We start from the raw sequence: 57,671 nt of genomic DNA, 5'->3' as shown, positions 1-57,671 counted from the left end.
CGATCCTACATTCCTTGCCCTTCTAAACACGTCCTCACCACTTTCTTCAAATTATTCATTAGTATAGCCCTATTGATCATTAGCTACATGACTATATCGAGCTATATTTGAGATGAAGTTGTGTAAGTTCTTTGACAATTACATACAAACAGGTCTCGATTAAAAAAATGGACGTTCATTAATCGCAGTCAGCGACCAAGGAACGTCCTCAATTTAGAACAATATAGAATGAATAATATAAGTCCTACAACAAGTAATAGCCGCTCTACGAGCACGATTAGCGCGCTCTATCCTTAGGAAGCACGAAGGATAATAAGCCTATCAATGGAAGCAAGCTCGCTGCAACCATAACAAATTCCATAGATTTTAGATCGGCCACGCTGCCTAATACGACCGAGCCGACTGCTCCCATACCGAAAGCGAAGCCAGTAACAAGTCCTGACGCCGTTCCGACCTTACCTGGCATAATCTCCTGAGCATAAACAACACTTACAGAAAATCCAGATTGCAATATTAAGCCTAGTAACGAGATGACAGGGTATATCCAAAAAAGTGATACATGTGGCAGCAGCAGCGCTAAAGGAATGGACCCAACTAGCGAAGCAATCATCATCGTTCTTCTTCCGATTCGATCCGCGAGCATCCCGCCAAAAAATGTACCGACTACGCCGAATACCATAAATAGATACAGTGGAATTTGCGCTTGCTGAATCGTTAAACCGTACGCCTCTCTAGCAAAAAATTGATAGTAGTTTCCAATCGCTGCACTATACCAAGAGCGTGCGAATACGATAATTAATAATATTCCGATTCCGATATAGACAACCTTGCTTGGAATAGACGGGGCTTCAATGGAAGCAGAAGCTTGCTTCTTCTTCACTGGAATCGTTCCATGCTGGGCTAGCTGTCTAGAATACCATGGCACAACGTATAGCAGAATACCTATTGCCGTAGCGGCCAGCAGCGTTCCCCAAATGGCCCCTCGCTGACCTAATGGAACAAAGATGAAAATCGTCATCAGTGGGGCTAGCGACGAACCAAAGTTACCGCCAACCTGATAGATAGACTGTGCTAGACCTCGCTTATTGCCGGCTGCCAGATATACAACGCGTGAGCCCTCTGGATGGAATACAGCAGATCCAAGACCAATTCCGACAACACAGCATAGGACGATCCAGAAGTTAGGTGCAAAGGCTAAGCCTGCTATGCCCGCCATACTACTAAGCATCCCGATAATGAGCAGCCATGGCATTGGCTTGCGGTCTGACCATAGCCCTACAACAGGCTGCATAACGGATGAAGTCATATTTAACGTAAAAGCTATCCATCCGATTTGAGCATAGCTTAAATTCAATGAGGTTTGAAAGATTGGAAACAAGGCAGAGACAACAACCTGCATCGAATCATTCAACATATGTACTGCACTTACTGCAAATAAAATGGAGTAAACCGTTAAGCTTTTCATCGTCGCCTTGGCCGATGATGGTTGACTGGCTCTAGAATTCATAGTTCTCTCTCCGTGTTAAAATTTTAGTACTAAAGTAATTATTACCAAATGATCATATCATAAGCTACATTCATCCACAACGAGTTTTTTTATTAGACTCTTTCCAAAAAGTACATTATTGTGTTATAATGTAAACGCTAACATTTCAGTTGTTCATATATCTAAGGGGGTATTCGAATGTTGAGTGTTGCACTGAATGAACGAACAATGTTTGGTGATTTCGATCTCGAGAAAGAAATCATTTATTTCAAGATTGGTTCTGAAGGGCTTGTCAGTCTACATGCACACAATTACAGCAGAAGAGTTCAACTGTCACCATCAGATCTGAAGCGTTTAACGAAAAGCAAAGGCTACTATGCAATTAGCTCAAACTGCTATATTAATCTTTCTCGTATTCGCTCCATTATATCTGGCATCGTCTATTTTGGTAACGAGCAAAACAGCACGAAAATGCTCTCTGTAAGCAAGCGTACAGAGCAAAAAATCAAACAACTGCTTGCTGTATAACGATTAACGATCACATATGCCGCTAGTTCTAGGCTTGCTTAGGATTAGCGGTTGTTTGTTTGCTTTAATGCTGATATGCTAAAGAATGTGCGAGTTATCGCATCCGAATAAATTCAAACGCTACATCTGTTAAGGAGGAATAGCATGGCAACAATAGGAAAAGCCTTTGAGGGAACGTTTCATGATGAATCTGCAGTTTGGCTGCAATGGGGTCAATATGAAGCGGCAGTCCTTCCTAACGTAGGTGCCAATCTAATCGCTTTTCGTGATCATGAACGTCATTTAACGATTTTAAGAGAACCAACTGCTGCTGATATGGACAGCTTCCGTGCAAATCCAGGCATTCACGGTATCCCTGTTCTGTTTCCGCCGAACCGTTACGAGGATGGTAAATTTACATTCAACGGTGTAAATTATCAATTTCCTGTCAATGAAGAAGCTACAGGCAATCATTTGCATGGATTTTTCCATACAGCACGCTGGAATGTAGATGAATTCAATGTCACTGCAGCTGAAAGCTATGTAGTACTTAGCATTAGGATTAATAACGGACACGAAATCCATCAGTATCTTCCTCACGAATTCACGATCAAGCTTCGCTATTCCTTAAGTGATCTAGGATTAGCACAACAAGTTACTGTACATAATCACGGTGAAACTGCGATGCCTTGCATGATTGCCTTCCATACAGCAATCAACGCACCATTTGCAGAAGGAAGCACAGCAGATGACTACACTTATACACTCACCATTAAAGATCGCTGGGAGCTTAATGAGCGCATGCTGCCTACCGGCAAATACCAGCCATTAACGGATGAGGAAGCTAAGATGAGCACAACAGGACTTAATCCTTTCTGGAGCGAGATGGACAACCATTATACAAGCAGCACGAAAAATGGCCGCAATATGATGGAGCTTACCGATCGCCGACTTGGCTTAAAGCTGATCTATGATGTTGGAACCGCTTATAAGCAGTGGATGATCTGGAACAACGGCGCATCAGGTGAGTTTTTCTGCCCAGAGCCGCAGCTTAACCTTGTTAATGCGCCTAATAGCACATTACCAGCTGAAGAGATCGGCCTAGTAACACTTGAGCCAGGTCAGATCTGGGAAGAAACAAGCCGTCTGTATATTATCAAAGCTTAATATCATGAAAATAAGCCGAGCAGCACATCGTAGAAAGTACACACAGCTAGCATTGCTAGAGAGAATGTACCTTCCATAGATGATGTACTGCTCGGCTTTTATAAACTAATTTCAATGATTACCCGATTCAAGCTGTTATTTTAGCGTTGTAAATCGTTGCGATTCCTTCTGAAGCTCCGTCGCAATATCTGCCAGACCATCAACATTCGATTTAACCTCATTCATGATCTGCTGCTGATCATCAGTCGTTGATGCAACTTGCTTTGCACGCTGTGCGTTCGCATCGGATAATTGTGTCATCTCCATCAATGATGCCGTTACCTGCTCAGAGCTAGCAGACATTTCCTCAGATGCTGCGGATACCTCCTGCAGCTGTGCATTAATAACCGTAATGGACTCAACAATTTGCTCAAACAATTGCTGCGTTTGCTTAACCTCATTCATACCGAGATGAATATCCTCTTGTGAACGTCCAACAACTTCAACGGCGGATGCTGATTTATTCTGAATCTCTTTTACTAGCTTTGTAATACTCATAGCTGACTGCTTCGTATGATCCGCTAAGCTGCGTACCTCATTAGCTACAACAGCAAAGCCTTTACCATGCTCTCCAGCACGTGCTGCTTCAATGGATGCATTTAGTGCTAGCAAATTTACTTGCTCCGATATTTCTTGAATAAAGCTGATAGATTTACTAATCGCATCGGATTGCTCCGCGAAGGCTTGAATTACTTCACTTGTTTGCTCTACGCCTTGATGAATCGAGTTCATTTGATTCGTTATCGCATTCATCCGCGCTTGTCCATGAAGAGCCTGCTCTGTCGCCGAGACAGTTAGCTCCGCAACCTGAGATGCCGACTCTGATATTCTATTAATTCCTGCTGCGACTTCTTCCATAGAGCGAGTAGACTCCTGAGAGTGAATAAGCTGAGTCGATGCCTGCTCTGCAATGTTTCTTACATCCTCAGCGATCTGGGCTGCATGCTCCTTTGTCTGCTCAGTAGAAGCTAACAGCTCCTCTGTGCTTGCTGCAACGGTATGGGAATGAGTAGACATCTTCGTAACGATAACATTTAAGGATTCAACCATGTTATTGAAGCTGTCCGATAATTTACCGAATTCATTGTCCCACTCATACTGATTGCGCACAGTCAGATCTCCATCCTCGACGCGCTTCATATCAGTAATTAGTTTCTGGATTGGAGTACGTATTGTAGCAAAGATATAATAACCAAATGCACCGCCAAGCAGAACAAGCGTAATTAATGTAACGATCACTCCAAATTTTCTACTGTTTGCATCATCGATATTGTTTTTATTCAGTTCTGCAGCTTCATCAAGATGGACCTGCTTTAGCTCACGTAATGTATTAATCATCTCTACGCGCTGCTTCGTTAATCTATTGTTATAAAACGCAAACGCCTCAAGTGTCTTACCTTCTTCCAAACGTTCAACGACACTGTTATACTCGATTTCTATATTTTTTGATAACGCCGTATATTGCTCAAAAAGCCCCTTGCTTTCTTCACTTAGCGACAGACTTGATATTTTTTCTTCTAGCTCGTGGATAGTATTCGTGTACTGTTCAAGATTTTTTTTAACTTCTTCAGCCTTGACCAACGTACCTCCTAGAATCAACTCCACTTGAGCATTCTCAACCTGTACGTTCGCAGTGACTAGCTGACTTATATAGTCATTCGACATCATATTTTCTTCATACATTTTTTTAGCATTCCGGTTTACTTTATCTAGGGAGCTAGATCCAACAATACCAATCACTACACTAAAGCAAAGTAAGGATACAATCAAAATGACAAGCTTTACAGAAACATCTACATCCAATATTTTTTTTCTGATCTCTTTAAGCTTTAACACGATGCCTAACTTCCTTCCTGTATGTCTTAATATGTATGTATCATTATCACAAAACGCTTTTGATTTCATTTTGTGGAATTTTTGTATAAATAATGGATAAAATTACTTTCATTCTCTTCAAAAAGTTAATTATAAACTAAAGTCACAGTTTTGGGAATGCACAAAAATAGCTGCACCATTAACGATGCAGCTTTTTATACTCTTTCGGTGTGCAGCCTGTTATTTTCTTGAATAGCTTTTGGAAATAAACGGGATCATTGTAGCCAACCGATTGTGCAATTTCGTAATTTTTCATATGTGGATGATCGGTTAGAAATTGCTTTGCTTTCTCAATACGAATGACGATGAGATGATCTGTAATCGTGCTGCCGCTCATTTGCTTAAATAATCGGCTAACATAATGTGCACTCATCCCGACCTGTTCTGCGATGTACTCTAATTCAAGGTTACGATCATATTGCTCGAGCAGTAGCGATTTGATGGAATGAATGGCATGGTGTCCTTGATTCATCTCCTGTACTTCCGTTTCCTCCAGCACTTCCGGCTCTAATCTACGTACTGCTCCCTTTATGCGCTGAAGCACCTCCGCAAGCTGCTGCTTATCAATCGGCTTTAGCAGGTAATCGCACACACCGCAACGTATCGCTTTTCGAGCATATTCAAACTCACTAAAGCCACTAAAGATCAATTTTGCAAATGAGCGATCATTTACTGCTTCGATCAGCTTTAACCCGTCCATCTTCGGCATTTTAATATCAGTAATTAACACATCAAGCTCATGATCCTCCAGTCTATTAATATGAGTGAGCGCATCAAAGCCATTGCTATAGGATCCGATAACAACAATATTGCTGTCCATCTTGCTTAATATTTTCTCTAATCCTGCCCTAATCATAGGCTCATCATCAGCAACAATGACCTTCATACTTTTCAGCTCCTTCTTTATTTAACAGCCCCACTTGTTACCCCTGAGAAGATATATCGCTGTAAAAACAAATACATAACTGCTGTAGGAATCATAATAATCAGTATCGCAGCCGATATCAATTGCCAGTCCCCGCTGTTATTACCAAAAAAGCGCATGAGCGATGTTGAGACTACGACATGCTGAGCTCTTGGTAGATACAGATACGGTACAAAAAAGTCATTGTAGATCGAAATCGTCTTAAGAATAATAATCGTATAAGTTGCAGGTGCAAGCAATGGGAAAATAATTGAACGGAAAATTCGAACCAGTGAAGCTCCCTCTATCATTGCACTCTCATCAAGCTCGTACGGGATATTTTTAATAAATTGCAGGTAAATATAAATCTGTATAATGTCAGCTCCGATATAAAGCAGCACCGGTCCCATTAAATTATTCGTCAGCCCAAGTGAAGCAATCGTTTTATAATTGACCACCTGCGTTGTAATCTGCGGAATAATCGTAGCAAACATAAATAAACCGACTAATATGCCCTGCAAACGGAACTGAAAGCGAGAAATTGCATAGCAAAACGCCGAGCCTAGCAGGATATTGAAAAACAAAGTGACGATAATAATTGTTGCCGTATTTCCAAATGCTAGCGGGATACTTGCCTGCTTGAAGGCTTGAACGAAGTTATCAAAATAAAAGAAGGAATCTGGCAAAGACATCGTTGACGCTTCAAAAAACTTCTCCTTCGTCTTAAACGCATTTACAACTATAATATACGGTGGGAATAGGATGACTAGTGCTGCTAGACATAGAATGATATATTTTAGTCCTTGCTGAAGCTTTCCTATTACTCCCATACTAATCATCTCCTCTTGATAGTAGATAGCGCTGAATCGATAACACAATAACGACGAACAGCAGCAGAACAACACTCATTGCAGAAGCAAGACCGTAGTTATTAAACTGGAACGCTGTCTCAATAATTTTCATAACAAATGTCTCACTTGCACCTGCTGGTCCACCCTTCGTCAATACGAACGGCAGATCGAATACCTCTAACGCCCCCGTTACCGTAAGGAATAAATTGAGCTCGATAATTTTATATATGTTTGGCAAAGTAATTCTCGAAAACTTCTGCCATGCATTTGCACCGTCAATAGAGGCCGCTTCATATAAATCACTAGGAATGGATTGCAGCGCCCCTAAGTAAATAACCATATTAAAGCCCATAAATCGCCAAAGCCCTACGGATGCGAGCGTATAGTTAACGAAGTCCTTATTGCCCAGCCAGCTCGTCTGTGACAGCTGCCCGAACCCAAGCGAGCCTAGCAGCGCATTTAACGAACCATTCGTTGTGTCATATACATATCCGAACAAGTAAGCAACGGCTACGCCATTGAGAATGTAAGGTAAAAACAATAGTAAACGGAAGCCGTTTCTACCTCTTAGTTTCGTATTCAGGATCACTGCAAAAAACAGCGCAAGCATGTTTTGAATAATACCAACAACGAAGTAAGCAAAGTTATGCTTAAAAACGCCAAAAATATCTGGATTCGAAAATACTTCAACATAGTTGGCAAAGCCAATCCACTCTTTATTCGCACTTACGCCATTCCACTTCATAAAGCTCAATCTAAACAGCTCAAGCGCTGGATAATAAGCAAATGTAAACAGAAGCAGCAATGGTATCGTTATAAAACAGATCAGGATTACTTTTTTCTGCGTTTGGAACGATAGTTTGCTGAGCACCGGTCATCACTGCCTTTCCTTCAGAGATGTAAAAGGGAGGAGGATTATCATAGTGACAATCCTCCAGCCTCATTGCGTTATTCCTTTATGCCCAAATCACTTCTTGCCTTCGCCCATCGTCCATTTACTTTTTCCAGAACGGCAGCAGGATCATCGGACAGTACAAACTCCTGTACCGTTGCTGCTTGATCGAGCTGTGCTGCATTCTGAATATCTATCGCTACATCAGATGGCTGAGCAGGCTCAAAGTATTTCACATCGTAGCTATTAAACTCAGCAAGCTGGGCAAGCTTCGGCTCTCTATCCTTAAGTGTAGGAATAAAGCCCGCGAATTCATCATAGCCGGATTCCTCAATCATCCAATGAATAAAGGCTTTAGCTGCAGGCACATTTCCGTTCTTATTGACGGCATAGAAAAAGTCAGGATTAAGTGGTGCTTTCGCTTGACCGCTATTATCAGCAGGGAACGGGAAGAAGCCTACATTATCTGGATCTGCACCATTCTCAATCACTTGATTAATGACCCAGTTGCCTAATAGATACATTCCAAATTTGCCTGTTGCAATATCCTTTTTCGATTGCTCCCAGTTCGTTGAGTTGATATCCGGCTCTAGATAACCCTTCTCATAAAGCTCACGAACGATGCTCCATGTTTTACCGTATTCATTATCCATCGTATAAGGGGTGTCCGTGTCTGCTCGTTTGTTCTGGTGATCGCTCGCTTCACCAATTAGCGATGGAATATCATGCACCCAAACATCTAACGGCCACTTATCCTTAAAGTTGGATGCTAGCGGCACGATGCCGCTTTGCTTCAGCTTCTCACAGGCAGCTAGAAATTCTTCATACGTTTTGGGAACGTCTGTAATTCCCGCTTTAGCAAATGCTTCCTTGTTGTATACAATTCCTACTGTTGAACCGCCAGAGGAGATCCCGTACATTTGCCCCTCATGTGCTCTTAGCTCCTTAAAATAAATATCTCCGGAAAATTCAATATCGTTAAGCGGTGCGAAGTATTCTGGAAACTCTGCATTGGACAGCGTTGGTAAAAATACGACATCCGGAAAATCTCCCGAGCTCATGCGTACCTTTAATGTTGCGTCATAATCCAATATCGCTTCAAATTCAAGGTTGACACCTGGATACTTTTCTTCAAACCTTTTTTTGTATTCATCGTATACATTGCCAATCATATCTGTCCGGTTCGTAAGAAATACAATATCCCCCTTGATCTCTCCATCATCTCCTGCAGGTTCGTTCTTTTCATTTGTGTTCCCACTACATGCAGATAACATTGTTAGCATAACAATCACAGACAATAATAACATTAAACTCTTTTTCATCTCTTTTCCCCCTATTATTTTGTAATCGCTGTCATGATTAGCTTACTGGAATTTTCAGCTCTTTAAAATGGTTTGAAATGCGATTTATTGTCTTGAATTGACATTTAGAAAATCGGTTATCCCTTTATATATAAAGATCTCCTTATAATGAAGTGTGACATTACCCTTTAACGTTCCTGCGCCTACCCCTTCAAGTTCTCCGCCCCTTTTCTAGACACATTGCATAAAAACTAAAAAAACTCTTGCTAAAACATTAGGTATCATGTTTACTTGTTATAGAGTAATCACATAAAGTTATATAACAAAACTAACAAAATTAAGGAGGCTGACCAATGGCGCTTTCATTACCTTATATCGCCGGAATGACTTGGGGATGGACTGGAATTCGAGGAACTTGGGATGACGCTGAAGCAGATCGTTCCATGCAGCTTATGAAGGATAGGCTCGCTGTAAATTGGACAGCAATTACATTTGCTGCGCTTCAGGATCATCCGCAGGCTACCGTCATTCGTTATCAGGAATCCCCAACTGTTACAGATAGTGAGATTAAGCATGCGATCATACAAGCTCAGCAGCTTGGGCTTAAGGTAATTCTAAAGCCTGTCGTCAATTGTGCAGACGGCACGTGGCGGGCACATATTAATTTCTTTGATGTGGATGTACCATGTGAGCCGAAGTGGAGTGATTGGTTCGCCAGCTACACGGAATTCATGGTGCATTATGCGAAGCTCGCGCAAGAGATGAACGTAGAAATGCTCTGTATAGGCTGTGAAATGGTGCAGACTGATCGCAGAGCAAGCGAGTGGCGTGCACTAATTACGGAAGTAAGAAAGCATTACAGCGGACTCATCACTTATAACTGCGACAAATACCAGGAAGGCAATGTGACATGGTGGGATGCGGTCGACATTATATCCTCCAGTGGTTACTACCCGATTGATCAGTGGGAGCAGCAGCTTGATCGAATGGAGGGAGTCATTAGTCAGTATAATAAGCCGTTCTTCTTTATGGAGGCTGGTTGCCCTAGCCGTGAAGGCTCTCCTTATCTGCCTAATGATTGGGGCCTGCAGGGCGCACCAAGCGAGCAGAGCCAGCAGCAGTTTTACGAGGCGATGTTTTCAGCCTGTGAGCAGCGTTCATGGGTACGTGGTTTTCTGCTATGGGATTGGCCTTCGCATTTGTATGAAGAAAGCCAAGCTAAGGATAATGATGACTACTGTATGTTCGGTAAGGCAGCTGAAGGTACGGTTCGCAGTTACTATACTCATAAGACAATGGAGGAGGCCGAAGTATGACGAGCATAATACAGAGCGAAATACGTACGAAGTGGGCTGAAGAGCTCGAACTGGAGCTCAAAGACAACATTCTTGGCTTTTGGCTGAAGCATAGTTTTGATGAGCAGTGTGGTGGCTTTTTAGGACAGGTCAACCGAGATTTAACCATTGTTGCAGATGCACCTAAAAGCTTAGTACTGAATACACGCTTGCTATGGACCTTTTCCTATGCTTATCGAATGTATGGGGATGCTAGCTACCTTTCTGCTGCTGAGCGCGCCTTCGATTATTTAAATAAGCATTTTGCTGATCGAGCTAACGGCGGATATTATTGGATGCTCCATGCAGACGGCTCACCGCTTGAAGGAAAAAAACAGATATATGGGCAAGCCTTTGCGGTTTATGCTTATTCGGAATATTTCCGTGCAACGAAGAACTTGCAGGCACTCGATTATGCGATACAAGCCTACAGACTTATTGAGCAGTACGGTTACGATCCGGTCTATGGCGGCTATATTGAAGCATTATCCGAGGCTTGGGAGGAGACTGATGACCTCAGCCTAAGTGACAAGGATCTTAATGAGAAGAAATCGATGAACACACACCTTCACGTGTTAGAGGCTTATACGAATTTGTACCGCGTATGGCAGTCAGTCGAGCTGCAAGCTCAGCTGACCTCGCTTGTTAGGCTTACGATCCAGCATATCGTCGATGAACACACAGGACATTTCAAGCTGTTCTTCGATGAAGCTTGGCAATCACAATCTCAGCATATTTCCTATGGTCATGATATTGAAGGCAGCTGGCTTTTAGTCGAAGCTGCAGAGGTTCTCGGTGATGCAGCATTGCTTGAGGAAACAAAGAAAGTTGCACTTAAAATGGCTGATGCTGTGCTTACACGAGGCTATGATACAGACGGCGGCTTGTTTAATGAAGCACTTGGAGACACCATCATCGATGATCATAAAGATTGGTGGCCGCAAGCAGAAGCAGTGGTCGGCTTCTATAACGCTTATCAGCTCACCGGTAAGGAGACATATCTTGAAGCATCTCTTCGCTCATGGCGATTTATACAGCACGCGATCGTTGATCAGACATATGGAGAATGGTACTGGAGTGTGAAAAGAGATGGCAGTCCAAGCGACAATATGCAGAAGATTAGCGCTTGGAAATGCCCTTATCATAACAGTCGCGCCTGCTTCGAGCTGCTGGAGCGATTGCAGCTTGCAGACGTGCAGCAAGATTAAGCACAGCACATGATGTAGCATCGGACGATGAAGCATAGGACGATGAAATACAGCATAATTGAAATGAAGGGATGATTATCATGACAGTTTTTGAACAACGCAAGGCATATCTTACAAAGCAATACGAGGAGCTAATCTCTCGACCTAACGCTCCACTTGAAGGTGGCAACGGAATTTTTGAACGCTATCAGCATCCAATTCTAACAGCGGCACATGCCCCGCTGCATTGGCAATACGATTACAATCCGTCAACCAATCCATATTTTATGGAGCGGCTTGGAATCAATTGTGTATTCAATCCTGGCGCGATCTATCTTAACGGTAAATATTACGTCGTCGCTCGCGTAGAAGGCAATGACCGAAAATCATTTTTCGCAATAGCTGAGAGTGACAATGGGGTTGACCATTTCCGGTTTTGGGATGCCCCACTCCTACTGCCAGAAACCGATGAGCCGGATATCAACGTATACGATATGCGCTTAGTACAGCATGAGGATGGTTGGATCTATGGTCTGTTCTGTACAGAGCGTAAGGACCCTGATGCCGCTCCTGGTGATCTATCAAGCGCTATTGCGCAATGCGGCATCGCTCGTACAAAGGATCTAAAGTCGTGGGAACGTCTTGCCGATCTAAAAACACGCTCCAATCAGCAGCGTAATGTCGTGCTTCATCCAGAATTTGTTGACGGCAAGTACGCGTTCTATACTCGCCCACAGGATGGCTTTATCGATACAGGCTCAGGCGGAGGCATCGGCTGGGGCTTATCCGATAGCATCGAGCAAGCAAAGATCGATGAAGAAATTATTATGGATGAGCGCTATTATCATACGATTAAAGAAGTAAAGAACGGTCAAGGCCCTGCTCCGATTAAGACAGATAAAGGCTGGCTTCATATCGCTCATGGTGTTCGCAACACTGCGGCCGGCTTGCGTTATGTTGTCTATCTATTTGTTACGAGTCTCGAGGATCCCTCTAAGGTGATTTATGCGCCAGGTGGGCATCTGATCGCACCGCAAGGAGAAGAGCGTGTCGGTGATGTATCGAATGTTATCTTCTGTAATGGTGCTGTCGTGAATGAGGATGGTAAGGTGTTTATCTACTACGCCTCATCCGATACGCGCTGCCATGTTGCAACTTCCTCGGTTGAGCGGCTGCTTGATTACGCAGTCAATACGCCCCCAGACGGGATGCGCTCCTACGCTTGTGTTCAGCAAAGACTAGCGCTTATTGAGAGGAATGCTAGCTTCGTATAAATTCCGTTAGTATGAGTAAACCGCTACAATCATGGTGTAGTTTCAATTGCTGTTGTTCCCAGATTTCAAAGATAAACAAGGGTAGAAATCCGGGAACAAAGGCAACCGCTCCGCTTTTCCACTATCACCATGTTTTCCGCTTCTTCGAAGCTAGACAATGCTTCCGCAAGTAGTACTCAAGCTTGATTGCATTACCAAGTGGGAAAGTTTAAGACAAAAGCCGGTATTAAGTATCACATCCTCATACCGGCTTTGCTAATTTAAATGAAATACTATTGGAAGCTGTACACCTTTACCATTAACGTGGAATGTTGTGTAACATATCGCCTGCTGGCCATCTGATCGAATCTCATCAAAAGGAACCAAACTATCTTTGTATATGACCATTCTATCTTCCGGAATTCCCGCTTGATCTAATCGAGCTAGCTTTTCGAATTCAGCAATAACGATACTATGTTTTGAACCTGCATACTCAACTATATCGTTCTTATCCATTTGCTTAAACAACTTCATAAAATCGCTTGCTAGTAAAAGAGGTTCGTTTTTCGGATGGTCTGGTTCAATTATGATACTTATTAATCCGTCATCCTCTATACGGTAGCTTTTTGTCATTCGTTCATCATCAATAGAATAAGAAACGGTGAAGGATAAAAACGTTGTCTTTGCTGATCCTTCAAATGCTAATATTCTAAATGCAGAAATATATACGTTATTCTCAATAAATTCGGAAGATAAATCATCATCTAGCATTAATGCAGGCAGCATCCATTTAGAAAGTCCACTATCTTCATTTGATATTTCTAGCCCAGGCAGCTTTAAGCTATGAGTTTGTACTGAATTTTCGCTATTGTCGAGGTTAGTAGCTATCATAAAAATATTGCTAATGACAGCAGCACAGTAATTAAAAAATATACAGGTTTATATCTTCTCATATAAGTTTACCTTTGCAGGCTAATTTGTTCGATAGGTGAAGCAATTTGGATTTGCAGTATCAATTCGGAAGATTCATTGGTAAGCATATTTACCCACATATAGCTTTTATCTGAGCCTTGCCACATGATACTTTCATTCTTTTCGGCTGATGCTGCAGCACTGTCCAAGGTATTGAAATTAGTAGAACGAGGCTCTGGAAAGGATTCTTGTATAACATCCTTTACCGCTAAGCCAAGCTCATCGAATAGCTCTTTTTCACTCGTAATAAACAAGTACGCACCAGATACCAATTGATTCTCTTCAAAGTTATAGATGATATGCTGTTGAATTGAATCATCTAATGGCAGCTTGCCCTTAACAAGCAATCGATCTTTGTCGTCGATCTGAATGCCGGTCAATTGTTTTTGCTGAATCACTCCTTCTTTAGATATTAGCCACGGAATCTCTTCAATTACAAAAGTGTTATCCTTATGTACCGTTTCTAATAGAGGCCTTACGACTTTATAAAGTGAAGTAGAAGCCTTCTTATTGGACTCATCACCTGAGCTATTACATCCGCTGACAACTAGCAAGGTAAGAACTACTGCTAGTATACAGAGCAATAATTTTTTAGAATGACGCAAACCTGATCACTCCTCGGGAATATAACACTCCATCTTACTTTAAATTCCATATTAACATATGCCGTTTCAAGATATGTCTTTCCCTCATAAGTGGTGAGTTTTTAAGCATTTCTACTTGATATCAGCCCTATTTTACGTATTAATTTGATATGTTATTCTCAATTTATGGTATTATAAGTAAAGTTTCGTGATGGGAGGAAATGATTTGAATCGGATCAGAGAAAACAAGTGGATGATAGGATGCATTGCCATGGCTATCGTTCTCCTTATTGTTTCGGTGAATAGTTTTACTTTACATAAAAAAATGGATGAACTTAAGAAGGAATACGTAGGTAATCTAAACCATGAATGGTATGAGCTTTATCGCATGTCTGAAACGGTAGAAAAACACTATATAACGAACGATTATCAAGAACCTACAAGATATCGATTGTTTGTGAATCAAGTAGCCCATAATTTTACAGGAAGACCAGATGATTTATCAATAAATATGAGAAATCTGCTAACACTAGCGTATGACCCTTTATTCCTGGATTTATCCCTTGAGGAAGGTCCCTTAAACAAAGAGGAAGCTTCAACATTACTTAAAGATATGAATGATGACATCATGCTTATTAGCCGAAGCATAATTGATATGCCAGACGATGAAAAAGAGAATTTGCTGCTGGATCCAACATCATCGGAATTTAATAAAGTAAGTACAGAAGTTAAGGCTGCCTATCATAAATATATTAAATTAGTAGATGACTACTTTAGGAATAATAAATATTAAACCTTGCAAAATTATTGAAGTACTCTGTGTAAAAACTGATATAAACAAGCGGTGACATCTAGCTTACTTATCAGGCGACAATAGTAAGGGGCTGCCAAGGTCATATTTAATGACATTTGACAGCCCCTCATGCTTACTGATGCATTTTAGCTGTATCGAGCTTAAGCGAGGTCGATTCGCGATATATGATCTCACTTTTAACAAGCAGCTTCACGATGGGCTCATCCTGATGCTGCAGACGATTCAGTAGACGCTCAACTGCTTTTTTACCGAGCATTTCCTTCGGAACGTGCACAGTCGTAAGCGGCAATTCATTCGTGTAGGAGTCTTCAATATTATCAAAGCCGGTTATTGAGAGCTGCTCAGGCACGTCAATGCCCCGCTCCTTCAATACGTCCATTAAGCTCAGCGCAATCGTATCGTTAGCACATATGATTGCCGTTGGCAGCTGCTTAAGACGAACCAGCCATTGCTTAATTTGCTCTGTAAAATGAGCACGTTCATAGCCCTCCAGCGTCAGCAAACTACGTTCAAGCCAAGGATAGATTTGAGTACGATGCTCGGGCTTCGCATAATAATGCGCTTCAACTGCTGCCCGGTAGCCAAGGTACCGATCATAAAAGCTGCGAGAAAAGTGAATATTGCCGAGAAACGCAATATCCTCCCTTCCCGTTGTAAGCAACTGCTTAGTTAATCGATGCACTGCCTCGAAATTGTCTACGAAGATGCTGTCGAGCGGAATAAGATCATCCTCATGATCGACAAGCACCATTGATATGCCTAATCTGCGAATATCGAGCAGCATGGCTGATGATATCTCCCCAACGCCAATCATCCCCATAATTCCATCTGGGTTAATTAAGCCGGTGAGACGTTCTGCATTCTGCTCTGACAGTATCGCCATTCCGATATCACGCTTTTGCAGCTCTGCCGAGATGCCATCGAGTATTCTCCCCCAGTAGAGCGATTCCTTCGTTTGGAAGCGAATATTCGGCATAAGTACGAGCACCGATTGCTTCGAGGAGCTTGAATCCGTACGTCTCGGCTCCGACTTCATCTGTTTTGATACAGGACGTTGAGCAAAGTACCCTAGCTGAGCTGCTGCGTCAAGCACTCGCTCCTTCGTCGCTTCACTAACGCCTCCTTTACCGGACAACGCCTTTGATACAACAAATTTTGAAACACCTAAATAATTCGCAATTTGCTGCATCGTAACCTTTTTAGCCATCTGTAACATACCACCTTAATGCTGTTGTAGCTCTCTAGCTTCCTTCCAGCGTGCATTATATTCCTCGAAAATTTCTTCTAAGCTCGGTGCGGCTATCCATTCCTGAATGTAGAGCCCCGACCAAAACGTAATGTGAGCTGTAGATGCGATCTCGAGCAGCTCATCACTTGGAACCTGTCGCTCGACAGGGATACTGCCATAGGATAGAAATTCCTTATATTGCTCTAGTGACGGCTGCTTCGTCGTATCAATAGGCAGAAAGCCTGAATCATCAACAAACCCCGACTCGTGAATAAAGTAATCTACCCATTTCACAGCCAAGTCCTTGTGCTCACTGTACCTGCTGACCGCTACGAACCAATCTGGATTCATTGGAGAATAGATCGGCTTTTCATTACGATACGGAAATGGGAAAAATCCAATCATGTCTGGGTCTGCTCCGAGCGAGATGAGCTGAGTAATAACCCAGTTACCGAGCAGATACATGCCTGCTCGACCTTCTACGAATTCAAGCTTCGACGCTTCCCATTGATTCGAAATTAACGAGCGTTCAACAAACCCTTTATCGATTAGCGTCTTCACTATCGAAATACTCTGTCCCCATTCGTTGTCGATCTGCCACGGCGCATCAGAATCTACAAGCGAATTTAGATACCCTGGGTCACCATTCATTATACTAACGAGCTCTTCTCCCCAATTCATAAGCGGCCACTGGGCTCCATAATTCAAGTACAGTGGTGTAATTCCTGCGTCCTTCAGCTTCTGACATACTTCATAAAACTCATCAAGCGTCGTCGGCAGCTTATCAATTCCCGCTCGCTCGAACGCCCTCTTGTTATAGACAATTCCTGTCGAGGAAGCCCCTGCAGCAATGCCATAGCGCTTGCCTTTATATGATTTATAATCGGCAAATCGTATGTTTTCAAACAGTGTTTCGGGTAATGGTTCGAAATATTGCGGTAAATCCTCATTTTTCATATGATTAGGAATCAGCAGTACGTCCCCATAATCCTGCGTTGATAGCCGCGCCGATATATCTGACACATAGTTGGTTAACCCCTCGAAGCTTAGCTTCACATTAGGGTGCACCTGCTCAAATTGCTGTGCATATAGCCCAAAGCCCCCATTATCGATAAGATCCACTCGGTTAGTAAGAATGTGAAGCGTTATAGGCTTTGCTGTGGTCTCCTCTTCCTTTATTAGCTCAATTGGAGCCTCTCGAGGCGTCTCCTGCTTTAGGCAGCCGTTCAGCAGAGCTAACAACAGCAATATGAGCAGCATAGAGGAAATTACTTTACGCATAGCTTATCGCTCTCCTTTCTACAGGAAGCAATATCACAACCTCAGTACCACACCCTGCAGTGCTGTTAACATACAAGCCATAACGATGTCCATACTGAAGCTTTATTCGCTCATTTACGTTTTTCAAGCCGATCCCACCTGCGTCTTTTCTGTCTCCATCATCCGAGGAGCTATTAGCACGCAAGCCTGCATTGAGCGCAGCTAGCCTTTGCTCGTCAATGCCAATACCATTATCGGAAATGATAAGCGCAAGCTGCTGCTGCCTAAGCTCAGAACGAATCGTTATGACCATCGTTTCATTCAAATCATCTAGACCATGATAGATCGCATTTTCTACAATAGGCTGCAGCAAGAGCTTCATCACTGTTTTGTTTAACAGTTCCTCGTCTATTTTACAGATCAGCTCAAACCGATCGGGGTAACGATAATTAAGCAGCTCAACATAATGCTGTACATGTAGCAGTTCATCCTTCAGCACCGTGTGCCCATCCAAATCGCCTATGCTGTACCGCAGCAGCTTACCTAAGGTTGCGATCATATCTGCGGTTAAACTATCGTCATTCATCTCGGCGCTCATTCGAATGGTTTCTAGTGTGTTATACATAAAATGTGGGTTAATCTGATTTTGCAGCGCCTGCAGCTCAGCTTTATTTTTCTTCGTCTCCATGTCATAAATATCTTGAATCAGCTGATCCAGTCGTACCGTCATTCGGTTAAATTGACTTCCTAGCATCCCAACCTCATCACGATATTTAACTGGGAACTTGACTTGGAAATCCCCCTCCTGCACTCGCTTCATTAAACGGGCCATCGTGCGCAGCGGTCGAGTAATCGCAAGCGATAAAAAGATAGCAACGATGATAGAGATGACAACCGCTATCGCTGTTGTAATCCAGATCACCCGCTTCACCGCAGTCGTCTCACTCGTTAACTCTCGTACAGGAATTGAAGTAATGACCTTCCAGCCTGTGCTCTCTGAGGTGGAATAGATGTTCAGCCACTCATCATCGTTCTCAGCACGATAAAAGCTGCCATGCTCTAGCCTCGCTTCTCTAATCAGCTCTTGATCACTTCGATTGCTAGCGATCCATTGCTTTTGACTATCGTAGATTACATTCCCCTGCTCATCAACAATTAACGAGGTCCCCTTTGTCACCTGATCGAGCTCTATCATCTGATCATCGACGACACTGATCGCTGCATCAATCGCAATTAGACCAATAGGCTGCAGGCTCCGGTCCATAATTTTACGAACGACGGTGAAGGCGTATTTCTCCGATTGCAAATTACTTATGTATTTTTCAGTATGCAGCAAAAGCGCTTCTCCTCTAGACTGCTCCAGCTCAGACATCCAATTATGATAGCTTTGCTCGAGATTGTTACGAATGCCTCCTGAAACGATAGAATAATAGCTGTTGCCATAGGAATCAAACAAATATACCGAATTAGCGCCTCGCTTAATTGAGTTAATAAAGCTAAGCTCGCCCTCTATCGCACGCTGTATCGAGAGCAGCTGAGAGAAATTGTTCGGCATCACCTGCTTCTCTCCCTCGTGCTGACGTTCAGCGTAATAAGCATTGGAGCGAATGAGATTCTCTTTAATATCATCCATATAGACAGGAATCGAGGAGATGCTAACCATATCCTCAATATAATCATCGATACGAACCATCATACTTTCCTGCATCTTCATCGAGTAAGCAATCGTCTTCTCCTCGATCGATTGCGTATACTTTTCAGAGGAATAATAGCCAATAATAAACAACGGAATCGACACAAGCACAATGAACGAAAGCATGAGCTTGCGATCCATTTTCATGTCACCTACACGCTGCTTAACGCTCACGATGATATCCCCCTATACGTATACCTTATTACTGCTAGATGGCTGGCATCACATTGCCACCATTTACAGGAATATACGCCCCAGTAATAAAGCTTGATAAATCTGATGCAAGGAATGCCACTACATTAGCGATTTCTTGATCTGTACCTCTACGCTTCAACGGTACGGATGAGCTATAGCCTTCATTGACCTCTGTCCCTGACGCTCGGTCTCGATCACTGATCGTCCAGCCAGGTGCAATCTGATTTACTGTAATCGCGTGTTCTCCAACCTCTTTGGCCAATACGCGATATACTCCGTCCATACCTCGTTTTCCAGCTACGTATGCCGATTGCGTAGGTGCGTTCTGCATCGCGCACTCCGTATTTATACCAATGAAACGTCCTTCACCCTTCGCGATCATATCTGGGATAAATGCTTTAGCCAAATATACGCTTTGCATCACACAGGAATCGAATTGCCCTTGATAATCCTCTGGGGCTTGCTCTAGAATAGATGTCCATTGATACTGTATAACCGCATTGGCAACGACGATATCTACTGTGCCTATCTGCTCAGTGATCGCAGCTTGCATCGCTTGAATGTGCTCAAGCTTCGTAATATCTGCTTGTACCGTTATTGCCTTTACATTCAGTGCTTCCAGCTCTTCCTTCAATTCTTTCGCCTTAGCAGCATTTGAGTTGTAATGGATCACGATATTCGCGCCACACTTTGCGAGGGTACGTGCCATCACGCGGCCCAAATCCCCTGTAGCACCTGTAATTAATGCGGTTTTACCCGATAGGTTTATATTCATCGTCATTCCCCTAACTATTAGTTTTGTTAGCTTTTATGCTACCATAATCACTAACATTTATCATGCATTTTATTTTTATTAAAGCTTTTTGACCTCTACTATATATGTCCTAATCATTGCACAATAAAAAAGCTATCCTCACCTCGTATAAGTGAAGATAGCCTGAAATTATTATATATAATTGCTGGTTACTGTAGAAAATATAGCTAGAGCTTGAGAAGCGCAGCGTACGTAGTTGGTACGTGAGCATCGGAAAGCTCGGCTGAATTCAAGATTCGATGTCGAGTAACATCTTGTATTTACTTCGTTATAAAATTCGAATTTTTTAGCTTCATCTAAACGTGGATATTAAGAGCAAATATAACAATTGCCACAGTCACAATACTAATTAACGTTGAAACAAATACTGCCTGAGACGCAAATTCCTTCTCATTATCAAACTCGACTGCTAGCAGCACACTACTCAAAGAAGTCGGTACAGCAGATGATACGATGAGCGCTGCTGCCGTTATGCCCTCTATGCCAAGCAGCGTCACGACTGCCCATGCAAGCAGCGGACCTCCGATTAACCGAAGCACACCTGAAATACTTACATCAATCGCAAGAGAACGAGAGATCTTCCATTCCATCTGACCAAGCTGTACACCCAGCGTTAGCAGCGCAGTCCCGATAAAAGCATCCGACACATAATTAAGCGGTGTTTGAATCGGATCGGGAATTGGTACCTCAAACCCTCGAAGCAAAAATGCTAACGGAATGACGTAGATGACCGGCATCCCAATAATCGTCTTCCAAACATCCTTCATATTCGATTTATGTGAGTTCACACTATAGATTCCGTAGGTGTTAGGAATAAGCGATTGAAACATCATAATAATGATCTGTATGCCCAGCGTTTCCTTATTCCCAGCAAAAGCGAGCTGGTTAAGCGGTATGCCATAGTTGGCACTATTATAAAATAGAACACTATTGCGCATTGCACTTCGCATCGTTGGTCTATAGCGTCTTAAGCGAACGACGAGCTCCACGAGCAAGTACTGTAGTATCATAAAGCTAAAGAAGAATAACAACACCTTGCCGATTAAATCCATAGCAATAGGTGTTTCATAGAGCAGGGTAAATATAACAGCAGGCGAAAAAAGATAGAAATTCAGCTTAGAGAGTGTTTTGATATCTAGATGGAAAATCCTTTCCAGCAAAATGCCGATGGCAATCATAATTGACATCGGCATAACATTCGTTAATAAGATATGCAAAAATATACTCATTAACTTTTGCTCCCTACTTCACGCGATAAGGCATGATGAGTTCATCAAGTGGCTTGCGAGGAGTTGGTTTATTCGCTTCATGAAAGGATTCGTCTAGCTGCTCTAAACTGCCCGGTTTACCAACTGCAATAACGATTTGTGGATGAAGCGATGCTGGCATTGCAAGCTTCTCTTTCGCTGCTGCTTTATCAAAGCCGCCCATTGCTCTTGTTGACAAGCCTAGCATATTAGCCTGTAAGGCCATCGCCTGCCAAGCTGCTCCCGTATCAAAGGCATGCATCCCATATTCCTTACCCTCAGCGGTAAGGGAGTCTGAAGCAAGCAAAATATAAGCCGAAGCATGCTGGCTCCAAATCAGGTTGCGAGGCATGATGAATGACTGGAATAAAGATTTTTCTTCTTCAGTAGCTGCGATAAAGAAACGCCATGGCTGAAAATTATTCGCTGATGGTGCATATTGCCCTGCTTCAAGGATGGCATACAGCTCCTGCTGAGATAGCGTATAGGGCTGGAATGCACGTGTCGACCAGCGATTCACAAAAAGAGGATTTACTCCATGCTGCGGCTTGCGAGCCTGAAGCACATCCGCATTGTAGTTTCCGTTTTGGTTACTCATATAATTTCCTCCTTGTAAGTACGTGTTGAACAATCGGGCTTTCGGTCTAGTAATCAAAGCCCGCATTATCTTCCTGAATTAGTCGGGCTTTCAGTACCGAGAAGATGGAACGATACTAGAAAACGAGGAGCGCAGCGTACGGTTTTGGTACGTGAGCTACAATGTTTTCGTAGAAAACATCCTTCGTAAGCAAGCACGGTAGCGTTCCATATTCGACGTCGAGTAAGCTCCCATGATATACATCGTAATCAAAGCCCGCATTATCTTCCTGAATTAGTCGGGCTTTCAGTACCGAGAAGATGGGATGATACTAGAAAGCGAGGAGCGCAGCGTACGGTTTTGGTACGTGAGCACCAGAGTTTTCGGTAGCGTTCCATATTCGACGTCGAGTAAACTACGAAGGTTTACCTCGTAATCAAAGCCCGACAAGCTATACTATATCACTTAAACAAATGAATCAACAACACTCCGATAAATGCAAGACACATTCCGCCCAGCTCTAGCTTCGTAAATGGCACTTTCACGATAAAACGGGAATAAAGTAAAATAACGACAACATTCATCGCAATAATAGCAGATACAAGTCCCGTCATACCGATGCCAAAAGCCTGCATACTTAAGATCATGCCCACTGAATTTGATATACCGACAGCAAGACCGATACTGAAGGTACGCTTGTTGCTATGCTTCGCCGGCTTAGCAGCTGGCTTACGTGCATTCAGGAGGAACATTAGTGCAAAGCAGCTTGCACCCGTTACAAACATCGTCGTAAGCGTAGGGAACATGCTAGCCCCTTCCATCGTAGCCCACTTCGTCGTCAGGTCATTACCTGCAAAAAATAGCATGGTCAATATGCCCCAATGCGCCCCTTGAAGATTGCGCAGTGACAGATCATTCGAGTAACGGATGACGAGTATCCCGCCAACAAGGATAGCAAAGGCAACCCATTGCATAGCGTGCAGCTTTTCTCCCCATAGCAGATAAGCGACGAGCACAACGACAACTGGTGGCAAAGCCGTTAATATCGCAATCAATGACGCCTTGCCCACAACAAACCCTTGATACATACATGTGCTTGCCAGGAAAGAGAACAGTCCCATCTGCAAGCCAATCCACGTAGCAGCATTCCACTCGGCTCCAGTTACGGCAGCAGCAACACCGTTAATAATTGCCCCTGATGCGAAAACTCCGCATAGCATTAAATTACGGTTTAGCCCAAGATTACTAGTCCAGTGATAGAGGCTTCCCCGTACCCCAAAAGCAATTGCTGAAAATAAAGCAAATAACAACCACATATTGTATTCCTTTCTATGATGGCAATGATGACAGACATATGGCTCTATTCTATCGCTGACTGCGGAATGTTTCAATGAATTGTTGTATTTGCCAACTGTGACACGATACAATCTATCTAAACGGTTGTTAATGCTAGAGAGGAGTTTTAATAGATGAAAGCTTTTAATATTAACGAGCAGCTTATGCTCGGTGTGTGCTATTATCCAGAGCAATGGCCAGAAGAAATGTGGGAAGATGATATGATCCGTATGAAGGAAACGGGCATATCACTTATTCGAGTGGGAGAATTTGCTTGGTCAATATTTGAACCTACGGAAGGCAACTACCAGTTTAAAGATTTTGATTATATGCTTAGACTCGCTCATAAGCACGGGTTAAAGGTTATTATCGGTACGCCAACGGCAACTCCACCTGCATGGCTAACTGAGAAATACCCAGAGGTATTGAATGCAACAGTAGAAGGTCATCTACTGCATCACGGACTGCGTCGTCATACGAACTATACAAGCACGACCTATCATCGCCTCAGCGCTGCGATAACGGAAGCGCTTGTGCTGCATTATAAGGACAACCCTGCAGTTGTTGGCTGGCAGCTTGATAATGAATTTAACTGTGAAATTGGCGAATTTTACAGCGAGTCTGATCATGAGGCTTTCCGCGAATGGGTGAAGCAGCGTTATGGCACGCTGGAGAAGCTGAATGATGCCTGGGGTACTGTATTTTGGAGCCAAACGTACTCGAGCTGGAGTCAGGTTCATCTGCCAAGGCTTGTGCCCGGAGGTAAGCAACCGAATCCGCATCTTGCTTTAGATGAGAAGCGCTTCATATCTGACAGTGTGATTGCTTATGCAAAAATCCAAGCTGATATTATTGCTGAGCATGCACCTCATCATTTTATTACAACGAACGGCTTGTTCGGTCACCTTAACAGCCATCAGCTTACAAAGGAGCTGCTTGATTTTTTCAGCTATGACTCCTATCCTCAATTCTCGACTATAAATACCGATCCTAAGGAAAAACGACCATTATATGATCGCTCCTGGAGCTTGACGTTAAGCACGGTTCGCTCGATATCTCCTCAGTTTTGCATTATGGAGCAGCAGGCTGGGCCAGGCGGATGGGTGAACAAAATGGATATGCCGTCTCCAAAACCAGGTCAGCTGCGTCTATGGAGCTATCAATCCATTGCGCATGGCGCTAATCTTGTCGTTTATTTCCGTTGGAGAACTGCGACCTTCGGTCAAGAAATATACTGGCATGGCCTAAATGATTATGGGAATACACCCAATCGAAGAGTGGCAGAGGCTGCTAAGGTCGGTAAAGAGCTTCAGCTGCTTAGCGATCAGCTTGCAGCGACGACCTATCAAGCCGACGTTGCGATTGTAAGAGATTATAATAATGAGTGGGATGGCGAATACGATGTATGGCACGGACCTTTTGGCTGGAAAAGCGGTAAAGAATGGTTTAAGGCGCTAACCCGTAAGCATATTCCTAGTGATGTATTGTATATGAATGAAGAAACGACACTCGCAGAGCTGCAGCGCTATAAGCTGCTCGTCTACCCGCATCCTGCGATTATGTCAAAGGCAACTGCTCAGCTGCTTGAAGCTTATGTGGTTGCAGGCGGGCATATTGTATTTGGCTGTCGCTCAGGTTATAAGGATCAACGCGGACATTGTTATATGCTGCCATTCCCTGGTGTTCTCAGTACGCTTACTGGAATAACGCTTGAGGAATATACAGTATTAAAGGGTACTCGACCAGCTACAACGTTGACCTGCAGCGATCAAAGCACACTGGAAGCCGCTCATTTCAATGAGATTATACAGCCGGTTTCAGCGACTGTTGATGTGCTTGCTGTATATGATCAGGATTATTATAAAGGAAAGCCAGCACTTACACAGAATCGCTTCGGTAAAGGTACTGCAACCTATTATGGCTCCGTGTTTTCAGAAGAAGCTGCACATTATATTTTGCAGCAGCTCGACGTAGTGAGCACTCCCGCTCCATGGCTAGATCTGCCAGAGCAGGTTGAGCTTGCACTGCGCGGCAATGAAGAGGAGCAATACTACTTCTTGCTTAATTATAATGAGCAGCCAGCTGAGATTAGCCTTCATGAACCAGCTGTTGACATGATTACGAATCAAACGCTACAAGGGGATATTATTCTGGAAGGCTATGATGTACTCATCCTGCGCAAGGCGTAATGAGGGGGGAATCATATGTTTACACTACTTGAAAAGGAATATTTACTTAAGCTGCTTAAGCGTAAAAAACGCTGGGGCTGGCTTAGGAATGAAAAAGCGGATCAGATGGACGCCATTCTAATTGAAAAGCTAGAACAAATGATTCGCAATGAACGCATTAATCATAAGCATTTATAGCGTTACGATGGACTTCTGGAGGATCTATGAACGGTAAAACACATTTGACCATTGGCGCTGTTATTGGAGGAATCTACGGCTTGGTACACGCACCAGCTGGGGAGCTCGACACGATCTTATTTTTTGCTGGTATCGGCGGCTTCTCGGGACTCGCGGCTGATCTAGACGGGCCTAGTGTACTTACGCGCAAGCTTACGAAAGTAAGTCGAATTCTTCATACAAGTCTCATTGTTGTCGGTTTATCCTCGCTTTTGTTGCTAGGCTGGCTAACCTATACCCAAGCATCATTTCGTCCAGATTGGCTGCTTGCAGCCTTTGCAGCATCGATCGTCGCTACCCTTCTTGGCTTGCTTGTTTCACGAGGCTTCTGGAGAAATGCATTAGTTAGCCTCGTTGGAATAATGCTTGCAGTGTACGGCTTCGATCAAGGCTGGTATTGGTTAATAGGCCTAGGCGCATTTGTCATCATCGCTCCGTGGCTAAGCCATAGAGGGCTGACACATACGATCTGGATCGTCCCCATATGGGGCTGGATTGGCTTCGGACTAGAGCAGCAGCTAGGCATTGATGGAATAGGCATTGCTTCGATGCTTACGTATCTGTCACATATCGTAGCGGATATGTTTACACCTGCAGGTGTGAAGGTGCTCTACCCCATCACAAAAAAGAAATTTAAGCTTAAGCTGTAATAGAAAAGGCGTTCTGTCCTCCTACTGATATGCTCCCATCATAGTAGACAGTAGAAAAAACAAAAACTTCTACTGCTACAATGATGGGAGTTTTTCTAATGTCTAAAAGAAGTCTAACCTCTTTGGAAACGAAATTGTATGTCGTACAGCTATGTTTAGAACACAAATCCAATCCAACCTATGAAGCGAAACAGCTAGGCGTTAGTCCACTCACTGTTCGTGATTGGATAAGAAAATATATGGCGGATGGTTTTAATGGATTAAAGGAATCGAATACATGGAAAACGTACTCGAAGGAATTAAAGCTAACTGCTATTAAAGATGTATTGTCTGGTCATTATTCCGTAGCAGCTGCAATAAAAAAACACAATATTTCAAGTAGAAGTGTCCTGCAGAAATGGATTTCCAAGTATACTGGTGAGATAGAATTGAAACCTACTCGTAAAGGAAGAGGGCTATCTCCTATGAATAAAGGACGTAAAACAACGTTTGAAGAACGCATTGAAATTGCACAATATACCATCGCTAATAACATGGATTATCAGAAAGCGATCGTAAAGTACGGCGTCTCTTATCAGCAAGTCTATGCATGGGTTCGTAAATATCAAGCAGGCAACGAGGATGCTCTCAAGGACAACCGTGGTCGTAAAAAGCCTGTAGACGAGCTAGATGAGCATGAACGTCTTAAGCTACGGATCAAGGAACTAGAAGCTCGAAACGAATACCTAGAGATGGAGAATGCCTTCGCAAAAAAGTTGGAAGAGATCAAGCGACGAAATACACGCTAACCCTTGTTCGACACGTAAACTTGTATCAAGCGATTCAAGAATTGAACAAAGAAAAAGGGTACGCCATTACAAAGTTATGTGCACTAGCGGGGGTAGCTCGATCTGCCTATTATAAGTGGCTAAACTGGACGCCATCTGCCAGGGAAATGGAAGTCCGTTTGTTAGCCAAAGAAGTAAAGCTTCGTTATGACAAGCGAAAAGGAATACTCGGTTACCGTCAAATACGTACTCAGCTCAACCGAAAACTCAAAAAGAAGTATAACAAGAAGCGATATTACCGAATCATGCGGGCCCTTGGACTCAAAGCGGTCATTCGTAGGAAACGGCCAAGCTACGTGAAAACTCCTGAGATCCATATTGTTGAAAATGTAATGAATCGTAGCTTTGATGCCCATTCTCCTAATTCAAAGTGGTGTACAGATGTGACAGAACTGAAGTATGGAAATGGTTGCAAAGCCTATCTAAGCGCGATTATTGATGTGTACGATAACTCCATTGTTTCATGGGTATTAGGTCGTTCCAACAACAATAAGCTCGTAATGGATACGCTGAAGAAGGCTTACGAGAAAAATCCTGGTGTAATCCCGCTCATCCAAAGCGACAGAGGCTTCCAGTACACGTCCCATGAGTATAACCGACTCCATGTGAAATACGGATTTAGGAAAAGCATGTCTCGCGTGAGTCGATGCCTGGACAACCAGCCGATTGAGCGTTTTTGGGGGACGTACAAGTCAGAGAGCTATTATCTTACAAAGTATGACACTTATGAAAATGTCCTCAAGGATGTTAGTGAATATATCCTCTATTATAACAACTATCGCTATACAGAGCGTCTAGGCGGTTTGTCACCAAATGAATACCGGCAAGCTGCATAATAAAGAGACCCCAGCTCCATTCAAATGAGCTGAGGTCTCCAAGCAAATTATTTTTGTTATTTACACTGTCCACTTGACAGGGTGCACTTCATACTGGAGAACAGAACGCCTTTTTCGTATTTACGTATAGTCTATATGACTGTAACGCATCTATTAGATTGCTAATGCTTCCTTTATTACATTGCACTCAATGTATCAGTTAGCACTGGAACGATTTGAGATTTACGAGATACGACGCCTTTTAATAGCGCTGTGTTGTTATCAAGCTTCACGTTATAAGCTTTTTCAACAGCTCCAGCTTTGCTGCCTAGAGCAAGCGCGATAGAGTCGTTGTTCAAGATATCAGTCGTAACTAACACGAACAGGTCAAGGCCTTTCGCTTCAATAATGCCGTTAAGAGCTGCTTCAAGCTCACCTTGGCGAGACAATACATCGTTCGTATCCACTGCATTCACTTGTGCGATTTCTACTTTATAGTTGCCCATAGAAAACTCTTTGGAATCTAGTGAAATAAGCTGCTCAATCGTTTTGTCGCTTAGATCTGCGCCTGCTTTTAGCATGTCAAGTCCATACACCTGTGCATCTACACCCGCGATTTCAGCAAGCTCTTTCGCTGCAGCAATATCTTGCTCTGTGCATGTTGGTGATTTGAATAGTAAGGAGTCAGAGATGATTGCTGACAGCATAAGTCCCGCTGCTTGCTTCGTAATCTCAACACCATTTTCCTTATAAAGCTTTTTCAGAATTGTAGCTGTGCAGCCAACAGGCTCAGCACGGAAATATAGAGGTGCGCTTGTCTCAAAATTCGCAATACGGTGGTGATCGATTACTTCAACAACGCGTACTTGATCGATATCATCAGCGCTTTGCTGGCGCTCATTATGGTCTACTAGAATCACTTCACTCGCTTCATTCGCTACAGTAGTAACAAGACGAGGAGCCTCTGCACCAAAATAGTCCAGTGCGAATTTTGTTTCGCCATTCACTTCGCCTAAGCGAACCGCTTCTACATCTGCGCCTAGCTTCGTTTTTAGATCAGCATACACTAATGCTGATGTAATCGTATCCGTGTCTGGATTTTTGTGTCCAAAGATCAACGTTTTTGCCATGTTTGATAACTCCTTATACCATTAGATAGATTTCTACTTGTTATTATACTCGGTTCAACCTACAATTCCCAGTCCTATGAACACTTCTCATACATTATAGCTTTACTGAATTAGCATTATAATAGAAAATGGCCGACACACCCGTCGCGTCGCGGTGTATCGGCCTCATTTTTCTATTTTTTACTGTTATAGAATTCCTCGATCGCAGCTGCAATCGCATCTTTATCTCCGGCAATGCGCGTTTGACGCTGTTCTTTGTCAAACAGCACTTTAATTTGCTCTGGATATTGCTGGTCGATACCACAACGCTCAATCGCTTCATTGAACTTTGCTGGATGAGCCGTAGCAAGTGATACAGTAATCTCTCCTGGAGCTGTACATTGCTTCGCAGCAGCAACGCCACATGCACTATGCGGATCAAGTAAGTAATCTACATCTGTTTTAACGCTTGAGATAGTAGCTAGGCATTCCGCACCTAATACACCATGTGCGCTAAACTCCTCTTGAACCTTCTCTAGCGCTTCACCTGTGATCGAGATTTCGCCCTCAACCTTGAATTGCTCCATGACCTTCGTAATCAGCTCTGCATCCTCACCTAGCACATAATACAAGTAACGCTCAAAGTTGCTTGCCACTTGAATGTCCATCGATGGGGAATAGGTCATGCGGAAATCACCTGGCATATAGACGCCTTCTTTAATAAAGCGCTCAAGTATATTATTTTCGTTCGTAGCTAGAATTAGCTTGTTAACAGGAAGGCCCATACGCTTAGCCATATAGCCAGCAAAGATATCGCCAAAGTTTCCTGTTGGCACGCTGAAGTTTACTTTATCCACTCCGATATTGGCAGCGACTTTGAAGTAAGCATAGAAGTAGTACACAATTTGCGCAAGAATCCGAACAAAGTTGATCGAGTTAATTGCCGCTAGATCGTTAGCTGACTTAAACTCTAGATCAGCAAACAGCTCTTTAATGATGCGCTGGCAATCATCGAAGTTTCCATCGACAGAAAGATTCAGTACATTATCATCCTGAACCGTAGTCATTTGCAGCTCTTGCACCTTACTAACTTTGCCATGTGGATGGAGGATGCAAATATTGATGCCTTCCTTACCGCGAACACCTTCAATCGCTGATGCACCAGTATCCCCAGACGTCGCACCTAAAATATTGATGCGTACACCTTTTTTCTTCGCAACATAGGAATAGAACTGACCCATAAACTGCAGCGCAACATCCTTAAAGGCGAACGTAGGCCCATGGAATAGCTCTAGCAGATACAACTCGTCAGAGAGCTTCGTAACAGGTGTCACCTCAGGATGACGGAAGCTGCTATAGCTTGCTGTAACAAGCTCCTTAAGATCGTCCTTAGGGATTTCATCGTTTGTAAAATATGAGAAAATTTCAAGCACGAGATCAGTATAGCTTAGCTTGCTCCATGATTTTAATGTCTCAGTTGAAATTACCGGAATTTCCTTAGGGATTAGTAAACCACCGTCGTTAGCTAGACCCATCATAAATGCATCGATAAAGCCGATACTACCGACCTTGCCTCTTGTACTAATGTACTCCATTATTTTTCCTCCTGCTTCTACTGCACTTTCGTACACGTATATTATTAGCATTTTACCATCGTTTACTTGAAAAATGAATGTTGAATTGCAATATTCCTAAACAAGCCAGTTATACGATAGATTAGGGTGCATTAACATATATATCTACAATAAAGGATAATGACATATGAATGCAATTAACCGCCTGTTTTTTCTTTATGATTTCATTTTCTAACCTGCAAGCTTGAAAACACAACTTGTCACAATCTAGTTTTAATTATAACAAATATTAGTGATCTTGCATTGCATCTTATATTATTTGGTACATTAGATATTGTAAAGGACGAAAGACAAAAGCTGCATTGCCACGGTTTTACTTATACCGTAGATAATGCAGCTTTTGTAAGCAGCTTATCACTCTATTACTAAAACAGCTCTAGCTGCTCTAGCTTATCTGGCATTGCCTCAATTGGATGCCTTCCATCCAGCGTTTGCTGTCCAAGCATGACCATCAGCTGCTTTGCATTTTTAGCAGCATGTCCACCAGAATTATTGTTAAACACGATGTAGATCTCTTCGCTTTCCGACTGGAGCTTACTAAGCAGTGGAAGCCATTCCTTAAGCTCCTGTTCACTATAATTGTATAAATATCGAACCTCGCGCCAATTCTCGTGGCCAGTATCATTCCAGCCCTCTTCATTGCGTCCATGGAATCTGACCATCGTCAGCTTAGGGTGCGTTGCTTCAGCAACAGTAGGGATGCTTCCTTCTCCTGCTTGTGGTTCATCACACACACTGTGCATCCAGCCCTCATCGCGCATAAACTGCAGTGTTTTTTCACGCATCTCTTCCGTCCACCAGCTCTGATGACGGAATTCCAGTGCACACGGAATATCACCCATTCGCTGCTTCGTTGCTCGCAGCACCATAACATGCTTCGTCATGCAATCAAACCAAGGTGGATATTGAAACAATACAGTAGCGAGTCGATCCTGCTCGATAAGCGGCCGCAGCATAGCAAGAAATGCCTCGTACATTTCCTCACGTTTATTGCCTATGCCTAGGCTGCCTCGCTGATGACCAGTCATGCCTTGATAGGCTTTAACTATAAATTTAAATTCAGGCGGCGTGTCAGCTATCCATTTTTCCATACGCTCCGGTGATTGAATCGCATAAAACGTACTGTCAATCTCAACCATATGAAAATGCTTGCTGTAGTGTGCAAGTCGATCACTGCTTTTCAATCCTGTAGGATAGATCGCATCATGATCTCCCCATCCGCCAAGACCAATAGCAATACTCATCATGCATCCCTCACTTTAAGACTCAATTCGCACAATCGTACGAAAGGCGGCTGCTTGTCCACAGTATTGCCCTTGCTCATCGAGCACATTCCATACTGTAGCTGCCTTAATGTAAAACCTGCGCCCTGTAGCGGAGATACGAATACCTGTGTAATTGTCAACATAGCCGTTACTGGTCACGTTGCGAAAAAACTCAGCTCGCTGCTCACGCTCCATCGGCTCTGCTGTCAGTCTGGATGGAGTCTTTGTAAATTGCTCCTTGCTCATTTCCCATAGAGACAGAGCTTTGGCATTACCGTAATTCAAGATCGGATCAGGCTCTGTGCCATGAGATAGTATGACAACTGCCGACTCCTCTAGCTGCTCTAATAGCGGAAGCTTGGAATCAATAGGAATCAGCTCTTTCCCCGTCCAATGCTTGTAGCTATTAAGCAGCCTTCTCGCATGAGTCTCGTTCATGCCGCCTCCTCCTTGTTATTCATTTACATTTACTTTAACAAGTACGGAGCTACTTTACAATTGCAAACAACTCAACACTAAGCAGACATTTTTTTCGTTTCACTAACAGCTTCCTTCTTGCTTGATAAAAACCAACCGCATACAGCAATACCAATCAATACGATGTAGAACGTAAGCTTCCAGCCTGTTGATTCAGCAAAATCATGCGAGATTACTCCAAGTGCCTCATGACTTAATGTATGAACTGCAAGCTTCACTCCTACCCATCCAACAATCATAAAGGCCGCAATTTCTAGTCCTGGACGGCTCTCCAGCAGCTTAACGAACATATTTGCTGCAAACCGCATAATAACAACCCCGATTAATCCTCCAATGAATATGACGATAAAATGTCCGCCATCCATTCCGCCAATAGCCGGTAGATTCGTTTTGGGCAGCGATACCGCTAAAGCAATTGCGGCTAGGATAGAATCTATCGCAAAAGCAATATCAGCTAGCTCGACCTTCAATACGGTCATCCAGAAGCCGCTGCCTTTCTTTTCCTTCTTCGACGTCTCATCCTGCTTGCTATGGAACCACAGCTTTCTGACGATATGATTTATAGCGATAAACAGCAGGTAAAGGGCGCCAATCGCTTGCACTTGCCATATGTTGACAAGAAAAGAAATGGCGAACAACGAAGCAAATCTAAACACCAATGCACCGAATAACCCGTAGAATAATGCCTTTTTACGCTCTGCTTCCGGTAGATGCTTTACCATAATGGCTAGCACTAGGGCATTGTCTGCTGCAAGCAAGCCTTCTAAAGCGACAAGAATGAGCAGCACTGAACCAAATTCAAAAAACATTGACCAATCCATGAAGATCCTCCTTTTTATGTACATCCTCTTTACTACGTCCAATCGAGTAGGAGGGGGCGGCTAGCCCCCGTCCTCTCACACCACCGTGCATACCGTTCGGTACACGGCGGTTCATGTCATATTCCGCAAGTGATTATATCTGTCCGTTAAACTTCTCAGTCCAAGAGATGACCAATATTGGTTGTCTAGTGACCGATGAAGAATCGGGCTACATGCAATTCTCCAGTATTTCTTCCTCGAATTTCCCCATTCGTGTGCCTTTTGTTTCGAAACGCCTAACGACAGCAGTTTTCTGACCTTTGTCTTCGGCTGCTTCCATTCTTTCCATATACACATTCGAAGCCTTCTTCTTATCCATTCGTCCAACCCTTGGAACACACTTTTCGTATCGGCTAATGCATAATAACCGCACCAACCTGTAAGATATTGATTGAGTTCCTTTATTCGTAGTTCGATCGGGATCGGCTCACTCCGAGAGGTGATCGCTTTAATCTTTGCTTTCACTCGATCTAGTGATGGCTTTGCGATCTTTATTCGCGGATTTTTCTTCTCCCAGCTGAACGTGAACCCTAGAAACTTGCGCTTCCATGGACGGGCAACCGCACTTTTCTCTCGGTTAACCTTCAATTTCAGTTTTCCTTCGATGAATGCAGTAATGGAGCTCATCACTCGTTGTCCTGCCTTCCACGTTTTCACGTAGATGTTGCAGTCGTCGGCATATCTCACGAAACGGAGGTTCCTCTTTTCCAGTTCCTTATCCAGCTCGTCTAGGACGATATTCGATAATAACGGACTAAGTGGACCTCCTTGCGGGGCTCCTTCCGTTGTCGATTGAACGAGACCACCTTCCATTACTCCCGCTTGCAGATAGCCGCGAATAAGTTTCAGCACCATTTTGTCTGTCACTCGTTCCGCCAGCTTTGCCATTAAGCGGTCGTGGTGGATTCGGTCGAAGAATTTCTCCATGTCAATGTCTACCACAATGCGGTATCCCTCTTCCATGTAGCTTCGTGCTTTCCTTACCGCATCATGCCCTCGCCGTTGTGGGCGAAATCCATAACTTTGCTCGGAAAACGTTGGGTCAAATACAGGCGTTAATACTTGGATGATTGCTTGCTGAATGAGGCGATCTGTCACCGTAGGTATGCCTAAGAGCCGAGTTCCACCGTTCGGTTTCGGGATTTCGACCCGACGGACTGGGCTCGGTTCATACGCTCCTTTCTTTATGCTTTCGCGAATGGTTTGCCAATGTTGTACGAGGTGTCTGCGTAAATCTTTTACCGACATGCCATCTACGCCGTGGCTTCCTTTATTCGCTTCGACCCTCGCTAGCGCCGATAGCATGTTTTCTCGTGACAGTACTTCTTCGATCATCCTTAGATACAACTCCCTTGCGTGAATGATTCTTTCTCTTTGTGCCGCTGATGAGCTCTGCCCTTCCGAGTACCCTCGCGTATTCACCGCTACTTTCCTCAGATAAGTCCTTTCGGATTGTCTGCTTTCATCGCCCATCCTCGAACGCCAAGATTCTTCATTCCTATTCCATGTTCGGTCCTTCCGCTAGCTGTTGCAACAGCCTGCGTACTATGACCTCTGCTGACTTCTGTACGTTCAGCTCGCCCTCGTGGGCAAGGTTACGAAGTTCACTTCGCATTCCGCACAGATCTCCCCAGGTAAGAACGCTATCTTCCTCTCCATCTATCTGCTTCATTTACTCTCGTACGCCTTCGGCAGTATGGACTTCAGTTTGTGCGGCAACTTCATCCAACGTACGCTAGCCTTGTATGAAGTTCGTGTCCCTCAGACCGGAGATTTGCCGCTGGCTTCCTTCAGATTCCATCTCGCGATGGACACCCTTGCCTTAAGCTATGGCTACTACTGCCTTCACCATTCGGGACTTGAACCCTAGAGATAGCGCCCATGCTGGGCACACCACAAAAAAGACCTTTACCTATAACTAAATAGGCAAAGGTCTTGCTAACAACGATTGTATCGCTGCCAATAAAGCCGGAGCTTTCACTCGTAATGACGACTTTATTGCTAGAGCTACTCCCCTTTGGAGGTATTTTCATATAAACGTTTTGCTTTGTGACTATCTATACGCATTCGCCTAACAATGGTTTCATTTTCTCAAAAAAAAGTTTATGCTTAATTTTATGAAGGAGAGATTCAATTATGAGTAAAAATATATCTAGCATAGATGAACTGAACGAACAGCAGCTGCTATCCATTGCAGAGATGGAGGTTGGTAAAGCAGCCATATTATTTACAACACCCTTATGCGGAACGTGCAAGGTCGCTTCAACAATGCTTGAGATTGTTGCCGAAACAGGTGTTCCTTACCGTCTATATCGTGCAAACATTAACTTCACACCGCACTTTCGTCAGCTTTGGCAAATTAAAAGCATACCCGCTCTTGCCATTATTGAACACGGACAGCTTGTTGACGTGGTATATGCACTCCACTCTGTTTCTGCAATCTACGAGAAGCTTACATGAGCAATAAAAAAAGGGAGCGTGAAGAAGTCATTAATGAACTTCAATCGCTCCCTTGACAATTACTAAGCTATAATACCGACAGCTTAGACGCAGTTGCATTCTTTCATAAGCCTACTCACTCAAACATCGCTTCAGCAAATGAGCTTCGTCTTATAGTCTTTCAACGGTATAGCCACGCTCTTCTAGCATTTTAATAATGCTATCCTCACCTGCAAAGTGCAGCGCTCCTGCAATGACGAAGTATGTGTTATAGCTGCCTTCATTCAAATATTGCTCGATTTTATCTGTCATACCAACATTACGTATTGTAAGCAAGCCATCGTAGTATTCAAGATTGGAGGACTTCATCTCGTTAGCAATTTCATCCAACGCTTCTAAGTTACCGTCAGCCCAAATCTCAAGCAGATAGTCTGTGCTCGTTGCTGGCAATTCCATGCCACTACTTAAATACTCATAATATGTTACTGTCTCTTGCAATAGCTGCTCCTGCAGCTCTGAAGAGAAGCCAGAAAGCATATTATATTGAAGCATAAACGATTCTAGCTCGCCAGTTGGCAGCTCATCCTCGTCAGCTAGCAATAGGAAATGTAGATCAACGCCAAGTCCAGCACTAGCTTCACTTGCATCTGCTAAAGATGCAAACAGCATATTGACAAACCAAACCTGATACGTCTCGAACTCTTTCAAATCTTCGCCTTCCATACCAATCTCTTTAGCAATAGAAATAACAGAGTTATAGAGCTCCGGAGTCAGGTGATCCTTCAGCGTTGTGCCATCCTGATAATATAGTAGTTTTTCAATTTCAACCATCTCATCTTCGGATGGTTCACGTGAGATGTCCACCTCGGTTACAACGATATCTGATTCATCGTATGCCTCATAGATAGCATCACGCAGCGGATACATGGATCCATCGCCTACATGAATAGAACCAAGCATATAAGCCGTTTTGTCGCCCTTTGCTACTTTCCATAGAAAGCCCTCAGGTGCAATATGGTCTTCCTCAACAACTGAAGTATAGTCATCAATAATATATACGGTTCTCGCTGCTGAATCCCATTTCGTCGTTGTAATCGTTACAGGCTCCAGCTCACGAATAGGCGCGTAATATGTATGATTGCGATATACAAGATCAAGGTTCTCAATGATAACCTCATCATATTCAGTAACCTGCATGGTATCTAAATGAATAATAGATTCATAGTTAGCCCAATCAAGAATAATTTCCTTTTGAGCGCCCTTATAGCTAACCTCATATTCTAATCCTTCAAAAAAGCTTCTAATCGGTACATACGTTTTACCTTTTTCAACAAATGCAGGCTCAGAAAATGCCAGCTTTTCACCGTTGTAAACAACGGAAACACCGCTTGATTGCGCTTGTGTTGGTAGAGCGAATGCAAATACGAGTAAAAGCGCCATAAAGCTAGTTAACCACTTCTTCAAGTCTTTCATCCTCCTAAAAAGTCATAGTTAAACTAGTATAGCACTTTCACCTAAATGTTACCAATAGTATTTAACGCAATTAATTTATTATTTTTGTAAAATGGACGCCAGCATTTTGAAAGAATTTAATCTAGCTTCGTGATCAAATATGTAAGCCGTTGCCATAATCTCATCCACATCAGTCGCTTCAATAAGCTTTTGTAATTTATCTTGTACCGTTTGCTTGCTACCGATGATCGATGAGCCTACCTGCTGCTCCACCATAAACTTTTCCTGCTCACTCCATAGCTCGTCCATATTCTCAACAGGAGGCTGAAGTGGGGTTCGTTTGTTGCGGATAAAGCCTAGAAACATCTGATGCATCGATGTTGCCAAATATTGAGCCTCTTCATCCGTATCAGCGATGATGACGTTGACTGCAACCATGCTGTAGGGCTTTTCATGATCGCTAGATGGCTTAAAGGACTGCTTATACAGCTTTAACGCAGGCACGATATAGGTTGGTGAGAAATGACCGGCAAATGCAAACGGCAGCCCCTTTTCTGCAGCCAGTGCAGCACTGAAATCACTTGAGCCAAGAAGCCAAATGGGAACATCTGCACCCTCTCCTGGAATCGCGCGAATCGCATGCTGAACATGCCTTGCTGGATGCATAAAGCTTTGAAGCTCCTCCAGCTGCTCCGGGAAGTTCGCGCCATTCGTATGCCGCTCGCCACGTAATGCTCTAGCCGTAATTGGATCTGTTCCAGGAGCTCTACCTAAGCCAAGATCAATTCTTCCTGGGTGCAAAGCCTCTAATGTTCCGAACTGCTCTGCGATTGCTAGAGGGGCATGATTGGGCAGCATAACACCACCTGAGCCTACACGAATCGTTTTGGTCTGGGATGCAACATGAGCAATAACAACAGCTGTCGCTGAGCTTGCAATATTCGGTGCATTATGGTGCTCAGCGAGCCAAAATCTTGTATAGCCCTGCTGCTCTGCCATCTGAGCAAGCTCAACCGAACGCTGCAATGCGTCGGCCACTCCGCCGCCTTCAATAATGGGTGCTACATCTAATATAGAAAAAGGAATTTTTTTCATTATTCTCTTACCCTCCTTGCGATGTCTAATTCTATAGTACCAATTGAACCTTCTAGAAGCAAAGTTGCGCTCGAACAGGTATACTTATGATACAGGCTATAAGCGAACGGGAGGTTATTATTTTTGAAGGATCAAAGTAAAGCGATGCAGCTGCTGCAAATTTTTGAGCAGTCTGCTAAGCCGGGTCAGAACCGCATACCCTTGCATTTTTCATACTTATGCTTGCTTCAGCAGGAGCAGGACGGATCGTATTCGATCGCACTCGAGCTAGCTGCGGGAACGAAAAAGCCCCACATTATTACACAGCCTTATCGGTTTTTAGATGCTGTACTCCATCATAAAACATACGCTATGTCACGTGGGTTTCGATATGAGCCAGAGCTATATTCGATCGATAGTAATGCTCTTACCATTTGTCAGCTGCTGTGGCAGCAGCTTCAGCTCTTTTCTGAGTATGAAGCAGTGAAGATGAAGCTAATTCCTGTGCAAGGAAGCCTATGGCATCGACTTGAACCTCTTCTCGAGCAGGAGCCACGCGTTCAGCTTCAATATTATATAGATAGCTTGCCGCTGGACGAACAGCTTCAAGCCTTCGATCAGCTGCAATTCTCCTCGGATAAATTGCCCATTACGCTGTCCATCATGCATACTGACAGCTATTATCATATCAATGGTGAGCAGCTGCAGTCGTTAGTTCTGCTGCCAAACTATGAGCTTGCTTGCTGGAAGGGCATGCTGTATCGCATATCATGGGAGCAAGGCAAGCAGCTGCTGCAGCTTTCTAATCTGCTGCAAGAGGAGGCGGGGCAGCTGCTGCTAGAGCAGGATGCACTTAGCCAGTTTATCGACCAAGCTGTGCCGCAGCTCCAACGAATCATTACGATTCACATTGCCGATGATATCGCCGGAAAGCTTACTTCAACGCCGCTGCAGGCCGCAATATACTTGGACAGAATCCGTGAGCGGCTGCTCATCGGGGTAGAATTTCATTATGGCAGCTTATCCATTCAGCCCTTTCTGCCCGCTGGTACTGCAACCCATCACGACTTTATTGTGCTGCGGGAAAGAGATAAGGAGGATGAAATACTAAACTTACTGTTAGAGCTGCCCGGCCTCCAGACAGAAGGTGGCATGATCATTGAAGGTGATGATGATGAATATACATTTTTCCGAACGGTTCTGCCTCAATTAAAGCAGCTCGCACAGATCCATGCAACGACAGCTGTTAAGCTTCGATATGTGACCGAACAGGTATATCCGCAGCTCAAGCTTTCTTGGGAGGAAAAAAGCAACTGGCTTCAATATTCATTCTCGATGAAAGGCATTAGCGATCAGGAGCTGAAGCAGCTGCTGGCTGCGCTCGTACAGAAGCGAAAATATTATCGCTTATCTCAAGGTACGCTGCTATCTCTAGAGAACCCACAGTACGATGCACTACTGCGGATGATGAAGGAGCTCGGCTTGACCCACCCAAGTAAGTATGATGAACGTATCCCACTTCAGCGTGCGATTCCAGCAATGCTAGCTATGGATCAAACCGAAGGAATTATGCTCTCACGGAGCTTGCGACAGTTTCTTAACAGTATTAGAAATCCCGAGCAGCTTAATGCGCCACTACCACAAATGATTACGGCTCAGCCGCGTGACTATCAGCTTGATGGCTATCAGTGGATGATGAATTTGGCACAGCATAAGCTAGGGGGGATATTGGCTGATGAAATGGGACTAGGTAAAACATTGCAGGCCATTATGTTTATCGTGAGTCAGTATGAAATGGGTAGTGCAGCAATGGACAAGCAGCTAGTCGTTACGCCTGCATCACTACTATACAATTGGGAGCATGAGCTGCAGCGTTTTGCGCCTGGAGTTGAGGTTGCCGTACTCGAAGCAGAGCATTTTAATCACGTGAAGCATAAAGAAGCGTGGCAGCAGGCGCATATATGGATCGTTTCCTATCAAACGCTGCGTTCACAGCTTAATTTTTTTGAAGGCCACCACTTTCATACAATCATTTGCGATGAAGCACAAGCATTTAAGAATGATTATACGAAAACGTCCTTAGCGTTAAGAAAGCTTAGCGCTGCCCATCGCTTTGCGTTGACAGGAACACCGATTGAGAATCGACTAGAGGAGCTCCTATCCATACTAAGCTTTGTAAACCCTGAGCTGTTTACAGAGAAGCAAAAGTGGCTGGACCTTCATAGAGCTAAGCTAAAGCAAGCCATTGCCCCCTTCCTATTGCGCAGAACAAAAAAAGATGTACTGCAGGAGCTGCCGCCGAAGGTAGAATCTACCTACAGCTCACCGCTAACGATGGAGCAAAAAAAGCTATACTTAGCACATCTGGCAAAGCTGCAGGAGGATTCCTTAAAGCATCTTGACCCTAAGAAGAAGGGCGAACGGCGAATTAGAATACTAGCCGGTATTACGAGACTTCGTCAAATATGCTGCCATCCCGCCTTGTTCATTGAAGGCTATACGGGTGACTCAGCGAAGCTGCAGCAGCTGCTACAGATCGTAGAAGAGGGCAGCAGTATGGGCAAGCGGATACTAATTTTCTCTCAATTTACTTCCATGCTTCGTATAATCTCAACAGAGCTGGAGCTTAGAGGATTTCGACACTTCTATCTGGATGGCAGTACGCCAGCAAAGGAGCGAATTGAATTTGTCGATAGGTTTAATCAAGGAGAACGCGAACTGTTCTTGCTTTCTTTAAAAGCAGGTGGAACAGGACTCAATCTTGTAGGTGCAGATACCGTTATTTTATACGACTTATGGTGGAATCCCGCTGTAGAGCAGCAGGCAGGCGACCGTGTGCATCGTATCGGTCAGCAGCAGCCTGTGCATATTATTCGATTAGTTGCAGAGGGAACACTTGAAGATAAGATGATTCAGCTGCAAGAGCGTAAGCAGCAGCTTGTTAACGATATGCTCGAGCAGGATACATTAAGCTCCAGCTCATTGTCTGAGGATGATTTGCTTTTGCTGCTACAGCATCAGTCGCTGGAGGATGACTCATAAGCTATATTTAGAAGCATTAGTTAGGCTTCAGCTAACGAAAATGCAATGCAAAAGAGGCTGGGACCACAGGTTTTAGCCAATGAAAAAAGCGAACTATATGTTGAAGCTTCAAGTCGAAGATTCAGTATAGTTCGCTTAGTTCGCTTTTTAACGACTCATAACCTACAAGCTTTCAGTCTTCATCATAAAATAAGCAAATTAGTCCAGCAGACCATCCTCATACAGTGTAACAAAGACGTCTACAATTTCAGCGTCAAACTGCTTGTTCTTCTGTTCTATAAGCAGCTCAATCGCCGCTTTAGCCGTCCACTTTTCCTTATAGGGACGTTTTGAGGTTAATGCATCAAACACATCGACTACACTTACGATACGTGCTTCAAGCGGAATCTCTGTCTGCTTAAGCTTCATCGGATATCCATTGCCATCCCAGCGCTCATGATGATGAAGGATGATATTTTTAGCAACGGCAAATTCATCCTCAAACAGCTCATCATGTAGCTCCCCATTAATTTTATCCAGGATGTCTACACCAATGTAGGGATGCATCTCAATAATCGTCCGTTCATACGGCGCAAGTGTGCCCGGCTTGTACAATATTCCTTCTGGTATCGCTGATTTGCCTATATCATGAAGGATGCTCCCATTAATTATTTGCTGGATATAGCTCTGAAGCAGCTTTTGACCTTGCGTTTCGTTATAACGATTGACTAGCAGCTCCGTAAGCTGCTGAACTCGTATGAGATGGTTCTCTATCCCGGGGTCACGAATTTCGCAGGATATAGCAAGCACCTTCAGCAACGAGCTCTGAAGATTACCTGCGCGCTGCTCATCCAAGTAATGTCCTCGTTGCAGCTGCTCTAGCTCGCGGAAAACACCAACATAATACGTCTGCTCCTCCACAACATAAGGTGTAATCGTAATGGAGGAATGCCACAATTGACCGCTTCGTTTACGGTTCGTGAATACACCAGACCATGGCTCGTTGCGGCTTAATGCATGGTGCATATGCTGGTATGTTTCAGCAGGGGTATGCTTCGTACGCAATAAGCCTGCTTTTCTCCCCGTTACCTCGTGAGCAGCAAAGCCCGTTATTCGTTCATACGTCTCATTTACGAAACAAATATGATGTCGCGAATCCGTAATAATGACCGCATCGGACAAACGCAAAAGCTGTTCAAAATAAGGAAGTAATCGTTTATTCGCATTGTCCATCTCGTGTTCACTCTCTTTAGTAGATTGTTTGCTATCATTCTATCGCAAGCTAAGCTATAGCAGTATCGCTCTAAGCTCAGCATAATCCTTCACATCACCGAGCAGCGTTATACCCGCCTCTTGCTCTAGCTCACGATGATTGAACCAAATGACATTCCAGTCAGCATGGCAAGCGCCAATTACATCGTTGCGCCAAGAATCTCCAATGTATGTACATTGCGCTGCCGGTATATCAATTCTCTCATTAATAAGACGGAAAATGTCCGGATCTGGCTTGTCGATCCCATATGTACCTGATACAAAAATTCGACTCAGTGGAATGATCTCATCAAGCTTTAGCGCGCGAATCTTTTTCCATTGGTGAGCTTCTGCGCCATTGGTAAGCAAGCCTACCACATAGCCTTTCTGCTGCAGCTCCAGTATTAGCTCCCTTGCCCCATCAAAGCACTCAATATCAAACTGGCACGCTAGATACAACTGCTGAATCTCCTCGGCTTCCTGCTCTGTTAACAGAACATCAAATTCCTCCAGTGCTAGCTGGAATCTTTTTCTTCGCATAAGATCAGTTGAGTCACCTTCCTCCATCTGACCAGCGCCGCCAAACTCTAGTGATAGCATATCGCTATAGTAACGCATACGGTGATAAGCTTTCTCGTATGGAAAATGAGCAATATGCTCAGTCCATGGATAAACTGCCTTGCGAAATGGAATCAAATGATCATACAGCGTATCATCAACATCAAAAAATACAGCTTTATTCATTGTACTCTCCTACATTTAAAAGTAATTCTATTGTATCAGAAAACCAATTTTAAGATTTGTATTTTGTGTTAATAATGATTTCGGTTTATTGATTTCTGCTCTGCAATGACCGATACTTATGTAGTGCTTCGCTTAAAACAATACATCTAATGATTAGAAAGTTGGTTTTGTATGAATGCTAAGCTAATGTGGATTTTATTCCTTCCTGTATTCTTGTTCTTCCTCGTCATGTTTGGATTGGAAGTGTCACTATATTCTATCCTGCCTGCAAGTGAAGGTGGTATGAGCTTTTGGACGGAATTTAAATATACTTGGTATCGTTCGGTTTGGTTTTACGGCTGTCTTGTCGTAGGTGGGTTTTTGCTTTTTGTCAGCTACCGCCAAGCAAGAAAAAGTAAAGAAGAAGAGTAGCAGTGATAATCAATTGAAAGTCCTTATATCCCTGCAAATAAAACAGGTGAAGAAAATATTCTCCACCTGTTTTTTACATTAAAGCTATATTGGGCCTACACAACTTGAAGCAGCGAGCTCTTACCTCTTATGCATCGGCAATTGCAGCAGAGGAATGCACAACATGCTCAAACATCGATTGCACTGTAATGCTTCCTGCTTGTGCTTGGCGATATTGTGCACTGCCGTCATAACTCATGAAGGTAACGGTATGCGGCTTGCCAGGTATTAGATCAAAGTAGTTATCTGACCACATGCCCTCGTGCTCTGCAATTAACACAACCTGCTTAGCGACAACATCACTTGATAGCGTGATGACTGTCCCTTCCTCAGCGTGCTCCTCCTTCACAACAATCGTTGGCTTCTTAAGCTCAAGCTGCTGATTTTTTACAAAGTAATGCTCATATCTAACCCGCTCCCCGTCCTCACCGATCCAAGTGATTACGAGTACAACCTCTTCTTTACGCTGTCCATCAAGCAATGCAGCAATCGATATGCTCTCACTTAGCTGAGAGGAATTTGCTGGACTTATCGCTTCCTTGCTTGTTGTACGTATAAGCTTTCCACTCGTATTGAAGAGCTCTAACCATAGCACGCCCTTACTAGGAGCAAGTCGGTCTGATACGATGTAAACATGCAGCTGATCGTGCTCCTCCTGTGCGGAGATTAGCAATGGTGCAAAGCTGCGTTTCGCATAGTAATGCAGCGCCTTCCAGCGGCCATAATAGTCGATGCCAGACCAGGAAGCGACAGGCCAGCAATCGTTCATTTGCCAGTATAACGATCCCATGCAATATGGCATTTTTCTGCGATGCGCTTCAATCGCCATTTTCATCGCATCTGCCTGCAGCACTTGGCTTAAGTATAGAAAGCTCTTAAAGCTGGTGGGCTGCTTCATATATAGATCCATATATTGCTTAATTAAGCGATTGCCGTCCCCATTCTTTTGATGGGCCTTCATTACCTTTGAGCTAATATCCAGCTCATCCTCTTCTGCAAAGCTGCGAATCGTTCGATACTCTGGGAACGACTGGAAGCCATATTCACTCATAAATCGACCTAGCTTAATTTGATAATTTTCAAACGGCTCGACATTGTGCCATACGCCCCAATAATGCATATCGCCTTCGTTCGTGTCTGGGTTCCCGTGCTGCTCCTTGTTGCCTGTCAGCGATACGATTGGGGAGGAAGGCCAGTACTCTACACTAGCATGCAGCTCACTGATAACGTTCGGTAATAGTTCATGGAAAATTTTCTCGTAGTCACTCCATAGCTTTTCGCGCAATTCAGCACTAAATGCTTTTTTCCAGCCCCAGCCAGCGTCCTCATCGTAGTGAGCCCATGCCGAATCAATCTCATTGTTTCCACACCACAGTACGATGGATGGATGATTACGAAGCCGTTTCACATTATCGATTGCTTCCTGCTTTACATTTTGCAGGAAATGCTCATCTCCTGGATACATGCTGCATGCAAACATGAAGTCCTGCCATACCATAATGCCGTACTCATCGCATAGATCATAGAATACATTCGGTTCATAGATACCGCCGCCCCATACGCGAAGCATGTTCATATTCGCTTCAGCAGCTGCAAGCACCTCTGCGCGATAACGCTCCTCCGTTACCTCTGTAATAAAGCTATCATTCGGAATATGATTGGCTCCTTTGGCGAATACAGGGATACCATTCAGCTCGAAATAAAACGATGCACCTGTACCCTCAGCATCACGCTTACGAATAAGCTTTACACTGCGCAGACCTGTTTTAACCTGCTGCAGCGATTTATAGCTTCCCCCTTCCTGTTCAGCTACAGCTTCCGCTGTAAAGGTATAGCGATGAGCATCACCTAATCCTCTGCTCCACCATAGCTTAGGGCTGTCGATAACGATCGGCATCGATAGCTCGTGAGTTCCTGGCTGTAGCTCAGCTTGAAGATTCCAATTCATATCCTCTGTCGTCAGCTGAAGGACAACCTTACCGGTAATGGTTGAATCCAGCTGAATACGTGCAATTAGCTCAGCTTTCTCACTTGTTACATGTAGCTGGTCGATATATACATCTCTTATTAGGACACCGGACCAAGCGACAAGCTCCACTGGACGCCAAATCCCGCTTGTTACAAACCGCGGTCCCCAGTCCCAGCCATAGTGGTATGGCGCTTTACGAGCAAATATACTTACTTGATCCTCACCTAGCCCGCCAAGCACAGACTGATCATTAGAGGCTGGCAACCGGTAGCCTAACGCTTTCAGCTTCGGTAAGTCCTCTTGAATCGGAGAACGAAAAACGATTTTAAGCTCATTCTTTCCATCCTTCAGCTTATCCGACACATCCACACTCCAGATGCGGAACATATTATCGGCTTCAACAATGAGCTGATCGTTTAAGTACACATTGGCGTAGGTATCTAGTCCATGAAAATGAAGCTCCTTTATTTCCTCCTTCATAAATGCTTCAGACGCTTCAAAGCTGCTTTTATACTCCCAATCTATCTTATCAATCCATTGCAGATCATGCTCATTTGTCCCGTAAAAAGGATCTGAAATACGTCCTTGCTTTAATAGATCCGTATGTACACAGCCCGGCACTTGGGCTGGCATCCACGTCTCATCCTTCGTTGCTTTAAAGCTCCAGGAATCTATAAACATCGTATGGCTCATTGATTTCTCCTCCAGTTACAGTAAAAGTTAGTTGTTTTCATTCTTCTCTTTAAAATTCGGAAGATCCTCTAGCGTTATGACTCGTGGATGATTATAGACATGGTGCAAAAACTCTCTGCTGTTGTGCTCTCCATCTAACGTAAAATGACCGTTCCACGTAATAAACAAGCCCCAATTCGCACCATATGCCTCCATTGCATCTGGATCAGGAATCGAACCGTTTTCCATCATAGCGATATATTTGCTCCCTCCAGTCAGCTCGACTAATGCATCATACACATTAGCTACCGGATTATGATCTCCTGCCACCGGGTAGCTGTCATAGCTTACAATATCTACGACGTCATCTCCTGGATACCAAGCTGGATCAACCGAATTCCACACCCATATCAAATTATTGAGCTTATGCTCGTTAACGAATCGATCGTACATCAGTCTGTACAATTCCTTGGCTGCTTCTGGTCCACTTGCTCCCCACCAAAACCATCCACCTTCTGCTTCATGCAGCGGGCGAAACAAAATTGGCACATCATTAAGCTGCAAAATTTTAATTTGCTGTGCAATAGCATCCATATCGGATAGCAGAAGCTGATATTGTTCACTCGTTGTATCCTTAAGCGCATCTGCCAAACTAAAGGTTACGGCATCAGTGTAAAAGCCTCTCCACCATTCCTTTCCTGGCTCATCAATTAGTCCAGTCGGTGCATTCCAATGCCATAGAAAGCTCACAATACCACCCTGCTTATGCCAGGATAAAGCCGATTCTACCTCACTTGAGCGAGAGCCGTAAGCTGCTCTTGTCGGTGAATATTCAATAAAATCAAAACCAACGATAGCAGGACGCTTTCCAGTTATTTGCTCGATATCGATAATATGCGTGTAGAGCTGCTGACCGCTAATGACCGACTTCCCAGCATGCTCATTTAGATAGTTCATGAGAGCGACAGCCTCAGGTGTTGCATGAGAATTACTTAGCTTCTCTGTAATCGGCGCAGCATCGAGCTGACTGGTATCGAAGCGCTCTAGCTCCACATAGTCCAGATCAAAATATCCCCAGCCTCTAGTAAACGTAAGTATACTTTTTCCCTGCTCTAGTAGAATACGTGTTACCTTCGTATTCGTAAAGCCCGAGCTTTCCTTCAATACAACCTTACCGAAGGGAGCATCGTTGACGTATAGCTCAGACTCCTTATAGCCATTGGCTGCACGGTAGCCAACATATAGCGTATACAAGCCAGCCTCCTCAACTTCAATCGCTATATGCACAGAATCAGCTTCATCGAAAAATTCCGTTACATAGCCTTCTCCAGAGTATCCGGCAGCAGTAGTTGCAACTGACGTACCTTCTAGCTTTCCTTGCTCCGCCTCGAATCTTAGCTTTTTAGCAACTGAAGCTGGCCGAGCAGCAGCAGTGTGCTCCATAACATTGCTTCCATTATCATTACTGTGTATAACAGCCTGTTCTGACAACTCGTCGTCAGTGTCACCATCACTGTTGGATATACCTATCTCCATTATCATCTGCTCCGTTCCCTTAGTTGTAGCCATGTGCTTCTCCTGCAGTGCATGAGTTGTAAGGACAAGACCGATGGTAGCAGCAACAATACACATAACAGCAATCATGGTGATCCGATCATTTCTAGGCGCCTCTCTCATAGAATGATCGCCACCTTCCCTAATCGGAAAATATACTCACCGAGCTCCTGTCGTTCATGCCTCGGCTTTACCACTCTCAGCTCTATTCGGTGCTCTTCATTAGTAAGTTCATCCCCGCAGTCGAACAGCCTAAGCCAGCCGTCATGACCAACCCACTCTGGACAATCACGATTCGAGTATATCCATTCGCCATCATCAATCCTATACTCGAATTCAGCTGAGCAGCTGCCGTAATCAAACACGAGCATTAAGCCTCTTCCACGGAAGGAATAGTATAAGCTAGCACCCAGCTCATTCGTTTCCAGCATCGTATCTATCCATTCATATTGATGCCAGCGCTGCTCTACCCACTGCCCTATAAGTTCCAGCTCCGAAAGTGGAATCTCAACAATATACTCCCAGCATAACGGGTCAAGTGCTCTTGGAAGCTTAGAGGCATCAGGCTGCTGTAATATTTGCAGGAAAGAGCCTTTCGAACGCTCTGCCTCTGAAGTATCTGTGACTGGTTCGTAAAGCAGCTGTTCAGGCTGTATCGCTCCAGAATCATGCTTTATGTGCTTACGGTCCAATGTTTCTTGACCTTGCAGCTCTCTTTGCAAATACTCGATAACACATTCCGCATATATTCGGCTGCCTCGCTCCTTAGGATGGAGCCCGTCTGGAAGCCATTCATCCATTGAAAGTTTTCCTGCTGCTACTTGATCTAGTCCGTATTTCCCTACCCAGATCGAAGGAATGTGGTAGTGAATTGCAAGCTCCTCCAGCTCCGCGATCGAAGCTGGGTATCTGCCCTTGTCTATCTCCTCCTTCATATCACCGGAGTAGGTATAGACGAATATCAGCTCAGTAACACCTGCTTTATATAGCTGACGAATTAAGCCCTCCCGAGTACGTCTTCTCCGATACGATGGGACATCATGATCGTTAACCGCATACTCGATAAACACAACATCACAATTGCGATCAATGATGTCGCGTCTTACGCGAAGTGCTGCTAGATCACTGCCTGTTGCGCCAATCGCGGCATTTTCAATCCGAAACCGTACATTTGAAAAGGTGGCAAGCAGCCATTCGCGCACATATTCTGGCCAATTGTGACGAGGTCTTGCGTCTGTAATCGATCCACCTAGAAAGCCAATCGTAATCGCACCCTGTTCAAGACAGCTATTCCAATGCTTCAGCGGCTTTCTTGCTCGTATGATTGGAAATGTCATGACTGTTCTCCTTTTCACCACACTTTAAGTTAGGGAGCTGGTCTCGCGTCAATGATCTTGGATCATTATAGAAGTCGATGATCGCTTGCTTCACTGTATAATCCCCACAATACGTATAATAGTGGTCACCGTGCTTAATATAAGGTGACTGTTGCATGACCTCTCGCTCAGCAGCCTCTGAGTCATCTTGAGCTGCTGCTTTGTGCCCATCTGGCACATTATTCGAGACTATGTCATGAGCAGTAACTCGCTTGCACACAAACTCACCGTACCATGTGCACTGCCATAGCCACATTGCGTTATCACGCTGCATCTCATCGATGGCTGGAATAACACCATTTTCAGAAAGAGCGATAAGCTTTGGTGTCATCGTATACTGCACCGCTTGCTCAAACCGTTCTCGTTGTGAGCTATAATCATGTCGAGGTGCATAAATATCCTCGCCGATAATATCGACATATTCATCGCCAGGATACCAATCCTTATGCTGACCGTTCCATACCCAGATCAAGTGATTGAGCTGATGTACGTTAGTCAAGCGATGGTACATTAACCGCCACAGCTTAAGAAAAGGCTCTGCACCCTGTGCCCCCCACCAAAACCAGCCGCCGCTTGCTTCATGTAATGGTCGCCACAGCACAGGAACACGTTCAAGCTGCAGCCGCTTCAATTGCTCGGCTATTGCATCAATATCACGGATAATAAGCTGGTATAGCTCGCTCTCTTCATCCTTCATCGCCTCTGCAATATTAAAGGTTGTCGCTTCCGTATAAAAGCCTCGATCCCAGCTTCGCTCTGGTGGGATATCAACTAATCCGATTGGGGCATTCCAATGCCAGCAAAAGGTTACAATTCCACCGTTGTTCCACCACGCTATCGCTTCCTCTACATCGTTACAGCTTGAACCACGCTCAACTCGTGAAGGAGAGTAGTTCATCATATCAAAGCCATATACCGCAGGATACTTGCCAGTCAGTGCAGCGATAACTTCAACCTCAGGCTGAGTAACAACCCCGATTTGCTGACCAGTCAGTACTTTGTCACCATAAATGCTGCACACATACTCCATTAAAGCTAATGCTTCAGGCGTTGCATCATTATTGATTAGCTTGGGCTCAACATTATAGTTCACCATATCCTCTTCTCTCCCTTATGTGCACGCAGCGAATGTTTAGCCGACAATTCCGGTACGTTCGATGCTTTCTACAAAGTAACGCTGAACAGCAATGTACATTAGAATTAACGGAGCAATGGCTAGTAATATCCCCGTATCAACAACCATTGCAACATGGTTCGGGTCTGCCTTAAAGCCAGAGCCGTGTGAATACCCCATTAGTACAGGGATAAACTGATTGGCCTGAGAGGATAGCGTTGCGACCTTCAACGACATAAGCTCCATCCCACTCATAAACAACGTTGTATAAAAGGTGTCATTATATTGCCAGACAAAGCAAAACAATACGACGGTAATGATCGGTGGAATAGAGTTAGGCAGCATAATTCTAAAAAACGTTTGAATGCCTCCAGCACCGTCAATTAATGAAGCTTCCTCGATCTCCTTCGGTAAGCCCTTGAAGAACTGTCTAAAGATATAAATGAATAGCCCGGCCTTAAGCCCAATCGCTGTTGCTGATGTAATAATCGACGGCCAATACGTATTCATAAGATTGACCCCTGACTTGCCTGTAAAAAGCGATACCACTCCGAGAATATCAAAGTTTTTGAAATGTAAGTAATACGGCAGCATTAAGGTTGTACTCGGCACCAATATCGTCATTACGACAAAAGCAAACAATATTTGATTTCCCGGGAAATTAAATCTAGCAAAGCCATAGCCAGCTAAAGCACAGCTAGCTGTTGTAAGCAGCGTCGTAACGATGACGAACAGAAGCGTTTTACCGAGCATCGGAAAATAGTCGAGAATGCCCATTGCAAGATCAATATTTTCCCATGTGAAGTGGGTAGGAATCATATAGATCGTTGGATTGTAGATGTCGACCTTATCCTTAAAAGCAACCGATATTTTCTGTAATATCGGATAAATAATAATAAATGAAATACCGATGACGAGCAGCGCTCGAAATATCGAATACGTCACATCAAAAAAGCGTTGAATCGACTTTTGCTTTCTATAGTAGCTATTGTCCATTTCGTTCATTGCAGTCCCACCTTCTTTCTTTCGCTGACGCTCAATTGTAATGAATTCGCTTCGACAATACGAATCCAACGATAACGAGGATTAGCGCGACGATGATCGTATAGATCCAGCTCATCGCTGCACTCAAACCAAAGTTTTGAGTTTCGAATGCAACCGAGTAGATGAGTGTCGTCACTGGGCTGCCCGTAAAGGAGTCGATAATCGTATAGATGATATTCGTTAAAATTAACGGACTAACCATTGGAAAGGTTATTTTCCAAAAGCACTCATAGGCCGTCGCACCTTCCATTTTCGCAACCTCATACATTGAGCTAGGCACAGCCTGCAATGCAGCAAGAAAGATGAGGATCTGTACGCCTGAGCTTGTAATAATGTCATAGATTCCAAGAATGGCAGACACGATATAATCGACAAAGGAACGAGGGATTCCTACATCCATCAGCATATACACAATCGATGTAATATTGTAGGAGGATAGATCTGCCTGCATTTCATCCAGATATGCCCCGCTGCCAATTAAGTTAATAAGTCCGGCCTGCTCGGCAGAAGCAATCGCATTGGATGCAAGAATAACTGGCAGGAAGAAGATTGCTCGCGCTAATGTACGCCCGCGAAATTTTTGATTAAGCAGCGTCGCTGAAAATAAGCTAAAGAACAATATCATCGGTACACTAATAAGCATTTGCGATACCGAGCTCGTAATGACGCGGTTGAAGTTAGCATCTACCAGCAGTGCATTACGGAAATTCTCGAAGCCAATCGGCTCCAAGGAATAACCAACAGGCTGTATCACAAGCTTCGTGAAGCTAAACATTAACGATTGAACAAGCGGTGTTAAGTATAAGAATAAAAATCCAATAAGCCACGGGGCGATAAAGACAAAACCGAGCATGGATCGCTTCCGATGTAGAGACATTGAATTCCATTTCATCACTGATCACCGCCTATTCCATAATGTCTTGGTGCGACCTTTACGCCGTTTACGATAGCTTCCTGCTCTGTATAATTCACTAGGATAGAGGTTCCATTGTCGTATTTAACCTCGACAACTCCTGGCTTATGAACGATCCTCTCCTGCATATGAGATGCACTTATCGGTGCCAACACCGCACTTGCTTCCTTATACATCGCAGCTGCTTTTTCAAGCCATATCTCATAGTGAGTAGAAAAATACTCATCGTAGGCAGTGAACTTCAGCTCTGAAGAGTGATCATAGCTCCATACAAAGTGCGGATACGAGCCCTGCTCGATCGAACGAAGCAGCTGCTCCTCTACATTCTGCTCATCTGAAATATTAATCGCATCTCCCGCATACGGAAGGTAACCGTGAAGCACCATTTGATAGAATGGCACACTCTCATCCGTAATGCTAAAGCTGCTTGATGAAGCAGGGACATCGATGAGATGATCCGCATAAGCCCATGCGTAGGCATGACCACCAACGATGATGGTGTCATTGGCTTCAGCAAGCTTTGCTAACGATTGCTGTACAATTTGCTTTGCTGTATCTCGATGAATGACACGCGATACGCGATAATCCGCGCCAACAACATCACCAAGATCACGCAGTGATACGCCAGACAGATCCAATTTGCTTGTAAAGGACTGCATAAACTTATCGACATAATGAGGAAGCTTTGCAGCTGACAGTAAGTAGTAAGAGCCCTTCAATGGATCCATTCGATTTAATGCTCGATTGTACGGATGCAGCTCAGCCACATCTCTCGTAACAAAGCGTGCTGCATCAGAGGCAGGAGTAAAGTTAATATCATCGTTGTAAATATATTGGAAAGCAACGTCTGGATATAGCCTTCCGCCCGCTTCCTCCAGCTTGCTTGCTAGCTGCTGCAAGTCTTGCTTATCACCTAGCACGGAGTCTAAGCGAAGCTTTTCTGGCGTTTTATGCTTAATGCCTCGGTTAAACCATCCGATGTACCTCATATTGATCGCTTGAACACCCTGTGCCGACAGCTGATCGACAATTGCGCCTGCCTGCTCGAACGTAGTTAAGGAGTCCACTTTCTTGTAAGGCACACCTAAAAACGAGGTTCGCTTATCGTAAGAGCCGAGCACATCGAGATAGAATGGAATGGAATCCATCTGCTCTAACGGCTTCAGCACACCCGCTTCGATAAGATGCTCGCGATAATTAGCTGCCATTCCACTATAGCTCGCTTCCTCACCTGCTAAGAAGCTGTAGCGAACCTGCATATCCTCATTAAAGCGCTGAGCATTCAAAATTTGAATTTCTTGGTATTTCGTTCCCGTATACATCTCTAGCCAATCCTCACCACGCAGGCTGAACGATGCATAAACGTTGTTGTAGCTGTTGCGTATGCCGCCAACAGAGGCTGTTACACTACCATTTGCCTCGCCAAGCGTCACTTCAGCAAACCAAGCTGCATCACCATTTTTCAGACCAAAAACCGGCATCCGAGCGCTTTCGCTTACCATTCCTCTTGCCCAGCGTGTATTGTTCGGATCGTCTCCATAGATGCGCTGTACATATTGCTCATCCTTTACCTTTCCATTATTCAAGTAAATGAGGCTACCAGAGCCATCAGGTACGAGCATGTAGCCCTCTCCTTGAGAGCCAGCTGCTCCGAAGAATGGCAACACGTCAATGCTTCGTATGAGATAGCTGGAAGTCTCTTGAATATAGGATGCTGGAACGGTAACGACTAGATCATTGTCAACTAGCCGATATTCTATGGCAATCGTAAAGGCAGGCTTCTCTGCCACTGCACCAGCGCCGCCTCCCTGCTCTGCCTCATCAAAGGCTAGATCCTCCTCGGTATAGCCTGCCTCCTCGAAGGCGGCAATCATTTTGTTTAGAACGAGCTTCTTCTCTACCTGTGCATCAAGTCGCTCCATAACTCCTGGTCGATCCTTGGACTCTATATATCTCGCACTGACATAATTCGCCGTTCCTTCTGGCAGCTTGGCTAATATAAGCGTCTCGAAGCGTTCCTTGCTAATATATTTGGGCAATGCATCGACACCCTTCGATACATCTCCCATCGTATAGATCACTCTAAGACCATCTGCGATCGATTCCGCCTGAAACTGCTCGTTAGCTATACTTTTCTCGTGATTCGTATACGTATATAAATTCCCTTCCAGGTCACGGTACTGCAAAACTAGCTGAGAGGACAGCATGCTCTGCTCGTACTGCGATGCCATCGAATCCTCTAGGCGATCGATAGGATTGCTGTACCACGTCTGTCTGCTTGCTCGATCGGTGACTGCAATCTCTGACGTTTCTTCATTATAGTGAAGCGCAAGCTGATCGTTTTGCGCGACCACCTTCATCCCTGCTAGCTGAATTTGATCTCCTGCTGGAACACTTTGCAGCTCGCTGCCCGCTTCTGGCTCAGCAGAATAAGAATAAGCGGAAGTATTAATTGCAGGAACTCCTCGATTTACCATCCACACGATACCGATGATCACTCCTATAGAAAGGAGAGCACCGAATATCATATACCATCTCTTTTTCATCGTTTGGCTGCCCCCTTTCTACGTTCTGAACAGCAACTCTCGGTATATGTTATAAATAAAATCATAGATTTGCTGAAGCATGCTCAACACCAATGCCCCTAGAAAAACGATAATCCCCATCACAATAATGGTAAGCACCATCGTCACAATCGTTTTCATCACGGTATATTGATGAATCGTCATAATGCCGACAAACAGCAGCCACACAAACCATAAGGAAGCAATGGACAGCATCAAGTAGTAAAAGGCTGTCTCCTCCTGTGCCATATAGCGACTAATGAAGGTCATCGGAATATACACAATAACAATTGGTGTCAAAGAATAAGCAGTTACCTTAACAATTTCGGTAAATTTTCCTTCGCCATCCATCAGTGTCGTAATCGACCAATTCGCGACAACCCATAGCACAAAAGGAATGACAACGGTAATGATGTCCATAATGCTATTAATGGCACGAGGATCTGTATAGTTGACGAGAAAGCCCGCATACTGCTTTTGCAAAATAAACGCAATAATCGTAAATGCGATAAGCAGATATGAAGCCTTCATGCTGCCCTTATTATCGTACTTCAAGTCCCAAAAGCTACTGAATGGCTTAAAGATGACTTGAAATGGAAAGCTGATTAGCTCCTGCTTCATAACGCCTGATCCCTCCCAGCAGAATACGTTGCAGTACGACCTTGTCGCTTGCTACGAACCTTACGCCATATCATTAAGCCGATGATCATTACCGCTGCAATGACGATGGTTGTCATAATCGTACCGAACTGCTCCTTCATTTCCTCGCGACGGTAACGTTTATAGGCTACCGAGTATTGATCCCGCTCCATCCCCTGCTTGAAATAAAATATTGCTTCTTCATTACGCTTGGACATGACAAGAGAGCGTCCAATTCCAATATAGGCAATATCATAATTGCTATTAAGGTCTAGCACTTGCTGCCATACGGGCACTGCTTCCTCACTATAGCCGTTATAATGAAGCCTTGAAGCCTCTAGTACCAGCTCGCCAAACATGGTTGGCTTAAACACGTGAATATTAGCTTTCGCTCGATCAAGCACAAGCTGATTCACTCCGTCGTATTCGACCGCTACAGGAGTTTTGAAGGTTCCGTTCTGGTTAGCGTGCATGCCATAGATGAAGAGTAGATTCCCTTCAGCGTCATACGTGAAGATTCTCCCCTGATTGCTGTCTAGCGCGCTGTAGATACCATCACCTAAGTATTTAATATCGATAAAAATCGAAGGTCCAACAGAGGCGCGGAATCGAATATCACCCTTCACATGAAAGTAACCAAATCGCTTTAGGACATCCTCGCCTGAAGGATTAAGACGTTTAATCGGTGTTGGTGAGTTCAAGTCGATATTGGTCGCGTAGACGAACCCCTTATGATCAATATCTAAATTCGAAAATTCAGTTGGAATGAACAACACCATCTGACTGCGCTGCTCCTTGGTTGAAAAAAGTCTCCATATTATTTCGTAATAATCACGCTTCACTTCATTCGTTCCGATATAGCCTAGAAACTCACCATCGGTATCAAACTGCATAATGCCTTCAAACACGCCGCTTGCGACAACATACATCCGCTTCGCATCATCTACTGCTACCTTCGTCGGAGTGAATTTAAAGCCTGCAGCGATAATGTCCGATTGTGGATTGTCGATAATAAGCTTTACAGATCCATCTTTATTGAGCACGATCAGCTTTCCAAGCCCGCTATCGGCGATATACAACGTCTCATCCTCGTCTACATACAAGCCGCTAACCGTGCCAAATGCGCCGATGCCCTCCACGGAATCAATGATTCGATCAAGTGACCAATCTGGGCGTATAACGACGATTCGCTTATTCCCCGTATCTGCTACATAGATGTTCCCGCTTGGGGCGATGACCATATCATTAGGCTCCAGAAATGGCTCGATGCCTAGGTCGCTCCCTCCTACTGTTCGACTTGGTACGAAGGCTGCAGGAGATGCAACTGCTTCCTCCCAGTAGTTATAGTTGTAGGCTTCATAGGGTGTACTCGCGTGTACGACATTTATCCATGCAGTAGTAAAGAGCACGGAGGCCATGACGATAGCTGAAACCATTGCTTTGATTCTCATCATATCCCTCCTAGTCCTTCATCCCGGAGGATGCCATCGTCTCAATGATTTTACTTTGTGAAAATACGAATAACGTAATCGGTACGCTCATTAATATTAATGCGACCGCTGCAGCCGCGCCTGCTCTCGCTATGCCCCCGTAAATAATTTGATTAGCGGCAAAGTGAAGACTTTTCAGCTGCTCGCTATAGATAAAGCCATTCCCGTCACTGCCCCACAGGATTTGAAATTGAAGAATAACGAGTGTCAGCCAAGCTGGCTTTACATTCGGCATTACAATCGTCCAAAAGATTCGATACTCGCTTGCTCCATCTATTTTTGCTGCTTCTAGTAGTGCATCCGGCATTTGCTCCATAAACTGCTTCATTAGATATAGACCAAGTGAAT

The 57,671-nt window shown here is 44.0% G+C and carries 50 protein-coding genes (1 of these 50 only partly in view); 14 read left to right on the top strand and 36 right to left on the bottom strand.

Features of this window, described 5'->3' with window-relative positions; all coding sequences use genetic code 11:
* Positions 1-277: 277 nt before the first annotated feature.
* Positions 278-1,507, bottom strand: a complete 1,230-nt coding sequence (locus tag NSQ99_RS21830; RefSeq protein ID WP_251669998.1) for an MFS transporter — start codon at positions 1,505-1,507, stop codon at positions 278-280.
* 177 nt (positions 1,508-1,684) lie between these two features.
* Here NSQ99_RS21830 and NSQ99_RS21825 point away from each other — a divergent pair, with 177 nt between their 5' ends.
* Positions 1,685-2,014, top strand: a complete 330-nt coding sequence (locus NSQ99_RS21825; RefSeq protein WP_251670000.1) for a LytTR family transcriptional regulator DNA-binding domain-containing protein — start codon at positions 1,685-1,687, stop codon at positions 2,012-2,014.
* A 144-nt stretch (positions 2,015-2,158) separates the two neighbouring features.
* A complete protein-coding gene (locus tag NSQ99_RS21820) occupies positions 2,159-3,160 on the top strand; it encodes an aldose 1-epimerase (RefSeq protein ID WP_340839086.1) in 1,002 nt (333 codons plus the stop codon).
* A gap of 135 nt (positions 3,161-3,295) precedes the next feature.
* Here NSQ99_RS21820 and NSQ99_RS21815 read toward each other — a convergent pair whose 3' ends face one another.
* From NSQ99_RS21815 to NSQ99_RS21795, 5 genes are all read right to left on the bottom strand, one after another.
* Positions 3,296-5,035, bottom strand: coding sequence for a methyl-accepting chemotaxis protein (locus NSQ99_RS21815; RefSeq protein WP_340839085.1), 1,740 nt, complete (start codon positions 5,033-5,035; stop codon positions 3,296-3,298).
* A 178-nt stretch (positions 5,036-5,213) separates the two neighbouring features.
* Positions 5,214-5,960, bottom strand: a complete 747-nt coding sequence (locus tag NSQ99_RS21810; RefSeq protein WP_340839084.1) for a response regulator transcription factor — start codon at positions 5,958-5,960, stop codon at positions 5,214-5,216.
* Between the two features lie 17 nt (positions 5,961-5,977).
* Complete coding sequence (locus tag NSQ99_RS21805) at positions 5,978-6,808, bottom strand: carbohydrate ABC transporter permease (RefSeq protein WP_251670009.1); 831 nt, start codon at positions 6,806-6,808, stop codon at positions 5,978-5,980.
* A 1-nt stretch (position 6,809) separates the two neighbouring features.
* Positions 6,810-7,700, bottom strand: coding sequence for a carbohydrate ABC transporter permease (locus NSQ99_RS21800; protein WP_340839083.1), 891 nt, complete (start codon positions 7,698-7,700; stop codon positions 6,810-6,812).
* Positions 7,701-7,777: 77 nt separating this feature from the next.
* Entirely contained in the window at positions 7,778-9,043 is a 1,266-nt protein-coding gene (locus tag NSQ99_RS21795) for an ABC transporter substrate-binding protein (protein WP_251670012.1), read from the bottom strand.
* A 332-nt stretch (positions 9,044-9,375) separates the two neighbouring features.
* Here NSQ99_RS21795 and NSQ99_RS21790 point away from each other — a divergent pair, with 332 nt between their 5' ends.
* From NSQ99_RS21790 to NSQ99_RS21780, 3 genes are all read left to right on the top strand, one after another.
* Positions 9,376-10,338: a glycoside hydrolase family 113 gene (locus NSQ99_RS21790; protein WP_251670014.1), complete on the top strand. Its 963-nt coding sequence runs from the start codon at positions 9,376-9,378 to the stop codon at positions 10,336-10,338.
* Positions 10,335-11,564 carry an AGE family epimerase/isomerase gene (locus NSQ99_RS21785; protein WP_340839082.1) on the top strand — a complete coding sequence of 410 codons (1,230 nt, stop codon included), beginning with the start codon at positions 10,335-10,337 and terminating at the stop codon, positions 11,562-11,564. The genes NSQ99_RS21790 and NSQ99_RS21785 overlap by 4 nt, the downstream gene beginning before the upstream one ends.
* 80 nt (positions 11,565-11,644) lie before the next feature.
* The gene (locus tag NSQ99_RS21780; RefSeq protein ID WP_340839081.1) at positions 11,645-12,817 is read left to right on the top strand and encodes a glycoside hydrolase family 130 protein; all 1,173 of its coding nucleotides are present in this window, start codon (positions 11,645-11,647) and stop codon (positions 12,815-12,817) included.
* A 255-nt stretch (positions 12,818-13,072) separates the two neighbouring features.
* Here the strand turns inward: NSQ99_RS21780 and NSQ99_RS21775 are convergent, their stop codons facing one another.
* Positions 13,073-13,687: a hypothetical protein gene (locus tag NSQ99_RS21775; protein WP_340839080.1), complete on the bottom strand. Its 615-nt coding sequence runs from the start codon at positions 13,685-13,687 to the stop codon at positions 13,073-13,075.
* Positions 13,688-13,755: 68 nt separating this feature from the next.
* Entirely contained in the window at positions 13,756-14,373 is a 618-nt protein-coding gene (locus tag NSQ99_RS21770) for a hypothetical protein (protein WP_340839079.1), read from the bottom strand.
* A 205-nt stretch (positions 14,374-14,578) separates the two neighbouring features.
* On the opposite strand from NSQ99_RS21770, the gene NSQ99_RS21765 reads away from it, so the two are divergent.
* Positions 14,579-15,145 carry a hypothetical protein gene (locus NSQ99_RS21765; RefSeq protein ID WP_340839078.1) on the top strand — a complete coding sequence of 189 codons (567 nt, stop codon included), beginning with the start codon at positions 14,579-14,581 and terminating at the stop codon, positions 15,143-15,145.
* Between the two features lie 133 nt (positions 15,146-15,278).
* Here the strand turns inward: NSQ99_RS21765 and NSQ99_RS21760 are convergent, their stop codons facing one another.
* The 7 genes from NSQ99_RS21760 to NSQ99_RS21730 all read right to left on the bottom strand — a co-directional run bounded on the left by NSQ99_RS21760 (position 15,279) and on the right by NSQ99_RS21730 (position 23,496).
* Entirely contained in the window at positions 15,279-16,373 is a 1,095-nt protein-coding gene (locus NSQ99_RS21760; protein WP_340839077.1) for a LacI family DNA-binding transcriptional regulator, read from the bottom strand.
* A gap of 15 nt (positions 16,374-16,388) precedes the next feature.
* Entirely contained in the window at positions 16,389-17,675 is a 1,287-nt protein-coding gene (locus NSQ99_RS21755) for an ABC transporter substrate-binding protein (protein ID WP_340839076.1), read from the bottom strand.
* Positions 17,668-19,521, bottom strand: a complete 1,854-nt coding sequence (locus NSQ99_RS21750) for a sensor histidine kinase (protein WP_340839075.1) — start codon at positions 19,519-19,521, stop codon at positions 17,668-17,670. Before NSQ99_RS21750 ends, NSQ99_RS21755 begins: the two co-directional genes overlap by 8 nt.
* A gap of 34 nt (positions 19,522-19,555) precedes the next feature.
* Positions 19,556-20,317, bottom strand: coding sequence for an SDR family NAD(P)-dependent oxidoreductase (locus tag NSQ99_RS21745; RefSeq protein ID WP_340839074.1), 762 nt, complete (start codon positions 20,315-20,317; stop codon positions 19,556-19,558).
* Positions 20,318-20,652: 335 nt separating this feature from the next.
* The gene (locus NSQ99_RS21740; RefSeq protein WP_251671516.1) at positions 20,653-21,585 is read right to left on the bottom strand and encodes an AEC family transporter; all 933 of its coding nucleotides are present in this window, start codon (positions 21,583-21,585) and stop codon (positions 20,653-20,655) included.
* A gap of 13 nt (positions 21,586-21,598) precedes the next feature.
* Positions 21,599-22,201, bottom strand: coding sequence for a nitroreductase family protein (locus NSQ99_RS21735; RefSeq protein WP_251671515.1), 603 nt, complete (start codon positions 22,199-22,201; stop codon positions 21,599-21,601).
* A 440-nt stretch (positions 22,202-22,641) separates the two neighbouring features.
* Entirely contained in the window at positions 22,642-23,496 is an 855-nt protein-coding gene (locus NSQ99_RS21730) for an EamA family transporter (protein ID WP_251671513.1), read from the bottom strand.
* A 153-nt stretch (positions 23,497-23,649) separates the two neighbouring features.
* Here NSQ99_RS21730 and NSQ99_RS21725 point away from each other — a divergent pair, with 153 nt between their 5' ends.
* The 5 genes from NSQ99_RS21725 (at position 23,650) to NSQ99_RS21705 (ending at position 28,233) form a co-directional block, all read left to right on the top strand.
* Positions 23,650-25,704, top strand: coding sequence for a beta-galactosidase (locus NSQ99_RS21725; protein ID WP_340839073.1), 2,055 nt, complete (start codon positions 23,650-23,652; stop codon positions 25,702-25,704).
* A gap of 15 nt (positions 25,705-25,719) precedes the next feature.
* Positions 25,720-25,881: a hypothetical protein gene (locus NSQ99_RS21720; RefSeq protein ID WP_340839072.1), complete on the top strand. Its 162-nt coding sequence runs from the start codon at positions 25,720-25,722 to the stop codon at positions 25,879-25,881.
* 26 nt (positions 25,882-25,907) lie between these two features.
* A complete protein-coding gene (locus NSQ99_RS21715; protein WP_251671509.1) occupies positions 25,908-26,570 on the top strand; it encodes a metal-dependent hydrolase in 663 nt (220 codons plus the stop codon).
* A gap of 98 nt (positions 26,571-26,668) precedes the next feature.
* The gene (locus NSQ99_RS21710) at positions 26,669-27,358 is read left to right on the top strand and encodes a helix-turn-helix domain-containing protein (protein WP_340834466.1); all 690 of its coding nucleotides are present in this window, start codon (positions 26,669-26,671) and stop codon (positions 27,356-27,358) included.
* Between the two features lie 20 nt (positions 27,359-27,378).
* Positions 27,379-28,233, top strand: a complete 855-nt coding sequence (locus NSQ99_RS21705; protein ID WP_340834468.1) for an IS3 family transposase — start codon at positions 27,379-27,381, stop codon at positions 28,231-28,233.
* Between the two features lie 176 nt (positions 28,234-28,409).
* Here the strand turns inward: NSQ99_RS21705 and NSQ99_RS21700 are convergent, their stop codons facing one another.
* The 7 genes from NSQ99_RS21700 to NSQ99_RS21670 all read right to left on the bottom strand — a co-directional run bounded on the left by NSQ99_RS21700 (position 28,410) and on the right by NSQ99_RS21670 (position 35,229).
* On the bottom strand, positions 28,410-29,342 hold the full coding sequence (locus NSQ99_RS21700; protein ID WP_251671507.1) for a manganese-dependent inorganic pyrophosphatase: 933 nt from the start codon (positions 29,340-29,342) through the stop codon (positions 28,410-28,412).
* Positions 29,343-29,515: 173 nt separating this feature from the next.
* Positions 29,516-30,916: a threonine synthase gene (gene thrC / locus NSQ99_RS21695; protein ID WP_340839071.1), complete on the bottom strand. Its 1,401-nt coding sequence runs from the start codon at positions 30,914-30,916 to the stop codon at positions 29,516-29,518.
* Positions 30,917-31,320: 404 nt separating this feature from the next.
* Complete coding sequence (locus NSQ99_RS21690) at positions 31,321-32,199, bottom strand: DUF72 domain-containing protein (protein WP_340839229.1); 879 nt, start codon at positions 32,197-32,199, stop codon at positions 31,321-31,323.
* A 15-nt stretch (positions 32,200-32,214) separates the two neighbouring features.
* Entirely contained in the window at positions 32,215-32,658 is a 444-nt protein-coding gene (locus tag NSQ99_RS21685; protein ID WP_340839070.1) for an MEKHLA domain-containing protein, read from the bottom strand.
* A gap of 77 nt (positions 32,659-32,735) precedes the next feature.
* Positions 32,736-33,518 (bottom strand): TerC family protein, encoded by a 783-nt coding sequence (locus NSQ99_RS21680; RefSeq protein ID WP_251671493.1) that lies wholly within the window; start codon positions 33,516-33,518, stop codon positions 32,736-32,738.
* A gap of 111 nt (positions 33,519-33,629) precedes the next feature.
* Positions 33,630-34,892 carry a group II intron reverse transcriptase/maturase gene (gene ltrA, locus NSQ99_RS21675; protein WP_340834732.1) on the bottom strand — a complete coding sequence of 421 codons (1,263 nt, stop codon included), beginning with the start codon at positions 34,890-34,892 and terminating at the stop codon, positions 33,630-33,632.
* Positions 34,893-35,055: 163 nt separating this feature from the next.
* Positions 35,056-35,229, bottom strand: a complete 174-nt coding sequence (locus tag NSQ99_RS21670; protein ID WP_251671621.1) for a hypothetical protein — start codon at positions 35,227-35,229, stop codon at positions 35,056-35,058.
* Between the two features lie 464 nt (positions 35,230-35,693).
* Between NSQ99_RS21670 and NSQ99_RS21665 the strand changes: the two genes are divergently transcribed.
* Positions 35,694-36,017 carry a thioredoxin family protein gene (locus NSQ99_RS21665; RefSeq protein WP_340839069.1) on the top strand — a complete coding sequence of 108 codons (324 nt, stop codon included), beginning with the start codon at positions 35,694-35,696 and terminating at the stop codon, positions 36,015-36,017.
* A 150-nt stretch (positions 36,018-36,167) separates the two neighbouring features.
* Here the strand turns inward: NSQ99_RS21665 and NSQ99_RS21660 are convergent, their stop codons facing one another.
* Both NSQ99_RS21660 and NSQ99_RS21655 read right to left on the bottom strand, forming a co-directional pair.
* Complete coding sequence (locus tag NSQ99_RS21660; RefSeq protein WP_340839068.1) at positions 36,168-37,460, bottom strand: TraB/GumN family protein; 1,293 nt, start codon at positions 37,458-37,460, stop codon at positions 36,168-36,170.
* Between the two features lie 87 nt (positions 37,461-37,547).
* Positions 37,548-38,543, bottom strand: coding sequence for an LLM class flavin-dependent oxidoreductase (locus NSQ99_RS21655; RefSeq protein ID WP_340839067.1), 996 nt, complete (start codon positions 38,541-38,543; stop codon positions 37,548-37,550).
* A 123-nt stretch (positions 38,544-38,666) separates the two neighbouring features.
* Between NSQ99_RS21655 and NSQ99_RS21650 the strand changes: the two genes are divergently transcribed.
* Positions 38,667-41,564: a DEAD/DEAH box helicase gene (locus tag NSQ99_RS21650; RefSeq protein ID WP_340839066.1), complete on the top strand. Its 2,898-nt coding sequence runs from the start codon at positions 38,667-38,669 to the stop codon at positions 41,562-41,564.
* Positions 41,565-41,762: 198 nt separating this feature from the next.
* On the opposite strand, the gene NSQ99_RS21645 is transcribed toward NSQ99_RS21650, so the two are convergent.
* Positions 41,763-42,776, bottom strand: a complete 1,014-nt coding sequence (locus NSQ99_RS21645; RefSeq protein WP_340839065.1) for an HD domain-containing phosphohydrolase — start codon at positions 42,774-42,776, stop codon at positions 41,763-41,765.
* A gap of 54 nt (positions 42,777-42,830) precedes the next feature.
* Entirely contained in the window at positions 42,831-43,538 is a 708-nt protein-coding gene (locus NSQ99_RS21640; protein ID WP_340839064.1) for an HAD family hydrolase, read from the bottom strand.
* 171 nt (positions 43,539-43,709) lie between these two features.
* On the opposite strand from NSQ99_RS21640, the gene NSQ99_RS21635 reads away from it, so the two are divergent.
* Positions 43,710-43,949: a hypothetical protein gene (locus NSQ99_RS21635; RefSeq protein ID WP_340839063.1), complete on the top strand. Its 240-nt coding sequence runs from the start codon at positions 43,710-43,712 to the stop codon at positions 43,947-43,949.
* A gap of 127 nt (positions 43,950-44,076) precedes the next feature.
* Here NSQ99_RS21635 and NSQ99_RS21630 read toward each other — a convergent pair whose 3' ends face one another.
* The 10 genes in view from NSQ99_RS21630 to NSQ99_RS21585 are tightly spaced (at most 40 nt apart) and all read right to left on the bottom strand, a layout consistent with a single transcriptional unit that may run on beyond the window.
* A complete protein-coding gene (locus NSQ99_RS21630; protein WP_340839062.1) occupies positions 44,077-46,650 on the bottom strand; it encodes a beta-mannosidase in 2,574 nt (857 codons plus the stop codon).
* Between the two features lie 27 nt (positions 46,651-46,677).
* The gene (locus NSQ99_RS21625) at positions 46,678-48,306 is read right to left on the bottom strand and encodes a glycosyl hydrolase (protein WP_340839061.1); all 1,629 of its coding nucleotides are present in this window, start codon (positions 48,304-48,306) and stop codon (positions 46,678-46,680) included.
* On the bottom strand, positions 48,303-49,520 hold the full coding sequence (locus tag NSQ99_RS21620) for an SGNH/GDSL hydrolase family protein (protein ID WP_340839060.1): 1,218 nt from the start codon (positions 49,518-49,520) through the stop codon (positions 48,303-48,305). The genes NSQ99_RS21625 and NSQ99_RS21620 overlap by 4 nt, the downstream gene beginning before the upstream one ends.
* Complete coding sequence (locus NSQ99_RS21615; protein WP_340839059.1) at positions 49,471-50,655, bottom strand: glycosyl hydrolase; 1,185 nt, start codon at positions 50,653-50,655, stop codon at positions 49,471-49,473. The genes NSQ99_RS21620 and NSQ99_RS21615 overlap by 50 nt, the downstream gene beginning before the upstream one ends.
* A 36-nt stretch (positions 50,656-50,691) precedes the next feature.
* Positions 50,692-51,669, bottom strand: a complete 978-nt coding sequence (locus NSQ99_RS21610) for a carbohydrate ABC transporter permease (RefSeq protein ID WP_340839228.1) — start codon at positions 51,667-51,669, stop codon at positions 50,692-50,694.
* A 40-nt stretch (positions 51,670-51,709) separates the two neighbouring features.
* Positions 51,710-52,609: a carbohydrate ABC transporter permease gene (locus tag NSQ99_RS21605; RefSeq protein WP_251671474.1), complete on the bottom strand. Its 900-nt coding sequence runs from the start codon at positions 52,607-52,609 to the stop codon at positions 51,710-51,712.
* Entirely contained in the window at positions 52,609-55,176 is a 2,568-nt protein-coding gene (locus NSQ99_RS21600) for a DUF5696 domain-containing protein (protein ID WP_340839058.1), read from the bottom strand. The genes NSQ99_RS21605 and NSQ99_RS21600 overlap by 1 nt, the downstream gene beginning before the upstream one ends.
* Before the next feature lie 18 nt (positions 55,177-55,194).
* Positions 55,195-55,815, bottom strand: a complete 621-nt coding sequence (locus NSQ99_RS21595) for a Yip1 family protein (RefSeq protein ID WP_340839057.1) — start codon at positions 55,813-55,815, stop codon at positions 55,195-55,197.
* Positions 55,812-57,287 carry an NHL repeat-containing protein gene (locus NSQ99_RS21590; RefSeq protein WP_340839056.1) on the bottom strand — a complete coding sequence of 492 codons (1,476 nt, stop codon included), beginning with the start codon at positions 57,285-57,287 and terminating at the stop codon, positions 55,812-55,814. The genes NSQ99_RS21595 and NSQ99_RS21590 overlap by 4 nt, the downstream gene beginning before the upstream one ends.
* Positions 57,288-57,294: 7 nt before the next feature.
* Positions 57,295-57,671 carry the 3' portion of a carbohydrate ABC transporter permease gene (locus tag NSQ99_RS21585; protein WP_251671465.1) on the bottom strand. Its footprint extends 496 nt past the window's final position, so 377 of the gene's 873 nt are visible here — the last part of the coding sequence; its start codon lies off the right edge, out of view — the gene reads right to left on this strand; the stop codon is at positions 57,295-57,297.

Origin of the sequence: Paenibacillus sp. FSL W7-1287, from assembly GCF_038004245.1 — a bacterium.
GTDB classification, from domain to species: domain Bacteria; phylum Bacillota; class Bacilli; order Paenibacillales; family Paenibacillaceae; genus Pristimantibacillus; species Pristimantibacillus camelliae.
Note: the sequence above shows the minus strand (reverse complement) of the source record. Positions and strands in the feature narration are given on the sequence as shown.

What these genes read in the sequence shown, in the direction of transcription:
- NSQ99_RS21830 (WP_251669998.1), bottom strand. Translation starts at nt 1,507, where the DNA reads ATGAATTCTAGAGCCAGTCAACCATCATCGGCCAAGGCGACGATGAAA.
- NSQ99_RS21825 (WP_251670000.1), top strand. Translation starts at nt 1,685, where the DNA reads ATGTTGAGTGTTGCACTGAATGAACGAACAATGTTTGGTGATTTCGAT.
- NSQ99_RS21820 (WP_340839086.1), top strand. Translation starts at nt 2,159, where the DNA reads ATGGCAACAATAGGAAAAGCCTTTGAGGGAACGTTTCATGATGAATCT.
- NSQ99_RS21810 (WP_340839084.1), bottom strand. Translation starts at nt 5,960, where the DNA reads ATGAAGGTCATTGTTGCTGATGATGAGCCTATGATTAGGGCAGGATTA.
- NSQ99_RS21805 (WP_251670009.1), bottom strand. Translation starts at nt 6,808, where the DNA reads ATGGGAGTAATAGGAAAGCTTCAGCAAGGACTAAAATATATCATTCTA.
- NSQ99_RS21795 (WP_251670012.1), bottom strand. Translation starts at nt 9,043, where the DNA reads ATGAAAAAGAGTTTAATGTTATTATTGTCTGTGATTGTTATGCTAACA.
- NSQ99_RS21790 (WP_251670014.1), top strand. Translation starts at nt 9,376, where the DNA reads ATGGCGCTTTCATTACCTTATATCGCCGGAATGACTTGGGGATGGACT.
- NSQ99_RS21785 (WP_340839082.1), top strand. Translation starts at nt 10,335, where the DNA reads ATGACGAGCATAATACAGAGCGAAATACGTACGAAGTGGGCTGAAGAG.
- NSQ99_RS21780 (WP_340839081.1), top strand. Translation starts at nt 11,645, where the DNA reads ATGACAGTTTTTGAACAACGCAAGGCATATCTTACAAAGCAATACGAG.
- NSQ99_RS21775 (WP_340839080.1), bottom strand. Translation starts at nt 13,687, where the DNA reads ATGATAGCTACTAACCTCGACAATAGCGAAAATTCAGTACAAACTCAT.
- NSQ99_RS21760 (WP_340839077.1), bottom strand. Translation starts at nt 16,373, where the DNA reads ATGGCTAAAAAGGTTACGATGCAGCAAATTGCGAATTATTTAGGTGTT.
- NSQ99_RS21755 (WP_340839076.1), bottom strand. Translation starts at nt 17,675, where the DNA reads ATGCGTAAAGTAATTTCCTCTATGCTGCTCATATTGCTGTTGTTAGCT.
- NSQ99_RS21745 (WP_340839074.1), bottom strand. Translation starts at nt 20,317, where the DNA reads ATGAATATAAACCTATCGGGTAAAACCGCATTAATTACAGGTGCTACA.
- NSQ99_RS21740 (WP_251671516.1), bottom strand. Translation starts at nt 21,585, where the DNA reads ATGAGTATATTTTTGCATATCTTATTAACGAATGTTATGCCGATGTCA.
- NSQ99_RS21735 (WP_251671515.1), bottom strand. Translation starts at nt 22,201, where the DNA reads ATGAGTAACCAAAACGGAAACTACAATGCGGATGTGCTTCAGGCTCGC.
- NSQ99_RS21730 (WP_251671513.1), bottom strand. Translation starts at nt 23,496, where the DNA reads ATGTGGTTGTTATTTGCTTTATTTTCAGCAATTGCTTTTGGGGTACGG.
- NSQ99_RS21725 (WP_340839073.1), top strand. Translation starts at nt 23,650, where the DNA reads ATGAAAGCTTTTAATATTAACGAGCAGCTTATGCTCGGTGTGTGCTAT.
- NSQ99_RS21720 (WP_340839072.1), top strand. Translation starts at nt 25,720, where the DNA reads ATGTTTACACTACTTGAAAAGGAATATTTACTTAAGCTGCTTAAGCGT.
- NSQ99_RS21715 (WP_251671509.1), top strand. Translation starts at nt 25,908, where the DNA reads ATGAACGGTAAAACACATTTGACCATTGGCGCTGTTATTGGAGGAATC.
- NSQ99_RS21710 (WP_340834466.1), top strand. Translation starts at nt 26,669, where the DNA reads ATGTCTAAAAGAAGTCTAACCTCTTTGGAAACGAAATTGTATGTCGTA.
- NSQ99_RS21700 (WP_251671507.1), bottom strand. Translation starts at nt 29,342, where the DNA reads ATGGCAAAAACGTTGATCTTTGGACACAAAAATCCAGACACGGATACG.
- thrC (WP_340839071.1), bottom strand. Translation starts at nt 30,916, where the DNA reads ATGGAGTACATTAGTACAAGAGGCAAGGTCGGTAGTATCGGCTTTATC.
- NSQ99_RS21690 (WP_340839229.1), bottom strand. Translation starts at nt 32,199, where the DNA reads ATGAGTATTGCTATTGGTCTTGGCGGATGGGGAGATCATGATGCGATC.
- NSQ99_RS21685 (WP_340839070.1), bottom strand. Translation starts at nt 32,658, where the DNA reads ATGAACGAGACTCATGCGAGAAGGCTGCTTAATAGCTACAAGCATTGG.
- NSQ99_RS21680 (WP_251671493.1), bottom strand. Translation starts at nt 33,518, where the DNA reads ATGGATTGGTCAATGTTTTTTGAATTTGGTTCAGTGCTGCTCATTCTT.
- ltrA (WP_340834732.1), bottom strand. Translation starts at nt 34,892, where the DNA reads ATGATCGAAGAAGTACTGTCACGAGAAAACATGCTATCGGCGCTAGCG.
- NSQ99_RS21670 (WP_251671621.1), bottom strand. Translation starts at nt 35,229, where the DNA reads ATGAAGCAGATAGATGGAGAGGAAGATAGCGTTCTTACCTGGGGAGAT.
- NSQ99_RS21665 (WP_340839069.1), top strand. Translation starts at nt 35,694, where the DNA reads ATGAGTAAAAATATATCTAGCATAGATGAACTGAACGAACAGCAGCTG.
- NSQ99_RS21655 (WP_340839067.1), bottom strand. Translation starts at nt 38,543, where the DNA reads ATGAAAAAAATTCCTTTTTCTATATTAGATGTAGCACCCATTATTGAA.
- NSQ99_RS21645 (WP_340839065.1), bottom strand. Translation starts at nt 42,776, where the DNA reads ATGGACAATGCGAATAAACGATTACTTCCTTATTTTGAACAGCTTTTG.
- NSQ99_RS21640 (WP_340839064.1), bottom strand. Translation starts at nt 43,538, where the DNA reads ATGAATAAAGCTGTATTTTTTGATGTTGATGATACGCTGTATGATCAT.
- NSQ99_RS21635 (WP_340839063.1), top strand. Translation starts at nt 43,710, where the DNA reads ATGAATGCTAAGCTAATGTGGATTTTATTCCTTCCTGTATTCTTGTTC.
- NSQ99_RS21630 (WP_340839062.1), bottom strand. Translation starts at nt 46,650, where the DNA reads ATGAGCCATACGATGTTTATAGATTCCTGGAGCTTTAAAGCAACGAAG.
- NSQ99_RS21625 (WP_340839061.1), bottom strand. Translation starts at nt 48,306, where the DNA reads ATGAGAGAGGCGCCTAGAAATGATCGGATCACCATGATTGCTGTTATG.
- NSQ99_RS21620 (WP_340839060.1), bottom strand. Translation starts at nt 49,520, where the DNA reads ATGACATTTCCAATCATACGAGCAAGAAAGCCGCTGAAGCATTGGAAT.
- NSQ99_RS21615 (WP_340839059.1), bottom strand. Translation starts at nt 50,655, where the DNA reads ATGGTGAACTATAATGTTGAGCCCAAGCTAATCAATAATGATGCAACG.
- NSQ99_RS21610 (WP_340839228.1), bottom strand. Translation starts at nt 51,669, where the DNA reads ATGGACAATAGCTACTATAGAAAGCAAAAGTCGATTCAACGCTTTTTT.
- NSQ99_RS21605 (WP_251671474.1), bottom strand. Translation starts at nt 52,609, where the DNA reads ATGAAATGGAATTCAATGTCTCTACATCGGAAGCGATCCATGCTCGGT.
- NSQ99_RS21600 (WP_340839058.1), bottom strand. Translation starts at nt 55,176, where the DNA reads ATGAAAAAGAGATGGTATATGATATTCGGTGCTCTCCTTTCTATAGGA.
- NSQ99_RS21595 (WP_340839057.1), bottom strand. Translation starts at nt 55,815, where the DNA reads ATGAAGCAGGAGCTAATCAGCTTTCCATTTCAAGTCATCTTTAAGCCA.
- NSQ99_RS21590 (WP_340839056.1), bottom strand. Translation starts at nt 57,287, where the DNA reads ATGATGAGAATCAAAGCAATGGTTTCAGCTATCGTCATGGCCTCCGTG.